49 protein-coding genes and 1 tRNA gene (1 of these 50 running past the window's edge) are annotated in these 57,671 nt (G+C 68.3%); 26 read left to right on the top strand and 24 right to left on the bottom strand.

The features are described from left to right. On the bottom strand, nucleotides 1–1,056 hold the 5' portion of the coding sequence (locus LQD00_RS08635) for a serpin family protein (RefSeq protein WP_232716747.1). It extends 123 nt beyond the left edge of the window; only the first 1,056 of its 1,179 coding nucleotides appear in the window; it begins with the start codon at nucleotides 1,054–1,056; its stop codon lies off the left edge, out of view. 234 nt (nucleotides 1,057–1,290) lie between these two features. Here LQD00_RS08635 and clpB point away from each other — a divergent pair, with 234 nt between their 5' ends. Beyond that, nucleotides 1,291–3,843 (top strand): ATP-dependent chaperone ClpB, encoded by a 2,553-nt coding sequence (gene clpB, locus LQD00_RS08630; RefSeq protein WP_232716746.1) that lies wholly within the window; start codon nucleotides 1,291–1,293, stop codon nucleotides 3,841–3,843. 74 nt (nucleotides 3,844–3,917) lie between these two features. Here clpB and selB read toward each other — a convergent pair whose 3' ends face one another. The 4 genes from selB to LQD00_RS08610 all read right to left on the bottom strand — a co-directional run bounded on the left by selB (nucleotide 3,918) and on the right by LQD00_RS08610 (nucleotide 7,467). Continuing rightward, the gene (selB, locus tag LQD00_RS08625; protein ID WP_232716745.1) at nucleotides 3,918–5,711 is read right to left on the bottom strand and encodes a selenocysteine-specific translation elongation factor; all 1,794 of its coding nucleotides are present in this window, start codon (nucleotides 5,709–5,711) and stop codon (nucleotides 3,918–3,920) included. A 10-nt stretch (nucleotides 5,712–5,721) separates the two neighbouring features. After that, nucleotides 5,722–7,023 (bottom strand): L-seryl-tRNA(Sec) selenium transferase, encoded by a 1,302-nt coding sequence (gene selA / locus LQD00_RS08620; protein WP_232716744.1) that lies wholly within the window; start codon nucleotides 7,021–7,023, stop codon nucleotides 5,722–5,724. Nucleotides 7,024–7,041: 18 nt separating this feature from the next. After that, a tRNA-Sec gene (locus tag LQD00_RS08615) sits at nucleotides 7,042–7,136 on the bottom strand. Between the two features lie 40 nt (nucleotides 7,137–7,176). Further along, entirely contained in the window at nucleotides 7,177–7,467 is a 291-nt protein-coding gene (locus LQD00_RS08610; protein WP_232716743.1) for a hypothetical protein, read from the bottom strand. 32 nt (nucleotides 7,468–7,499) lie between these two features. Between LQD00_RS08610 and selD the strand changes: the two genes are divergently transcribed. Beyond that, the gene (selD, locus tag LQD00_RS08605) at nucleotides 7,500–8,528 is read left to right on the top strand and encodes a selenide, water dikinase SelD (protein ID WP_232716742.1); all 1,029 of its coding nucleotides are present in this window, start codon (nucleotides 7,500–7,502) and stop codon (nucleotides 8,526–8,528) included. 402 nt (nucleotides 8,529–8,930) lie between these two features. Here the strand turns inward: selD and nrfD are convergent, their stop codons facing one another. From nrfD to fdh, 3 genes are read right to left on the bottom strand one after another with little or no spacing between them, the layout of a single operon-like run. After that, the gene (gene nrfD / locus LQD00_RS08600) at nucleotides 8,931–10,046 is read right to left on the bottom strand and encodes an NrfD/PsrC family molybdoenzyme membrane anchor subunit (protein ID WP_232716741.1); all 1,116 of its coding nucleotides are present in this window, start codon (nucleotides 10,044–10,046) and stop codon (nucleotides 8,931–8,933) included. Next, a complete protein-coding gene (locus LQD00_RS08595) occupies nucleotides 10,043–11,071 on the bottom strand; it encodes a 4Fe-4S dicluster domain-containing protein (protein ID WP_232716740.1) in 1,029 nt (342 codons plus the stop codon). The genes nrfD and LQD00_RS08595 overlap by 4 nt, the downstream gene beginning before the upstream one ends. Continuing rightward, a complete protein-coding gene (gene fdh, locus LQD00_RS08590; protein WP_232716739.1) occupies nucleotides 11,072–14,365 on the bottom strand; it encodes a formate dehydrogenase in 3,294 nt (1,097 codons plus the stop codon). It lies immediately after the preceding gene. A gap of 104 nt (nucleotides 14,366–14,469) precedes the next feature. Here fdh and LQD00_RS08585 point away from each other — a divergent pair, with 104 nt between their 5' ends. Further along, a complete protein-coding gene (locus tag LQD00_RS08585; RefSeq protein WP_232716738.1) occupies nucleotides 14,470–15,561 on the top strand; it encodes a GIY-YIG nuclease family protein in 1,092 nt (363 codons plus the stop codon). Between the two features lie 143 nt (nucleotides 15,562–15,704). On the opposite strand, the gene sigK is transcribed toward LQD00_RS08585, so the two are convergent. Next, nucleotides 15,705–16,265, bottom strand: a complete 561-nt coding sequence (gene sigK / locus LQD00_RS08580; protein WP_232716737.1) for an ECF RNA polymerase sigma factor SigK — start codon at nucleotides 16,263–16,265, stop codon at nucleotides 15,705–15,707. A 223-nt stretch (nucleotides 16,266–16,488) separates the two neighbouring features. On the opposite strand from sigK, the gene LQD00_RS08575 reads away from it, so the two are divergent. From LQD00_RS08575 to LQD00_RS08560, 4 genes are read left to right on the top strand one after another with little or no spacing between them, the layout of a single operon-like run. After that, nucleotides 16,489–17,082, top strand: a complete 594-nt coding sequence (locus LQD00_RS08575; protein WP_232716736.1) for a DNA-3-methyladenine glycosylase I — start codon at nucleotides 16,489–16,491, stop codon at nucleotides 17,080–17,082. A 29-nt stretch (nucleotides 17,083–17,111) separates the two neighbouring features. Next, nucleotides 17,112–17,858, top strand: coding sequence for a maleate cis-trans isomerase family protein (locus LQD00_RS08570; RefSeq protein ID WP_232716735.1), 747 nt, complete (start codon nucleotides 17,112–17,114; stop codon nucleotides 17,856–17,858). Then, nucleotides 17,855–18,259: a PPOX class F420-dependent oxidoreductase gene (locus tag LQD00_RS08565; RefSeq protein ID WP_232716734.1), complete on the top strand. Its 405-nt coding sequence runs from the start codon at nucleotides 17,855–17,857 to the stop codon at nucleotides 18,257–18,259. Before LQD00_RS08570 ends, LQD00_RS08565 begins: the two co-directional genes overlap by 4 nt. After that, nucleotides 18,256–19,185 carry an aminoglycoside phosphotransferase family protein gene (locus LQD00_RS08560; protein ID WP_232716775.1) on the top strand — a complete coding sequence of 310 codons (930 nt, stop codon included), beginning with the start codon at nucleotides 18,256–18,258 and terminating at the stop codon, nucleotides 19,183–19,185. The genes LQD00_RS08565 and LQD00_RS08560 overlap by 4 nt, the downstream gene beginning before the upstream one ends. Nucleotides 19,186–19,188: 3 nt before the next feature. Here LQD00_RS08560 and LQD00_RS08555 read toward each other — a convergent pair whose 3' ends face one another. Then, a complete protein-coding gene (locus LQD00_RS08555) occupies nucleotides 19,189–19,914 on the bottom strand; it encodes a maleate cis-trans isomerase family protein (RefSeq protein ID WP_232716733.1) in 726 nt (241 codons plus the stop codon). Between the two features lie 59 nt (nucleotides 19,915–19,973). On the opposite strand from LQD00_RS08555, the gene LQD00_RS08550 reads away from it, so the two are divergent. The 4 genes from LQD00_RS08550 to LQD00_RS08535 all read left to right on the top strand — a co-directional run bounded on the left by LQD00_RS08550 (nucleotide 19,974) and on the right by LQD00_RS08535 (nucleotide 24,207). Then, nucleotides 19,974–21,380, top strand: coding sequence for an amidase (locus LQD00_RS08550; RefSeq protein ID WP_232716732.1), 1,407 nt, complete (start codon nucleotides 19,974–19,976; stop codon nucleotides 21,378–21,380). 65 nt (nucleotides 21,381–21,445) lie between these two features. Beyond that, nucleotides 21,446–21,889, top strand: coding sequence for a DUF3830 family protein (locus LQD00_RS08545; protein WP_232716774.1), 444 nt, complete (start codon nucleotides 21,446–21,448; stop codon nucleotides 21,887–21,889). Nucleotides 21,890–21,899: 10 nt separating this feature from the next. Further along, entirely contained in the window at nucleotides 21,900–22,688 is a 789-nt protein-coding gene (locus LQD00_RS08540; RefSeq protein ID WP_232716731.1) for a GntR family transcriptional regulator, read from the top strand. A 124-nt stretch (nucleotides 22,689–22,812) separates the two neighbouring features. Beyond that, nucleotides 22,813–24,207: an MFS transporter gene (locus tag LQD00_RS08535; protein WP_232716730.1), complete on the top strand. Its 1,395-nt coding sequence runs from the start codon at nucleotides 22,813–22,815 to the stop codon at nucleotides 24,205–24,207. Here the strand turns inward: LQD00_RS08535 and LQD00_RS08530 are convergent, their stop codons facing one another. The 6 genes from LQD00_RS08530 to LQD00_RS08505 all read right to left on the bottom strand — a co-directional run bounded on the left by LQD00_RS08530 (nucleotide 24,208) and on the right by LQD00_RS08505 (nucleotide 33,858). Next, nucleotides 24,208–25,419 (bottom strand): M20 family metallopeptidase, encoded by a 1,212-nt coding sequence (locus tag LQD00_RS08530; protein ID WP_232716729.1) that lies wholly within the window; start codon nucleotides 25,417–25,419, stop codon nucleotides 24,208–24,210. It lies immediately after the preceding gene. Next, nucleotides 25,416–26,666 (bottom strand): aminotransferase-like domain-containing protein, encoded by a 1,251-nt coding sequence (locus LQD00_RS08525; RefSeq protein ID WP_232716728.1) that lies wholly within the window; start codon nucleotides 26,664–26,666, stop codon nucleotides 25,416–25,418. Before LQD00_RS08525 ends, LQD00_RS08530 begins: the two co-directional genes overlap by 4 nt. Nucleotides 26,667–26,709: 43 nt before the next feature. Beyond that, a complete protein-coding gene (locus LQD00_RS08520) occupies nucleotides 26,710–27,903 on the bottom strand; it encodes a M24 family metallopeptidase (RefSeq protein WP_232716727.1) in 1,194 nt (397 codons plus the stop codon). Between the two features lie 75 nt (nucleotides 27,904–27,978). Further along, nucleotides 27,979–29,484 carry an NAD-dependent succinate-semialdehyde dehydrogenase gene (locus LQD00_RS08515; RefSeq protein WP_232716726.1) on the bottom strand — a complete coding sequence of 502 codons (1,506 nt, stop codon included), beginning with the start codon at nucleotides 29,482–29,484 and terminating at the stop codon, nucleotides 27,979–27,981. Then, nucleotides 29,481–32,546 (bottom strand): FAD-binding and (Fe-S)-binding domain-containing protein, encoded by a 3,066-nt coding sequence (locus tag LQD00_RS08510; RefSeq protein WP_232716725.1) that lies wholly within the window; start codon nucleotides 32,544–32,546, stop codon nucleotides 29,481–29,483. The genes LQD00_RS08515 and LQD00_RS08510 overlap by 4 nt, the downstream gene beginning before the upstream one ends. 4 nt (nucleotides 32,547–32,550) lie before the next feature. After that, on the bottom strand, nucleotides 32,551–33,858 hold the full coding sequence (locus tag LQD00_RS08505) for an aspartate aminotransferase family protein (RefSeq protein ID WP_232716724.1): 1,308 nt from the start codon (nucleotides 33,856–33,858) through the stop codon (nucleotides 32,551–32,553). 255 nt (nucleotides 33,859–34,113) lie between these two features. On the opposite strand from LQD00_RS08505, the gene LQD00_RS08500 reads away from it, so the two are divergent. From LQD00_RS08500 to LQD00_RS08485, 4 genes are all read left to right on the top strand, one after another. Continuing rightward, complete coding sequence (locus tag LQD00_RS08500; RefSeq protein ID WP_232716723.1) at nucleotides 34,114–35,130, top strand: D-2-hydroxyacid dehydrogenase; 1,017 nt, start codon at nucleotides 34,114–34,116, stop codon at nucleotides 35,128–35,130. Nucleotides 35,131–35,176: 46 nt separating this feature from the next. Next, entirely contained in the window at nucleotides 35,177–36,094 is a 918-nt protein-coding gene (locus LQD00_RS08495) for a type III secretion system chaperone family protein (RefSeq protein ID WP_232716722.1), read from the top strand. Nucleotides 36,095–36,194: 100 nt separating this feature from the next. Then, nucleotides 36,195–36,776: an orotate phosphoribosyltransferase gene (gene pyrE, locus LQD00_RS08490; protein ID WP_232716721.1), complete on the top strand. Its 582-nt coding sequence runs from the start codon at nucleotides 36,195–36,197 to the stop codon at nucleotides 36,774–36,776. Beyond that, entirely contained in the window at nucleotides 36,769–37,455 is a 687-nt protein-coding gene (locus LQD00_RS08485; protein ID WP_232716720.1) for a TrmH family RNA methyltransferase, read from the top strand. The genes pyrE and LQD00_RS08485 overlap by 8 nt, the downstream gene beginning before the upstream one ends. 4 nt (nucleotides 37,456–37,459) lie before the next feature. On the opposite strand, the gene LQD00_RS08480 is transcribed toward LQD00_RS08485, so the two are convergent. Then, nucleotides 37,460–38,191: a VTT domain-containing protein gene (locus LQD00_RS08480; RefSeq protein ID WP_232716719.1), complete on the bottom strand. Its 732-nt coding sequence runs from the start codon at nucleotides 38,189–38,191 to the stop codon at nucleotides 37,460–37,462. A gap of 123 nt (nucleotides 38,192–38,314) precedes the next feature. Here LQD00_RS08480 and LQD00_RS08475 point away from each other — a divergent pair, with 123 nt between their 5' ends. Continuing rightward, complete coding sequence (locus tag LQD00_RS08475) at nucleotides 38,315–38,548, top strand: hypothetical protein (RefSeq protein ID WP_232716718.1); 234 nt, start codon at nucleotides 38,315–38,317, stop codon at nucleotides 38,546–38,548. Between the two features lie 171 nt (nucleotides 38,549–38,719). Then, a complete protein-coding gene (gene fbaA / locus LQD00_RS08470) occupies nucleotides 38,720–39,757 on the top strand; it encodes a class II fructose-bisphosphate aldolase (RefSeq protein WP_006867944.1) in 1,038 nt (345 codons plus the stop codon). A 79-nt stretch (nucleotides 39,758–39,836) separates the two neighbouring features. On the opposite strand, the gene LQD00_RS08465 is transcribed toward fbaA, so the two are convergent. The 3 genes from LQD00_RS08465 to LQD00_RS08455 form a co-directional block, all read right to left on the bottom strand. After that, nucleotides 39,837–40,565: a hemerythrin domain-containing protein gene (locus LQD00_RS08465; protein ID WP_232716717.1), complete on the bottom strand. Its 729-nt coding sequence runs from the start codon at nucleotides 40,563–40,565 to the stop codon at nucleotides 39,837–39,839. A gap of 118 nt (nucleotides 40,566–40,683) precedes the next feature. Next, nucleotides 40,684–41,004 (bottom strand): hypothetical protein, encoded by a 321-nt coding sequence (locus LQD00_RS08460; RefSeq protein WP_232716716.1) that lies wholly within the window; start codon nucleotides 41,002–41,004, stop codon nucleotides 40,684–40,686. Next, nucleotides 41,001–43,076 (bottom strand): Rv0361 family membrane protein, encoded by a 2,076-nt coding sequence (locus LQD00_RS08455; RefSeq protein WP_232716715.1) that lies wholly within the window; start codon nucleotides 43,074–43,076, stop codon nucleotides 41,001–41,003. Before LQD00_RS08455 ends, LQD00_RS08460 begins: the two co-directional genes overlap by 4 nt. A gap of 168 nt (nucleotides 43,077–43,244) precedes the next feature. Between LQD00_RS08455 and LQD00_RS08450 the strand changes: the two genes are divergently transcribed. From LQD00_RS08450 to LQD00_RS08430, 5 genes are all read left to right on the top strand, one after another. Further along, nucleotides 43,245–43,691, top strand: coding sequence for a DUF3151 domain-containing protein (locus LQD00_RS08450; RefSeq protein ID WP_005197899.1), 447 nt, complete (start codon nucleotides 43,245–43,247; stop codon nucleotides 43,689–43,691). A gap of 19 nt (nucleotides 43,692–43,710) precedes the next feature. Then, nucleotides 43,711–44,832, top strand: a complete 1,122-nt coding sequence (locus tag LQD00_RS08445; RefSeq protein WP_232716714.1) for an FUSC family protein — start codon at nucleotides 43,711–43,713, stop codon at nucleotides 44,830–44,832. Between the two features lie 69 nt (nucleotides 44,833–44,901). After that, nucleotides 44,902–45,813 carry a cation diffusion facilitator family transporter gene (locus LQD00_RS08440; protein ID WP_006867950.1) on the top strand — a complete coding sequence of 304 codons (912 nt, stop codon included), beginning with the start codon at nucleotides 44,902–44,904 and terminating at the stop codon, nucleotides 45,811–45,813. 48 nt (nucleotides 45,814–45,861) lie between these two features. Next, the gene (locus LQD00_RS08435; protein WP_232716713.1) at nucleotides 45,862–46,686 is read left to right on the top strand and encodes a polysaccharide deacetylase family protein; all 825 of its coding nucleotides are present in this window, start codon (nucleotides 45,862–45,864) and stop codon (nucleotides 46,684–46,686) included. Between the two features lie 105 nt (nucleotides 46,687–46,791). After that, nucleotides 46,792–48,222, top strand: coding sequence for an MFS transporter (locus LQD00_RS08430; protein WP_232716712.1), 1,431 nt, complete (start codon nucleotides 46,792–46,794; stop codon nucleotides 48,220–48,222). Nucleotides 48,223–48,232: 10 nt separating this feature from the next. On the opposite strand, the gene LQD00_RS08425 is transcribed toward LQD00_RS08430, so the two are convergent. Continuing rightward, a complete protein-coding gene (locus tag LQD00_RS08425) occupies nucleotides 48,233–48,889 on the bottom strand; it encodes a hypothetical protein (protein WP_232716711.1) in 657 nt (218 codons plus the stop codon). A 91-nt stretch (nucleotides 48,890–48,980) separates the two neighbouring features. Here LQD00_RS08425 and LQD00_RS08420 point away from each other — a divergent pair, with 91 nt between their 5' ends. Next, entirely contained in the window at nucleotides 48,981–50,267 is a 1,287-nt protein-coding gene (locus LQD00_RS08420) for an adenylosuccinate synthase (RefSeq protein ID WP_232716710.1), read from the top strand. A 124-nt stretch (nucleotides 50,268–50,391) separates the two neighbouring features. On the opposite strand, the gene LQD00_RS08415 is transcribed toward LQD00_RS08420, so the two are convergent. After that, nucleotides 50,392–51,804, bottom strand: a complete 1,413-nt coding sequence (locus LQD00_RS08415; RefSeq protein ID WP_232716709.1) for a carotenoid oxygenase family protein — start codon at nucleotides 51,802–51,804, stop codon at nucleotides 50,392–50,394. Nucleotides 51,805–51,952: 148 nt separating this feature from the next. Here LQD00_RS08415 and LQD00_RS08410 point away from each other — a divergent pair, with 148 nt between their 5' ends. Then, a complete protein-coding gene (locus tag LQD00_RS08410) occupies nucleotides 51,953–53,563 on the top strand; it encodes an adenylate/guanylate cyclase domain-containing protein (RefSeq protein ID WP_232716708.1) in 1,611 nt (536 codons plus the stop codon). A 4-nt stretch (nucleotides 53,564–53,567) separates the two neighbouring features. On the opposite strand, the gene LQD00_RS08405 is transcribed toward LQD00_RS08410, so the two are convergent. Both LQD00_RS08405 and LQD00_RS08400 read right to left on the bottom strand, forming a co-directional pair. Beyond that, nucleotides 53,568–53,960 (bottom strand): hypothetical protein, encoded by a 393-nt coding sequence (locus tag LQD00_RS08405; protein WP_232716707.1) that lies wholly within the window; start codon nucleotides 53,958–53,960, stop codon nucleotides 53,568–53,570. Between the two features lie 275 nt (nucleotides 53,961–54,235). After that, a complete protein-coding gene (locus LQD00_RS08400; protein ID WP_232716706.1) occupies nucleotides 54,236–55,828 on the bottom strand; it encodes a Na+/H+ antiporter in 1,593 nt (530 codons plus the stop codon). Nucleotides 55,829–55,872: 44 nt separating this feature from the next. Between LQD00_RS08400 and LQD00_RS08395 the strand changes: the two genes are divergently transcribed. Together LQD00_RS08395 and purT are read left to right on the top strand one after the other, a co-directional pair. Next, nucleotides 55,873–56,235, top strand: a complete 363-nt coding sequence (locus LQD00_RS08395) for a UBP-type zinc finger domain-containing protein (RefSeq protein WP_232716705.1) — start codon at nucleotides 55,873–55,875, stop codon at nucleotides 56,233–56,235. 74 nt (nucleotides 56,236–56,309) lie between these two features. Continuing rightward, nucleotides 56,310–57,671: formate-dependent phosphoribosylglycinamide formyltransferase (purT, locus tag LQD00_RS08390; RefSeq protein ID WP_232716704.1), on the top strand; the 1,362-nt coding region annotated here is incomplete at its 3' end.

The raw sequence follows: 57,671 nt of genomic DNA, 5'->3' as shown, positions 1-57,671 counted from the left end.
CGTGTCCCGGGGATATGCGCCTGTCGGAGCCAGTGCGAAAGCAGTCACCGCGGCGGCCTCGAAGCCTACGGGGGAGAAGCGCGCGATCACGTTCTGCGCACCCTGGGCGACGAACAGCGGGACCGAACTCAGGTGGGGTAGGTGCGGGTTCTCCGGGTCGGTCACCGCGTGAAGACCGAAAACATCCTTGTGCGAAAGCAGGTCGTGGTTGCTGTTGATCGAGAAGGCGGGCAGCTCCAGCGACAGTCGGTCCTCAGGCCCATGCGAAGCCACCACTTCGACGGTCAAGCCCGGCGCGTGAGCGTCGAAGTCGACGGCCGGTTGAACATGGCTATCGCCGGATAATTCGCGTAGGCCGGTGTCCAGCACGTGCCCCGGGGTCTGATCGCCGAGCAGCAGGTGGACGTCGAGATCACCGTCGCCCTCGACCACCACGCGAGTCACTGAGTTGTCGAGGACCGCCGCGACCGACGTATCGTCGGTGTACCGCTCGAGCCACGTTGGCTGCGCGTCGTCGGACAGGGGGTCGCAGCCGCGCGAACTCCCTCTGAACGGTTCGAGCCATCGTGTCTTGGCCGCGATGACCGAGGCGATCACCAGGCGAACTTCGTCGTCGATCTCCAGAGGAAAGCGGTCGATCAGACCTCCAGTCCCGTCCGCGGCCCACTTGTCGAGGGCTTCCTGGCCGGTCAGCCTCCCCGTGACTCCTGCGGGGAGCCGTGAGGCCCAGTCTTCGATCAGCGGCGCAGCGTCGTGGGTCCAGACGCCTACTGCCGCAGAGGTCGACATTCCTTCGCGAAGTGCGTTCAGCACCTCCAGGCCCTCGGCCCGAGCCGAATCGGCCGGTCGGCCGAGTGCGGCAGCCAGCTCGTTTCGCGCGGCCTCGTCAGCTGCAGATGCGAGCAGTGCGAGTAGTGGCCACACGCCTGCCCCGGAGACGACGCAATCCTCGTCGCGGAACTGCGAGCACCAGCGAGCGGTCAGGTCGTTGACTGCTCGGACGGGAGGTGCGAGGTCGTCGGCGGCGGTGGTGACAAACAGGTCCGGTTCGTGCATGCGCGAGATCATCTCACCGCGGACCGACAGCGCCGGCGATGCACAAAATCGCGACTTCGACAGCAGATGCGCCACTTCTGGCTGGCGATTGCTGCGGGAAGCGGCGATTCTGGGTTAGTGACGCACATCACAAACTAAGTCGGCATGAGCGGAATGGACTCAACCTTGTTGGCGTTGCATCCTCCGTATGGCTCATACTTGAGCCTGTTGGACTAAAGAGAAAGGTGCACGCGAGTGGACAGCTTCACCCCCACCACGAAGACACAGCAGGCATTGAGCGCTGCTGTGCAGGCGGCGGCCAGTGCTGGCAACCCCGACGTGCGGCCCGCCCACATCCTGGTGGCACTGCTCGATCAGTCCGACGGCATCGCGTCGCCGCTGCTCAAGGCAGTGGGCGTGGACCCGTCGAATGTTCGCGCGCAGGCCCAGATGCAGGTCGACCGCATGCCGACGGTCGCGCAGGCCAGTGCCACCCCGCAACTCTCCCGCGAATCGATCGCGGCGGTCAGTGCTGCTCAGCAGCTGGCCGTTGAACTCGGCGACGAGTACGTCTCGACCGAGCACGTCGTCGTCGGTCTGGCGACCGGTGACTCCGATGTCGCCAAGTTGCTGCACAACGCCGGAGCAACACCGCAGGCACTGCGCGATGCGTTCGTCGCAGTCCGCGGGAGCCGGCGTGTCACGAGCGAGGACCCGGAGTCGACCTACCAGGCGCTCGAGAAGTACTCGACCGACCTGACCGCAGCGGCCCGCGAGGGCAAGCTCGACCCGGTCATCGGTCGCGACACCGAGATCCGTCGCGTCGTGCAGGTGCTCAGCCGACGGACCAAGAACAACCCGGTCCTCATCGGTGAACCCGGCGTCGGCAAGACCGCGATCGTCGAGGGCCTCGCCCAGCGCATCATCGCCGGTGACGTGCCCGAATCGCTCCGGAACAAGACGGTCATCTCCCTCGACATGGGTTCGATGGTCGCCGGCGCGAAGTATCGCGGTGAGTTCGAGGAGCGGCTGAAGGCCGTACTCGACGAGATCAAGAGCTCCGACGGTCAGATCATCACCTTCATCGATGAGTTGCACACCATCGTCGGAGCCGGTGCCACAGGCGATTCCGCGATGGACGCCGGCAACATGATCAAGCCGATGCTCGCCCGGGGTGAGCTGCGGCTGGTCGGTGCCACGACCCTCGAGGAGTACCGCAAGTACATCGAGAAGGACGCCGCACTCGAGCGTCGCTTCCAGCAGGTGTACGTCGGCGAACCGTCGGTGGAAGATGCCATCGGCATCCTCCGCGGCCTGAAGGATCGGTACGAGGTACACCACGGTGTGCGCATCACCGACTCCGCATTGGTCGCCGCCGCAACGCTTTCCGACCGCTACATCACCTCACGCTTCCTCCCCGACAAGGCCATCGACCTCGTCGACGAGGCGGCGTCGCGACTGCGGATGGAGATCGACTCGCGCCCCGTCGAGATCGACGAGGTCGAGCGCATCGTCCGTCGGCTCGAGGTCGAAGAGGTGGCGCTGCAGAAGGAAACGGACGCGGCGTCGAAGGAACGGCTCGAGAAGCTGCGCGCCGAACTGGCCGACCAGAAGGAGAAGCTCAACGAGCTCTCCGCGCGGTGGCAGTCGGAGAAGACCGCCATCGATGCGGTGCGCGACCTCAAGGAAGAGCTGGATCGTCTCCGCGGGGAAGCCGAGCGCGCCGAGCGCGACGGTGACCTCGGACGCGCTGCCGAGCTGCGGTACGGCCGAATCCCCGGCCTGGAGAAGGAACTCGAGGCCGCGCTGGAGAAGACCGGTACCGATCCCGGCCAGGACGTGATGCTCCAGGAGGAGGTCGGACCCGACGACGTGGCGCAGGTCGTGTCGTCGTGGACCGGAATCCCGGCCGGACGCATGCTCGAAGGTGAGACCGCGAAGCTCCTGCGCATGGAGGACGAGCTGGGCAAGCGTGTCATCGGGCAGAAGGCTGCCGTCGAGGCCGTCTCCGACGCGGTGCGTCGTGCCCGGGCCGGCGTCGCCGACCCGAATCGGCCGCTGGGTTCGTTCATGTTCCTCGGCCCGACCGGTGTCGGCAAGACCGAGCTGGCCAAGGCGCTCGCCGAGTTCTTGTTCGACGACGAGCGGGCGATGGTCCGCATCGACATGAGCGAGTACGGCGAGAAGCACAGCGTCGCGCGGCTCGTCGGTGCTCCTCCCGGCTACGTCGGGTACGAGGCCGGCGGCCAGCTGACCGAGGCGGTGCGTCGTCGTCCGTACACGGTGGTCTTGTTCGACGAGATCGAGAAGGCCCATCCGGACGTGTTCGACGTGCTGCTGCAGGTGCTCGACGAAGGCCGTCTCACCGACGGCCAGGGACGGACGGTGGACTTCCGTAACACCATCCTGATCCTGACCTCGAACCTCGGCGCCGGTGGCGACAAGGAACACGTCATGAATGCGGTGCGCTCGGCCTTCAAGCCAGAGTTCATCAACCGCCTCGACGACGTGGTCATCTTCGACCCGTTGAGCCCCGAGGAGCTGGTGGCGATCGTCGACATCCAGATCGGACAGCTTCAGAAGCGGCTGGCCCAGCGTCGCCTCGACCTCGAGGTCTCGCCGAAGGCCAAGGAATGGCTGGGCGCACGTGGATTCGATCCGCTGTACGGCGCCCGTCCGCTCCGCCGCCTGGTGCAGCAGGCCATCGGCGACCAGCTCGCCAAGCAGCTGCTCAAGGGCGACATCCGCGACGGCGACATCGTTCCGGTGAACGTCAGTGCCGACGGCGAGTCGCTGGTCCTCGGCTGATCACGAGTGACGCGACCAGGGGCCCATCCCTTCGGGGGTGGGCCCCTTCGTCGTCTACCGGTGCGGGCAGCGGTTCAGCGGACGACCTCACGGTGACCGGCGTCGATGCGCCGGGTCCACCCCCGGCCGTCGAGGAGTTCGAGCAGTGGGATCACGACGCGCCGCGTCGTCCCGAGTGCCTGGCGCGCTTCGCTCGTGGTGAAGGGCTGAGGCAGGGCGGCCAGGGTTCGCATCGCCAGTGCCGGCGCGGTCGGCAACAACACCACCCCGTCGCGGAGTCGGAGGATGCGGCCGGTGCGTTCGGCAGCGGCGAGTTCCCTGGCACCGAGGCCGAGCGCGGTGAGGTCGTCGGACTCCGGGGCCCGGAACGGGCGCTCGGCCAGACGGCGCTCCAAAGCGCTCATCGCCTCCTCGGCGTCACCCAGATCCGGGACATGGCCCGGGATCGACAGGTACCCGTCTGCGGACGCCAGCCCGGCATCGGCGACCACCGTCGCCAGCAGTGCTGGGTCCGGAAGTTCAAGCAACGCCGGAACTCCCGACGCCGACAAGCCGGCCGACATCGGTTCCCGCTCGTGGACTTCGACGACTGCGTCGCGCAAACGCTTGATCCACGCGGCGCACGACGATTCGTCGACCCACCAGTCGTCGACAACACGGACCCCGGCCGGTGCTGTGTCCCCGTCGTCGACGAGACCGAGGCGCTGTAGCTCCACAACGCGCACCGCGCCGCGTCGAGCAACCTCGTCCGCGGCACCGCCGGCGTCGCTCATCCGGGCCAGGGCTGCCTCCCGTCGGGCCGAATCGCCGCGGCGACGGAGTTCCGGTGGGTCGGGATGCAGGACGACCCCACCGCCGACGATCCGCTGACCGGGGTTGCGCAGCACCACCCGGTCTCGGTGCGAAAGAGGCACGGCGCGTGCGAATGTCAGCCGTGCGTAATCGGGGCCGAAGGGGCGTAGACGGGCCGGGAGTGCAGCAGTGCCGAGGTGGACGACGAGACGCTCGGGCACATCATCGAAGGGGACGCCGCCGACCCGCCTGATGTCGGCCTCGGCAGACGAATGCCATGCGCCCGGAGTGACGAGGGCGTCCCCGCGTGCCACGGCGTCGACCCCGACGCCACGAAGGTTGACCGCAACCCGGCTGACCGGCAGCGACATCGTGAGAGCAGATCCCTCGCTGTGCAATCCGCGGACATCGACCGCCCGGTGCCCGTCGGCGCCAATCAACTCCAGGGTGTCGCCGACGCGGATGGTGCCCGAGGCCAGCGTGCCGGTGACCACCGTGCCGGCCCCGGTGCGGGTGAATGCGCGGTCGACCCAGAGGCGCACGCGGCCCGAGGTCGACGGTCGTGGCGTTTGGCCGAGGACCGCGTCGAGGGTCGTGCGTAATTCCGCGAGACCCCGCCCTTGTGGTGCGGACACGACCACGACCGGAGCGGTGGCGAGCCCGGTGCCGACCAATTCGGCACGGGCGGAGGCGATCACGTCCTCGATGTGGCCATCGCTCGCGCGGTCGGCACGTGAGATCACCAGCACTCCGTACTCGATGCCGAGCGCGGACAGCGCGTCGCGGTGGTCGTCGGACTGGGCACTCCACCCCTCGTCGGCTGCGACGACGAACAGCACGACCGGTGCGGGGCCGAGTCCGGCCAGCATGTTCGGGATGAAACGCTCGTGACCCGGGACGTCGACGAAGGCGACATCGGAACCGGACGGCAGTGTGGTCCAGGCGAAACCGAGATCGATCGTCAGACCGCGGCGGCGTTCTTCCTCCCAGCGATCCGGTTCGATGCCGGTGAGCGCACGCACGAGTGTCGATTTGCCGTGGTCGACGTGACCGGCGGTGGCCACCACGTACTTCACCGGCGAGACCTCACACCCCGGCCGTGGCCTGCTTGACCGCGGCGAGGACCAGAGGATCGTCGGCTTCGGGGATGCAGCGCAGGTCGACGAGGCACGCATCGTCATGGACGCGTGGCAGGACGGCTGGGTCGCCGAGGCGCAGACGCGGTGCGGTGCTCACCGGCAGACGCACCGCCCAACCGGGCAGGGGGACTCCCGGTGCGCCGCCACCCCCGACTCGCCCGTCGTGTTCGACGATCGGGAAACCGACTGCGACGCCGAGGTTCTCGGTGCGCACACGGAGGCGGTCGGCGTCGGCATGCAAGTACTCGTACACCGGGGGACGCGGGCCTCCGACGGTCGCCTCCATCGCGGCGAGCGCGAGCTTGTCGGCGCGGACGGCGCGCGCCAGCGGATGTTTGGCGAGTCGCTGGACCAGCTCGGCGCTGCCGAGGAGGAGACCGGCCTGGGGGCCGCCGAGTAACTTGTCCCCGCTCGCGATGACCAGGTCGGCACCGGCGGACAGCGCGGAGGTGGCGTCCGGTTCGTCGGGGAGCAGGGGATCGGGCTGCAGGAGCCCGCTGCCGATGTCGGCGATCACCGGGACACCGTGAGTCCGGCCGAGGTCGCGTAATTCGGTGAGTGAGGTCTCGATGGTGAATCCCTCGACGCGGAAGTTGCTCGGATGCACCTTGAGGATGGCGCCGACATCGTCGCCGGCGACGGCGTCGGCGTAGTCGCGCAGATGGGTGCGGTTGGTGGTCCCGACCTCGTGCAGGCGGGCCCCGGTGGAGGCGATGAGCTCGGTGAGCCTGAATCCTGCACCGATCTCGATCATCTCGCCGCGACTGATCACCACCGCACGCCCGGCGGCCAGCGCGGTGGTCGCCAGGACCAGAGCCGCCGCCCCGTTGTTCACCATCAGGGCGTCACCCGCCGCGGGGCAGGCCCGCAACAGCGCGGCGCGGGTGGCCGCACCACGTTTCGATCGCTGACCCGTGTGCAGGTCGAGTTCCACGTCGACGTAGCCGGATGCGGCGACGACCGCATCGAGCGACGCCGCCGACAACGGAGCACGACCGAGGTTGGTGTGCACCACCACGCCGGTGGCGTTGAGGACCGGACGGGCCGACGACACCCGGTGAGCGTTCACGGCGTCGGCGACGTGGCGTCCGACGTCATCCGGCGAGATCTCGCCGCGTCGGGCCGAATCCTGTGCATTCCGGATGATCTCCCGAACAGCTGTGTCACCCAACCGCTCCCGCGCTTCCGTCACCGGCGGCAGCGCCAACAGGGCGTCGGTGCGCGGAATCCGTCGACGTGGGTCGGACACGCGGCCTCCTGAGAATTCTGGCGGAGGCGGACGGGAATCGAACCCGCCAGGCCGAGATACTCGACCTCCTCGGTTTTGAAGACCGGGGAGCCCACCAGGACCCGTACGCCTCCGTGCGTCTTACAACCTAGCGCGTGTTGTGTTCGGGCGCGGTCAGTCCTGCTGATGCGGCCAATTGCCCTCGGTGATCAGCTCTTCGAAGTGGCGGATGAGTTTCGGATTGAGATCATCGTCGACGGCACGTTGGAAATCGTTGTCCCACTTGGTCAGCCATTCCTCATCCCGCTTCATGAGGAAGATCGGCCAGCCGTGGGTGATGTCGAGCTCGTCAGAGTAGAGATCGGTGGAGCCGTCCTCGCGCATGTACCAGTAGTCGTGTCCGGAGTTCCAGAACGCCTGCAGCTCGTCGGCCGTGACGTAGTACTCGCCGTCTGCTTGCCTCATCTCCCCGATGGTAGCCATCGTCGGGCCGCCCCATGGGTGATCGGAACGGCGCTAGTGTCGGCAGGGTGACTGTCAGCAGCGAAACCCCAGTCCGACTGACCGGCTACGCCCACGGCGGCGGTTGCGCCTGCAAGATCCCGCCGGGCGAGCTCGAGCAGGCGGTCGCCGGCCTGACCGGCCAGGCCGGCGACGACATCATCGTCGGGCTCGACGACGGTGACGACGCCGCAGCGGTCCGGATCCGCGACGATCTCGCCGTGCTCTCCACCGCCGACTTCTTCACGCCGGTCGTCGACGACCCCTTCGAGTGGGGACGCATCGCCGCCGCGAACGCGCTCTCGGACATCTACGCGATGGGCGGGACACCGGTGGTCGCGATCAACCTCGTCGGCTGGCCGCGCGGCGTGCTGCCGATGGAACTGATGACCGAGGTCCTGCGCGGTGGTCTCGCGATCGGCGCCGAAGCAGGATGCCCGGTCATCGGCGGGCACACCATCGACGATCCCGAACCGAAGTACGGCATGGCCGTCACCGGCGTCGCGACACCGGAGAAGTTGCTGCGCAACGACGCCGCGGAGCCCGGCCGGCCGATCACCCTGACGAAACCGATCGGGGTCGGGCTCCTCAACAACCGGCACAAGCAGACCGGAGAGGTGTTCGACGAGGCGATCGCGCTCATGACCACGCTGAACCGTGACGCGTCGACGGCCGCCGTCGACGCCGGTGTCCGGGCGGCGACCGACGTCACCGGCTTCGGTCTCCTCGGGCACCTGCACAAGATGTGCCGCGCGTCCGGCATCGGCGCGGTGCTCGACCGCAGCGCGGTTCCGGCCGTGGGCGGCGCCCGTGAAGCCCTACGGGACGGATACGTCTCCGGCGGCACCCGACGGAACCTCGACTGGGTACGACCCCATCTAAGCACCGACGACGGCGTTTCCGAGGACGATCTGCTGTTCCTCGCCGACGCCCAGACCTCCGGCGGGCTGCTGGTCATCGGGGAGGTGCCGGGGTATCCGGTGATCGGGGAGACCGTGGCGGGGTCGGGGATCCGTGTCCGGTGACCATTCGGCGCTCGTCGCCATCGCTCCTCGCACCTGAAGTGCCCGCGGCCGGTGAACCGGCCGTCGTGCGGGGTCGAAAGGGTCCGCTCCATGAGGAGCGCCTTGTTCCGACTGCCGAACCTCGACTCGACCGGTGGTTGGGTGGCGACGGTGTCTCACCAGGCCTTCGTGGCTCGTCGCTTGCGCTCCTCGCACCTCAGGCATCGGACCTGGGTGCGTCGCGCTTTTTCGGATCAGGCATCGGACCGGGTGCGTCGCGCTCTTTCGGATCACGCATCGGACCGGGTGCGTCGCGCTCTTTCGGATCACGCATCGGACCGGGTGCGTCGCGCTTTTTCGGATCAGGCGTCGGACCGGGTGCGTCGCGCTCTTCGGATCAGGGAGCAGCAGTTGGGACGGGGATCAGAACTCGGTGGCGGGTCCGGTGGTGATCGAGTCGTCGGTGATCCCGGCTGCGCGTCGGGCGGCGAGGCGTCGCTTCTGCGGCTCGATCGTGTAGCGCGGGTTCTTCGCTGATTCGATCCCGGCGTCGAAGACGCCGAAGCGCGTACAGGCCGACGCGGCGAGCAGCGCGATACCCGACGCGACGGCCACCGGCCGGGAGCGTCCGCTGAGCAGGGCGCCGACGCCGCCGGCGACTGCGAGCCGTTCGCTCCACCGCAGGAGCTTTCCGGCCTTGCCGTCGTGCAACGGTTCGGCCGTCACCGGGTCCATGCGGCTCTCCATGACCCGCATCGCGGTGAGGTCGCCGACGACACCGAGCGCGGCCAGGGTCCGGGCGGGTCCGGCCTGTGACGTCCGGGTGGCGACCAGCGCCAGACCGCTCGACGCCAGGCTGGCAGAACTCACGAAGACGAACGGCAGGTCGCGGTGCATGGCGTTCCAGGTGGGAACAGCGGTGTCCGACAGCAGCACCGCGGTGTACACGGCCAGCGGCGGGCCGGCGACCGCGGCGGCCAGCCCGGCCGGCGCCTCGACCGCACGCAGCACCGGGCGGAGCACGCCGAGGGGCAACCGGGAACCGGTCATCCGGTCGATCTCGCCGACCGCCGCCACGCCGAGGGCGCCGCTGAACGCCGAGAGGATCCACGAACCGACGCTCATCGGCGAGGTCACCTTGAACGTGCGCAACATGTTGTAGAACCGGTCGGGGCGTCCGAGATCGGCGACGAGTGCGATCGCGCCGAGCCCCACCGCGCCGAGTCCGCCGAGCCGCGCGTTACGGCGCAACTCGTCCCGGCCGGTGAGCTGTGCGCCCGCCGCCAGCACACCCGATCCGCCGGCGACACCACCGAGAAACAGGTAGGCGGCCACCTTCTCGTCCCACGGCGGCGGCTTGACGACGGGATGGCCGTAGTACGAGGTGAATTCGGCGTCGGGCACCATCGACATCTCGCGGTTGCCCTCGCCCTGACCGAAACCTCTGCGCGGCTTGCGCTTACCGCCGCGGCCGAGTCCGCGCCCGCGACGCCGTGGCGGCTCCGGGGGCCGGAAGGAGTCGAACTCCGACGACGTCACCGGCCACCTCGCAGGAACGACACGGCGGCCGCGGCCAGCATGCCCACCGCCGCGACGCCGGCCCGCTTGTACATCGACGGCAGATCGGCGGTGCACACGCGCGGATCCGGTGGCAGACCGTAGACCTCGGGTTCGTCGAGCAGCAGGAACACCGAACCGGTACCGCCGACACCGTCATTGGGATTGGCGCCGTAGAGACGCGCCTCGGTCATACCTTGCTCGTGGAGTTGCGCGACGCGGGTCTGGGCGTCGGCGACGAGGTCGTCGTGGTCGCCGTACTTGATCGACGTGGTGGGACAGGTCTTCGCGCAGGCGGGCGTCTCGTCGTCGAGGAGTCGGTCGTAGCAGAGCGTGCACTTCTGTGCGACACCGCGTTTGGGCACCTCGGGTTGTTCGCCCTTGCGTTCCCCGGATCGGGTCGTCGGCGCCGCGGTGCCGTCGGCGCGCCGTTCGACGACGCCGAACGGGCAACCGGCGACGCATGTTCCGCATCCGTTGCAGACGTCGTCCTGGATGACCACGGTCCCGAACTCGGTGCGGAACAATGCCCCGGTGGGACACACGTCGAGACACCCGGCGTGCGTGCAGTGCTTACAGACGTCGGAGGACATGAGCCAGCGGAACTCCGGGGTGTCCGGGGGCGTGAGATCCTCGTCTCCGGTGGTACCGGCCGACGGGTCTCGCCGGTCGGTACCATCGAACCCCTCATCGCCGGGCATGGAGGGCATGCCCAGTCCGACCAGTGCACGGCCCGACTCGCGGGCCTCGGCGATGCGGTCGGCGCTCTGTTCGATGAAAGCGACGTGTCGCCATGTGCTGGCACCGAGCGCGACGGTGTTGTCATACGACATGCCGGTCAGTTCGAGGTCGCCGTCGCGAGGGTTGGAATTCCATTCCTTGCAGGCGACCTCACAGGCCTTGCAGCCGATGCAGATCGAGGTGTCGGTGAAGAATCCCTTCCGGTTCTCGTGCGTGTGCCACCCGACGTCGGAGGTCGGATCGGTCGGTCCGGACAGCTGCCCCATCTACTCCTCCGCCTTTCCGGTGATGTGCTGGTTGTCGGTCTCGGTCGTCACTCCGGCACGCTCCTGGTACGCACGTACCAGTTCGATCAGGGCCGCGCCCTGGGGTCGACGGCCGGCGACCACGTCGCACGAACCGACCTTCGACTCCTGGATCTGCACGTTGGGATCCAGTGTGACCCCGATCAGGTCGTTGGCGGCATCACCGCTGACCACGGCGTCGGAGCCGACGCCCCAGTGGTACGGGAGGCCCACCTGGTGCACCTGACGGCCGTTGATGGTCAACGGCGTCATCCGGTCGGTCACCAGGACACGCGCCTCGATGGCACCGCGCGGCGAGATGATCGTCGCCCACCCCTCGTTGCTCAGTCCGCGCTCGGCGGCCAGTTCCGGGGAGATCTCGCAGAACATCTCGGGCTGGAGTTCCGACAGATACGGCGACCAGCGGCTCATCCCGCCCGCGGTGTGGTGCTCGGTGAGCCGGTAGGTGGTGAAGACGAACGGGTACACATCGGCGCCGGGCATCTCGCCGCTGGGGGCGTCGAGATTGTCCTCGCGCGGGAAGAGCACCCGCGCCGGCGACTGCTGCTGTGGGTACAGCGAGTTGACCACCGGCGATTCCTGGGGTTCGTAATGAGTCGGGAGCGGACCGTCGACGAGACCGCGCGGAGCGAAGAGCCACCCCTTACCGTCGGCCTGCATCACGAACGGGTCGTCGCCGCACAGCGCGTCGACGCCGCCGAGCGACGGATCCGGTCGGGCGTCGGGGGCGAGGTCGGCCGGGAAGTCCGGCACGTCGGGCCCCACCCAGCGGCCGGCGTCGGCGTCCCACTCCATGTACCGCTTGCGCTCACTCCACGGTTTGCCGTCGGGATCGGCGGAGGCGCGGTTGTAGAGGATCCGACGGTCCGCCGGCCACACCCAACCCCACTCGTGCTGAGTGACGCCGCCGCCGCCCTGGGGAACGCGTCGAGCCGCCATGTTGTGGGCGTCCGCGTAGACGCCGGTGTAGATCCAGCAACCGCCGGCGGTCGAACCGTCCCGTGCCATCTCGGTGTACGACGTCAGGTTCTTGCCGGCGTCGGGTCCGGCGACGTGGTAGCCGTTGATCTCCGACAGTACGGCCTCGGGTTCGGGGTTTCCGTGTTCGTCCACGGGATAGTCCCAGGTGAGGTCGAGCAGCGGGCGGTCGCGTTCGTCGGTGGAGCCGGCGAGACGCTCGCGGATGCGACGCCCGAGTTCGAAGAAGAAGTCCATCTCACTCTGGCACTGGCCGGGCGGTTGGACGGCCTGATGGCGCCACTGCACCATCCGCTGGGTCTGGGTGAACGAGCCGGCCTTCTCCACATGGGTGGCCGCGGGCAGAAAGAAGACCTCGGTCGCGATGTCCTCGGTGCGCAACTCGCCCGAGCCGATCTCCGGGCCCTCCTTCCACCAGGTCGCCGACTCGATCATGTTGAGATCGCGCACCACGAGCCATTTGAGGTGTGACATCGCCATCCGCGCCTGGCGCCCGTTGGCCGAGCCGACGGCGGGGTTCTGCCCGAGGATGAAGTAACCGTCGACCTTGTCGGCGAGCATGTCGACCGTCGTCTGGAAGGTGCCGGCGGGACCCGTCAGGCGCGGGAGGTGGTCGTAGCACCAGTCGTTCTCGCTGGTCGCGGCGTCGCCGAACCACGCCTTGAGGAGGCTCACCATGTAGTCTTCGGCGTTGGCCCAGTAGCCCTTCTCGTTCTTCGACGTGATCGCCTCGATGTAGTCGGCGAAGGTGTCGTGTTTACCCGCCGATGGCATCGGCAGATAACCGGGCAGGAGGTTGAACAGCGTGGGGATGTCCGTCGACCCCTGGATGCTCGCATGGCCGCGCAGCGCCATGATGCCGCCGCCCGGACGTCCGACGTTGCCGAGCAGGAGCTGCAACACCGACGCGGCGCGGATGAACTGGGAGCCGAAGGTGTGCTGGGTCCAGCCGGTGGCGTAGCCGAAACAGGTCGTGCGGTCGCGCCCGGAGTTGTCGGTGACCGACTGGGCGAGGTAATCGAAGTCCTCGAGGGAGATGCCGCACATGTCGCGCACCATCTCGGGTGTGTAGCGCGAGTAGTGCCTGCGCACGATCTGGAAGACGCTCCGCGGATGTTCCAGGGACTCGTCGCGCAGCGTGGCGCCGTGCTCGAGGGGCGGTCCACCGGAACCGTGTTCGTGGCCGACAGCTCGGTCCGTGGCGGACGCACTCGTGTCCGGCCCGCCGGGCGAGTCCACCGTGCCGTCGTCGGACTTCGGTCGCGGTTCCTCGTAGGCCCACGAGGTGGCGTCGTATTCGCCGGTCTCGGGATCGAATCCGGAGAAGAGGCCCTCGAGGTCCTCGGTGTCGCGGAAGTCGTCGGATACCAGCGTGGCCGCGTTGGTGTAGGCGACCACGTACTCGCGGAAGTACTTGTCGTGGGCGATGGCGTAGTTGATCAGCGCGCCGAGCAGGACGACATCGGAGCCGGCACGGATCGAGATGTGCTTGTCGGCCACCGCCGAGGTCCGCGTGAACCGCGGATCGACATGGATGATGCGCGCACCGCGTGCCTTGGCCTCAGCGACCCACTGGAAACCCACCGGGTGTGCTTCGGCCATGTTGCCACCCATGAGGATGATGCAATCGGCGTTGGCCATGTCCTGCAGTGATTGCGTTGCGCCGCCGCGTCCGAACGAGGCCCCCAGACCGGGAACCGTGGCGGAGTGTCATATGCGGGCCTGATTCTCGATCTGGATCGCGCCCGCCGCGGTGAAGAGCTTCTTGATCAGATAGTTCTCTTCGTTGTCGAGAGTTGCGCCGCCGAGCGAGGCGATGCCCATCGTGCGACGGAGGAGCCGGCCCTCGTCGTCGTGCTCCTGCCAGCCACGACGCCTCGCCTCGAGGAAGCGGTCGGCGATCATGTCGATCGCGGTGTCGCGGTCGAGGTCCTGCCACTCGCTCGCATAGGGCGCCCGGTAGCGAATCGTGGTCTGACGCAGCGGGTTGTTGACGAGCTGCTCGCTCGAAGCTCCCTTGGGGCACAGCCGGCCCCGGGATATGGGGGAGTCGGGATCGCCTTCGATCTGGACGACACGCTCGTCCTTCACGTAGACCTTCTGTCCGCATCCGACGGCGCAGAACGGGCACACGCTCTGCACCACTCGGTCGGCGGTGGCCGTTCGCGGCTCGATGGCGCGGGTCTTCGCCGACGTGACGGCCGGTCCGCGTCCGAAGACGTCGCCCGACCGAAGCTGGCGGAACACCGGCCATTCGAGGGGACTGAAGGCTGGCACGAGTCCGAGTCTAATCACTCTCGCGACGTGTGTGCTGGCATCATCGCCACCATGAACCGAACGCCACCTCCTGGCCTCGTCGTCGGCGGCGTGCGATGAGCAGGATGGATGCCGTCGAGCTGCCGCTCACCGCGCTCGGCGAATTCCTCGAGTCGACGGCCTTCGCCGAGATGCTCGACCCCGAGGACGAGCGGTCCGCGTCACGGGATGCGCGGTCGCGGAAGGCCGAGGTCGTCGACGTCGTGAATGCGATCGACGCCAACGCGGGTCGTCGCTTCGTCGACCGTGAGCGCGCCGGCGAGGTCATCATCGGTGGTCTGCGCGGAGGCGGACTCGGTGTGCGGCCCACGGTGGTCGATGCGGTCCTCAATCTCTTGCGGCCGGTCGGGGTCGCGGCGCCGGGCGCCCCGAAACCCGTTCCTCTCGAAGTCCAGTCGGTGCTCGGCGTCTACATCTACGCACTGGTCGATCCGCGTGATGCCTCCGTGTTCTACGTGGGAGCAGGACGCGGCAACCGCGTCCACCACCACGCCCGCGCGGCGCTGGCCGGTGTCCCGCCGGATGCCGGGGAAGTGGTGGGGGAGGCCGACTCGTCGACGATCTGGACCGCGACCGACGAACGCATCCGCGACATCGACGCCGACGGGTTCGGCGTGGAGCACTGGATTCTCCGGCACGGCGACGAGGTCGTCGACTCCGCCGAGGCGCTGGCGTCGTACGTGCAGCGGTTCACCGTGGAGTTCGCCGACCTGGCGCGGGTCCCGCTGACGAACGGCGTGCCGAGTGGCGCGATCCAGCTCGACGAGATGGTGTTGCAGCACGCGGCGCCGCTCGCACCGCCGCTGCCCGAGCCGTGCGTGCTGGTGAAGGTCGACGACTCCGCGCGACCCGACGCGGGCGCCGAACAGATCTACGAGTGGGCGCGCAGCGGATGGCGGGCCGGGCCGCATCGCACAGTGCCCGACCTTCCGGTCCTGGTGTTCGCCGACGACATCGTCCGTGCCGTGCACCGCGTCGACTACTGGGAGGCGTACCAGGACGCCGACGGGAACCTCGACCCGAAACGGTGGGTCTACACCGGGGCGCCGGACGCCGAGCTGGAGAAGCGGTACGTCGGCACGAGCCTGCGCGAGGTGCGCGAACGCCGCGGTGGGAAGTGGAACCACAACGGGTGGCACCCGTACGGGCAGGTGTGACCGCCGCGTACTCGGCCCCGACGAAAAACGCCCCTGAAAGAAACCCTCCAGCGGACCGCCGTCGACATCATGTCGACGGCGGTCCCGTGGAGGGCGTTCTTCAGGGGCGTTTCTCAGGGGTGCTTTTCAGCGCGGGAGCGGGACTAGCCGGTCGCGGCCAGGCCCGGCACGGTCTGGCGCAGCCGGATGAGGCCGTCGCGGATGCGTGACTTGACCGTGGGCAGCGCGACGCCGAGGTGCTCGGCGACCTCGCGGTAGGTGAGCCCGTGGAAGTAGGCCAGCTCGATGGCCTGTCGCTGGATGGGGGTGAGGCTCTCGAGTCCGGTGTGGATCAGGCGGGCGATCTCGCGACGTTCGACCGACTCGCTGACGTCGTCGACCTCACGGGCGGTGTCGGCGATGCCGTAGGCGACGGTGCGTCGGGTCGCGGCGGACTCCGACCGGACGCGGTCGACGGCCCGACGGTGAGCCAGGGTCAGAATCCAGGACAGTGCCGAACCGGAGCGGGGGTCGTAGGTCTCGGCGTTGCGCCAGACGGCTAGGAAGGTCTCCTGCGTGGCTTCCTCGCTGTAACCGGGGTCGCGCAACACTCGCAGTGTCATGCCGTACACCCGGTCACAGGTGGCGTCGTAGAACTGGGCGAAGGCGTCCATGTCCCCGGTCGCCACGCGGGCAAGGAGGCTGTTCAGGTCGGATTCATGCATCACGAAACTCCTTGGCGCAGTGGGGTTGTCACGCTTCCGGGGCGGGGTTCGGCGTCGGTGCCGGAGTGCTCTCGGTGCGATGTGTCCAACGCTATGCGGATGCCGGCTGAAAGTGACCATCGAGAGACACAACGGGATGCTTTCGAAATGTTTGGTAACGGAACGATAACGGCGGCCATCTGTCGTGACCGTGCCGTAGCCTCCTCGCCACGAGAGGAGACGTATGTCCGAGGACACGATAGAGGGACCGGACGGTCGGCTGCGGTGCTTCTGGGCGGGCCGCGAGCCGGAGACCACCTACCACGACACCGAATGGGGATTCCCGACCACCGACGATACGTCGTTGTTCGAGCGCGTGTGCCTCGAAGGCTTCCAGTCGGGCCTCAGCTGGCGAACGATCCTGCTCAAACGGGAGAACTTCCGGGCCGCCTTCGCCGGCTTCGACGTGGCGAAGGTCGCGCGGTACACCGACGCCGATGTCGAACGTCTGCTCGGCGACGCGGGCATCATCCGGCATCGCGGCAAGATCGAGGCGGCGATCAACAATGCGCAGCGGGCCGTCGACCTCATCGACGAGTGCGGATCGCTCGAGTCGTACTTCTGGGGATATGCCCCGGCTGGTGAGCACGTGCCGAACTCGATGACGACCTCGCCGGAGTCGATCGCGATGTCGAAGGACCTCAAAAAGCGCGGATGGCGGTTTGTGGGGCCGACCACAATGTTCGCGCTGATGCAGGCGACCGGGATCGTCAACGATCACGCCTATGAATGCGTCATTCGGGACGAGGTGAGCGCCGCGCTCCGCCAGCGATTGTAGACAATCAAACAATGTGCCATCATCCCTGCATGAACGCCCAAATCGGCATCGGGATGGTGTGCCCGTTCGACATGGCTCTCGACCGGGAGCTGTGGCGCTGGATGCCGGACTCGGTCTCGTTGTATTTCACACGGACCGGCTACATCGACGCCCCCGTCGACGTCGAGCTGTGCCGGGATCTCAACAATCACACCGAGATCGCAGCGGCCGTGAGGGCGGTCTCGTCGATCGGGCCACGGGCGTTCGGCTACGCATGCGCGTCGGGCAGTTTCGTCTACGGGATGGCGGGCGCGATCGAGATCTCCAACTGCATGCTCGCCGCCGGCGCGGAGCGGGCCGTCACGACATCGGAGGCGCTGATCCGGGCGCTCGACACGATGAACATCGGCACGCTGGCCGTCGCGACGCCGTACACAGCGGCGCTCACCGGTTTGCTCTGCGACTTTCTCGCCGAATCCGGCCGGAGCGTCGTTGCCCAGGCCGGCCTCGGGCGTGACCACGAGATCTGGAAGATCCCGTATCACGTGACGGCAGACCTCATCCGCGCCGCGAACCATCCCGACGCCGATGCCGTCTTCGTGTCCTGCACCAACCTATGGACCTACGACATCCTCGCCGATCTCGAGGCCGAGCTCGGCAAGCCCGTCCTCTCCGCCAACCAGGTGACCGCGTGGGCGACGCTCTGCGATGCCGGTGTGCTCGGCGGCGAGATCACGCCCGCGGACTGGTCGACAGCTCACGCGCAATCGCTGTTCGCCCGTAGCATTGCGGCATGACCTCACAGGATTCGACGAACACGTTCGGCGAGGCAGGAACTGCGAAGTACGTGCAGCTCACCACCTACCGCAAGGACGGCACCCCGGTGTCATCGCCGGTGTGGGCGGTACTCGACGGCGACCGACTGCTCGTGTGGACCGAGAGCGAGTCGTGGAAGGTGAAGCGCCTCAAGCGGAATCCGAAGGTGGTCGTCCAGGCGACGGATGCGCGCGGCAGCAAACTGTCCGGCGAGCCGGTGTCCGGCACCGGGGTGGTGCTCGACGCCGAGGGCACCGCGCACGTCCGTGAGAAGCTCATCGAGAAGTACGGTCTCCTGGCCCGGGTCCTGATCTTCAGCAGCAAGTTGCGGCGGGGTGCAGGCGGAACCATCGGTCTCGCGATCACCGCGGGGGACCAATAGTCCTTCGGATCCCGCCGGGTCTGGCACGCCGGTCGGACCTGGGCCCGGCCTGGGCGGACTGGCTCCGTCGGCTACCGGCCACCGCGGAAGGCCTTCTTGCCGACTGGGAACTCCGCCGCGACGGGGAAGAACTGTGGCACGGGTTCGAGTCACTGGTGATCCCGGTGGTCGGACGCGACGGCCGGCGTGCGGTCCTGAAGGTCGCCTTCGACGGCGACGACGAGGGCGCCCAGGAAGCACTCGGCCTGCAGCACTGGGCCGGTCGTGGTGCGGTGCGGATGCTGCGCGCCGACCCGCGGCGACGTGCCCTGCTCCTGGAACGGCTGGACCGGACCGACCTCACCTCTGTCGACGACGACGAGGCGTGCCGGATCGTCGCGGGCCTGTATGGCGTCCTGCACATACCTGCTCCCGGACGGATGACGCTCCTCACCGGACACCTCGAGCGGTGGCTCGCAGGACTCGAGACCATGCCGCGGGATGCGCCGGTTCCGAGAAGATTTGTGGATCAGGCTCTCTCGCTCGGCCGGGACTTCCTCTCCGACGCGGCGACCGTCGGCGTCGTCGTGCACGGCGACCTCCACCACGAGAACGTGCTGGCGGCGCCGTCCGGCGAGCAGCGATGGCTGGTGATCGATCCGAAACCCATGTCGGGGGACCCGCACTACGAACCAGCGCCGATGTTGTGGAACCTGCTCGATCGCCGCCACGGTGACCCGCGGTGGGTGATCCGATCACGCTTCTACTCGATCATCGACGCCGCGGGCCTCGACCCGGACCGGGCGCGGGACTGGGTCACCGTCCGCATGATCCTCAACGCGCACTGGGCGATCGAGGATGCGGAGAAGGCGTCGCGGAATCTCACCGCCGACGATCGCGAGTGGATCACCACCTGCATCACGGTGGCCAAGGCGGTCATCGACTGACCGTCAGCGGGCGAACAGAGTTCCCAATTCCGGTATGACCGCGGAGATCCCGGCGAGACGCAGTCCCTGCCACGCGGTGACCTGGTTGGCGGTCAGCACCGGCTTGCCGAACTTCTCCTCGAGCCCGGTGATCCACATCGCGGTGTGCAGGGCGGTGTCGGGGATCAGGATCGCCTCCGCGTCGGGATGGTCGGCGGCCGCGATCATGTCGAAAAGGCCGTCACCGTCGAGGATTCCGGCCTCGGAGGCGGTCTCGATGTCGTTGGCGCGCAGCGAGACCACCTCGATGCCGCCGTCGCCGAGGAAGCCGATGAACCGCGAGGCCAGGGGATCGGGGTAGGTCGCGGCGATCGCGACCCGGGACAGTCCGAGATGGTGACAGGCCTCGACGAAGGCCAGCGAGGTCGAGGACGCGGGACGGTCGGCGAGTGCGGCGATGTCGGCGACCTGGCGGCGGGCGCCGTCGAGGCCGTAGACGAAACTGCCTGAGGTGCAGGCCCACATCACCGATGCCGGCTCGTCGGCTTGAGCGCGTCGCAGGCCCTCGGCGAGACGCTCCTGCTCTCCGACCGCGGCCATGGCGTCGACGGTGTGGTCGTCGGAATCGATCTCGGTGATGGTCACCGGCAGTCGGACCGCGGCACCGGATGCCACGAGTGCGGACTCGATGAGTTCGTAGTCGTCTTCGGCAGCATGGCCGGGATAGAGCATCGCGACGGTGGTTGTCACTCGCACACCTCCAAGGTAGATTGTCAACAATCTACCAACTTCGACAGACGAGGGGGCGTATGTCGGGAACGGCACGCTGGCTCAGCGCGATCGAACTGGCCGACGGTTACCGGACCGGCGAGCTGACGCCAGAGGCGGTGGCCGTCGAATTGCTCGACGCCGTCGACCAGGTCGATCAGGCCGTCAACGCATTCTGCCTTGTCGACCGGGACGCGACACTCGCCGCCGCGCGGGACTCCACCGAGCGTTTCCGAGTCGGCACGCCGCTCGGCCCCCTCGACGGCGTGCCGGTCAGTATCAAGGACCTGCTGCTCACCCGTGGTTGGCCGACGCTGCGCGGTTCGTTGATGATCGAGCCCGATCAGATGGTCTGGGACACCGACGCCCCCGCGGTCGCGCGACTCCGCGAGGCCGGCGCGGTCATGCTGGGCAAGGTCACCACGCCGGAGTTCGGGTGGAAGGGCGTCACCGACAGTCCGCGCACCGGAGTCACCCGGAACCCCTGGAACACGCTGCGGACATCCGGCGGATCGAGCGGCGGTTCTGCCGCGGCCCTGGCGGCCGGACTCGGCCCGCTGTCGGTGGGAACCGACGGAGGCGGATCGATCCGCATACCGGCCGCGTACTGCGGCGTGGTCGGATTCAAGGCGACGCTGGGCCGGGTCCCGATGTACCCGCCGAGTCCGTTTGCCCCGGTCGCGCACGTCGGGCCGATGACCAGGACCGTGGGCGACTGCGCGCTGCTGCTCGACGTCCTCAGCGGGCACGATCCACGGGACTGGTCGGCGCTGCCGACCCCGACCGAGAGCACCGCCGCCGCCATCGCCGATGTCCGCGACCTCTCCGATCTGCGGATCGGGTACAGCTCTGACCTTGGCTTCGGGTCGAATGATCCTGGAGTGCAGGCCAATACGGATCGAGTCGTGTCGGTGCTCGAACAGCTCGGGGCGACGGTGGAGAAGGCCGACCTCGGCTGGGACGACCCGGCGTGGGCGTACCACATCATCTGGTTCGCCGGGGCCGACGTGGTGGTGCGAGGGCTCGGACCGGGCGCGGAGGAGAAGGTCGATCCGCTGCTCCTCGAGGCGCTCGAACGACATCGGGACTTCACCGCAGGCGACTTCGTGAGTGCGAACGCGCTGCGCATGGAGATGGGCACCACGATGGGCCTTTTTCACGAGGAGTTCGACCTGCTCGTCACGCCCTCGATGCCCACGGTCGCCTTCGAGGCGGGACGCACCGTCCCCGAAGGGGCGGCGTCGCCGGACTGGACGTCGTGGACGCCCTACAGCTATCCGTTCAACCTCACGGGGCAGCCGGCGATCACGGTACCCAGTGGATTCGTCGACGGTCTGCCGACCGGTGCGCAGTTCGTCGCAGCGCGACACCAGGATACGACCGCGCTACGCGTCGCGGCGGCCTACGAGGCGGCCGCCGGCTTCACGATGTTGGGAGATCGTCCGTGACCGGGCCAACCGAACGATTCATCACCGTGACACTCGAGAAGCGGGGCGTCACAGCGGTCGCCCGGATGCTCGACGCCGAGGCGCCCCGGACGGCCGCCGCGGTCTGGGACGCGCTGCCGCTCGGTGGCCAGGTGTTCCACGGCAAGTTCGCGCGCAACGAGATCTATACGCTGCTACCGGCATTCGCCCCGGTGGAGCCGGGCGCCGAGAACACTACCATCACGCCGATTCCCGGAGACCTGTGCTATTTCACCTTCGACGGTGTTTTGGACAACCCCGCATATGGGTACGATCCCACATCCGCGCCGGCCGAACATCGGCTGCTGATCGACCTCGCAGTCTTCTACGGGAGAAACAACCTGCTGGTCAACGGCGATGTCGGCTGGGTGCCGGGGAACGTGTTCGCCACCATCACGGAGGGCCTGGAAGGCTTTGCAGCGGCTTGCAACGACGTCTGGATGGGCGGCGCGCGGGGTGAAACGCTCACCTATGCGCGTTTGGAGCGGTAAGAAAGAAGGAATGACGGTGGCGATCAAAGTGGATGGGGACGACCCGGGCGTGAACGGCCCGGGAGGTCGACGTACCACTTCTCACCAGGGGAAACGTGGAGATTCGGCGCGCCGCCGCGTGCTCACGCCACTGGTGCAGGAGTCGACACCGGCGATCATCGCGCGTAAGTTGCACAATGCCATTGCGAACGGCGACTTCCCACCCGGGTCGCAGTTGACGGAGTCGGGTCTGGCTGCAGACCTGGGCGTCAGCCGCGGCCCGCTACGTGAGGCCATGCAACGTCTCACCGCGGAGGGGCTGCTGGTCAGCCATCGCAACCGGGGCCTGTTCGTCGTCTCGATGGAGAGAGACGACATCCGCGACATGTACGTCGCGCGCACGGCGGTGGAACGTGCTGCCGTGCAACAGGTCATCGCGCACCGCGAGTCGGAGGCGGTGGCCGCGCTGGACGAGGCCGCGGAGGCGATGCGCGCGTTCGTCGACGAGCCGAACGGGGCCGGGATGGCCGAGGCGGACATGGGATTTCACCAGACGCTGGTGGAACTCGCGGAAAGCCAGCGCCTTTCGCGTCTGCACGAGACGATCCTCGTGGAGACACGAATGTGCTTGCGAGCCATGCGAGGAACATATTCATCGGGAAAGGAACGGATCGACGAACACCAGGCGTTGGTGGACGCCATAGCTGCGGGGGATTCTGCCAAGGCAGATGCGCTGATGATCGAGCACATGGCCGATGGGCTGCGTCGATTGATCGGTGACGGCGACGACGCCGGCGATCTCACCGCGTCCGGGAGCTGATCGCTTGCGGTCCGGATGTCCATGGATGGTCGAGCAGCCTGCCGTCCGTGCACAGGGGTCCACCAACGGGGAATGACCTAGCGCGGGGCGGGTTATGGCCCCCGATGACATTCAGGAAGCGCAGATGAGCGACACGACACCAGCGGACACTTATGAGCAGCTCGCCCCGGACCCGGAGTCACCCGAGGGACGGAAACTACTCCACAAGGCCATCGGTGCCTCGGCCATCGGAAACGCCACCGAGTGGTACGACTACGGCGTCTACGCCGCGGCCTCGGTCTATCTGACCCAGGCCTTCTTCCCTGGTGATTTCGGAACCATCGGCACCATGCTGGGTTTCGCGATCTCCTTCGTGCTCCGTCCGCTCGGCGGCATGATCTGGGGGCCCATCGGCGACCGCATCGGTCGCAAATCGGTTCTCGCCATGACGATTCTGCTGATCTCGGGTGCCACCGCGCTCATCGGCATGTTGCCCACCCACGCGTCGATCGGGGTGTGGGCGCCCATCCTGTTGATTTTGCTCCGCGTCATCCAGGGTTTCTCGACCGGTGGTGAATACGGCGGTGCGGCAACATTCATGGCCGAGTACGCGCCGGACAACAAGCGCGGCAAGTACGGGTCCTTCCTCGAGTTCGGCACCCTCGCCGGTTTCTGCAGTGGTACGGCATTCGTCCTGCTCCTGCAGCTGGGTCTCTCCGATTCGCAGATGGACCAGTGGGGGTGGCGCATCCCGTTCCTGTTCGCGTTGCCGATGGGCCTGATCGGTCTGTACCTGCGTTCGCAGATGGACGACACCCCGGTCTTCCAGGAGCTGGAGCAGGAGGACGAGATCAAGGGTTCGGCATGGACCCGGTTCAAGGATCTCCTCGTCAATTACCGGCGACCGATCCTGACGATGTTCGGCATGGTCATCGCGCTCAACGTCGCCAACTACACGCTGCTGGCGTACCAGCCGACCTACCTGCAGAACACCATCAACCTGACCGAGACGTCGGCGAGCGTGGTCAACCTGATCGGGCAGCTCGTGATGATGCTGCTCATCCCGTTCTTCGGCTGGTGGTCGGATTCGACCGGGCGTAAACCGATGTGGTGGGGCTCGCTGGTCGGCCTGTTCGTCCTCGCGTTACCGCTGTACTGGCTGATGGGCCAGGGATTCGTCTGGGCGATCGTGGCATTCGTGATCCTCGGCGCGCTCTACATCCCGCAGCTCGCCACCATCTCGGCGACCTTCCCGGCCATGTTCCCGACCCAGGTCCGGTACGCCGGCTTCGCGATCTCCTACAACGTCGCGACCGCTGCCTTCGGCGGTACGGCGCCACTGGTCAACGATGCCGTCGTGGAGAGCACCGACTGGAACCTCTTCCCGGCCGTGTACATGATGGGCGCCTGCGCCATCGGCATGGTCGCGCTGTTGTTCCTGAAGGAGACCGCGGGCTGCTCGATCCGCGGCACCGAGATCCCCAGCAGGGAGAACGACTTCCGCGAGCTGCAGAAGAAGCTGGCGGAGTCGGGGGCCTAGTCAGCCCAGCATCCTCAGCCCGGCGAGCGTGTACGCCTTTGCCGCAGTGACGAGATCTGCGATGGCGACCGACTCGTCGGGCTGATGTGCGTCGGTGTTGATGTTGCCGGGGCCCAGGACGATCGACGGGATACCGAGATCGCGGCTGACGAAACCGCCGTCGCACGCAGCGCTCCATCCGCCCACCGACGTCGCGGTGCCGGCGTCGGTGACCGCACCGACCGCAGCGGTGACGAGCGGGTGATCCGCCGCGGTCGCGAAACCGGGCATCTCCATGGTGACGCGGACGTCGACGGTGATGCCGTCGGTGTCGATCTTCCGATCGCGGATGGTCTTTCGGAGTTCCTCCGCGATGACGTGGGGGTCCTCGAAGGGCATCAGACGACGGTCGATGCCGAGCGAACAGGTCGGCGCGACGACCGAGATGCCCTGTCCGCCTTGGATGGTGCCGACGTTCCAGGTGCCGCAGCCGAGCAGGTCGTCGAGCGTCTCGTGCAGGTGTTCGTGGTCGGCGCGGATGATCTCGACGATCGCCGCGGCGGCATTGATGGCACTGCGCCCGTCGGCGGGGCGGCCGGAATGTGCGGCGCGACCGGTCACGTCGATCTCGATGTACGACGCACCGCGGCAGCCGCGGACGATCTGCATGTCGGTGGGTTCGGCGACGATGCAGCCGAGGAAGTCGTGATCGGCGGGACGGCCGACGAAGTCGCGCACGCCGATGCCGTGCTCCTCCTCGTCGACCGTGCACACCAGGCGCACCGGGCCGGAGAGTTCGACCCCGTGGTCGCGGGCGCGTGACAACACGCTCATGGCCGCGACGACGGACGCGATCCCGCCCTTCATGTCGGTGGTGCCGCGCCCGTAGAGCCGACCGTCGCGGTTCCGCACGGTGTACGGGTCGGCGGTCCAGTTCGGGCCCGCGGGGACCACGTCGGAGTGGCCCAGGAACATCAGGCCCGGGCCGTCGCCGCCGGGGAGGGTGGCGATCAGGTTCGGACGCCCCGCGGCCACCTCGTGGGTGTCGACGTCGAACCCGAGCGCGCGGCACGCCTTCTCCAAGACCTCGACGGCGGCGCCCTCGGTGCCACCGGGATTCTCGCTCGGGGCCTCCACCAGCGCAGTCGTGAGCGCGGTGATCGCGGCCTCGTCGATCAGATCGACCATCGACCGCTCGGCCGGACTCAGCTCAGAGTTGTTTTCACCGCTCACCGTGCCATCTTCTCAAGACTGGACGTGAGGCGTCGAATGCCTTCGTCGATCCGGTCCGGCGTGCTGGACGCGAAGCACAGGCGCATCGAGTTGCGGAACCGGCCACCCGGCGACAGTGCCGGGCCCGGGATGAAGGCGACGCCGTCGGCCAGGGCGATCTCGAACAGCTCCCGGGTGTCGATCTCGGCGAACTCCTCCCGCAGCGTCACCCACAGGAAGAAGCCGCCCTCCGGGTTGGTGGTGACGACGCGGTCGCCGAGATGACGGGCGATGGAGTCGAGCATGGCGTCCTTGCGCTCGCGGTACAGCGAGCGGATGCCGGCGAGGTGGTCCTCGAGGCCACCGCGCGCGATGTACTCGGCCACGATGTGCTGGTTGGGCACGTTGGTGCAGGTGTCCATCGCCTGCTTGCCGTTGATGAGCAGCTGCCGCAACGACGGGTCGGCGTCGACCCAGCCGACGCGCCACCCGGGAGCCAGGATCTTGGAGAAGGTCCGCACCGAGAAGATCAACGGATCGCCGGGGCTCAGCGTCTGGAAGGTCGGGATGTCGGTGCCCGCGAAGCGGAGCAGTCCGTACGGATCGTCGTCGATGATGACCGAACCCCAGGTGTGGGCCAGGCGCAACAGCTCGCGGCGTCGTTCCTCCGACATCGTGACGCCGGACGGGTTCTGGAACGTGGGGATCGTATAGATCGCCTTCGGGGTCTTGTGGGTGTGCGCCACCAGATCGGCGAGTTGGTCGACCTGCATGCCGTCGTCGTCGACGGGCACCTCGAGCAGTTGTGCGCCGTAGGACAGCGCGGTCGCGCTCCCGTTCGTGTAGGTCGGGGACTCGACGATGACCAGGTCACCGGGGTCGACGAACAGCTTGCAGGCGAGGTCGAGGCCCTGCATGCCGCCGGTGGTGATCACCAGACGGTCGTGGGTCGACGGGTCGGGCGTGGTGGCCAGGTAGTCGACGAGCAGTTGCAGCAGCCGCGGTTCGCCTTCGGTGGCGCCGTAGGTGAACGACGTGTGGTCGAGGATCTCGCCGGCGATCTGCCGGAACTCGTCGGCGGGAACGGCCTCGTCGGCAGGCGAACCCATCGCAAAGCGCACGATGTCGTGGGACTGGGCGGCCAGCAGGGACGTCGACGAGTCGATCATCGACCCGACCAGGTCCTTCGTCCGCCCGGCCAGAGGCAGGGTGGGGCCGGAATGCCGTACGTCGTTCACGGGTTCGGTGGCGGTGTGGGTGGCGGTCATTCTGGTCACCTCGTTCCTTCTCTGGGTTGGGTTGTGCTCGTGACTATTTCTGGATCAGTTCGCGCGGGAACGACGTGAAGCACTCGACGCCGGTGGGGCTCACCCGCACCGATTCGGAGAGCTCGAAACCGTAGTTCTCCATCCACATTCCGCAGACGATGTGGAAGGTCATGTTGGTCTCGAGGATGCTCTCGTCCTCGGAGCGGATGCTGATGGTGCGCTCACCCCAGTCCGGCGGATACCCGATGCCGATCGAATACCCCAGGCGCGAGGGCTTTTCGAGGCCGTACTTGGCCAGGGTCCAATTCCAGGTGGAGGCGAGTTCGCGCGTCGCCACCCCCGGCTTGATCGCCTCGAGGACGTTGTTCAGGCCCTCGGCGGTCGCCTTCGCGACATAGTCGAGATCCTTGTGCGGAACACCCAGCGACACCGTCCGCGCCAGCGGGCAGTGGTACCGGTTGTGTGCGCCGGTCAGCTCGATGACCACCGCCTCGTCCTCGACGAAAGTGCCCTGATGCCAGGTGAGATGGGGGGTGTCGGCGGCCGCGCCGGTGGGCATCATCGGCACGATCGCCGGGTAGTCGCCGCCGTAGTCCGGCGTCCCGGTGATCTGTGCCTGCGAGATCGCCGCCGCCGCATCGCATTGCCGCACACCGACATCGATCGTGTCGATCGCCGCGCGCATCGCCTCCGAACACACCATCCCGGCCTGACGCATCAGTTGGACCTCGGCCTCGGACTTCACCGACCGCACCCAGTTCACCAACTCGAAGTTGTCGACCAGCTTCCACTCCGGGATCGCATTGTGCAGTGCGCGATAGGCCTTGGGGGAGAAGAAGTGCGAGTCCATCTCCAGGCCGACCGAGCCGCCGCGTGACGCCGGCGCGATCGCGTGCCGCTGACGGAGTGACCAGGCGACCCAGTCGAAGGGATGCACGTGCGGCCGGTGCACGTAACTCTCCGGGTAGCCGACGATCTGATCGTCGGGCAACCACGTCGTGCGGTGCGCGCCACGGGCATCCATCTCCCGGGCGTAGAAGACCATCTCGCCCTCGATCGGGACGAACAGCATCTGCGGGGTGTAGAACGACCACGCGTTGTACCCGATCAGATAGAAGATGTTGGCCGGGTCGGTGACGATGATCGCCGACAGTCCCTGACGGTCCATGAGTTCACGGACCTTCGTCAGGCGCTGTTCGTACTCGCTGTCGGTGAACAGCTGAGCACCGAGGTACATGGGCTCCTACTCCTTGCTCACACGTCGGTGGTTCGAGGATGGTTTTCTCGGCGATTGACTTGTCGGCGAAGGTCTTCAGCGGCGGATCGGCGTCGCCGTGTATTTCATGTCGAGGAACTCCTCGATGCCCACGCGGCCACCCTCGCGGCCGAGGCCGGACTCCTTGACACCGCCGAACGGTGCGGCCGGATTCGACACGATGCCCGTGTTGGCCCCGACCATACCGGCTTCGAGCTCCGCCGACAGGCGAGCGCAACGGTCGACGTCCTGGCTGAAGAAGTAGGCGACCAGACCCCATGCGGTGTCGTTGGCGAGGGAGATCACCTCGTCGTCGGCCGCCGGATCGAGAGGGTTGTCGGCATCGCCGAACGGGATGATCGCCGCGACCGGACCGAAGATCTCGTTGCGCACCAGGTCGGCGTCGAGTCCGACACCGGTCAACACTGTCGGCGGGTAGAAGAAGCCGGGGCCCTCGGGTACCTCTCCGCCGCAGGCCACAGAGGCGCCCTTGGACACCGCGTCGTCGACGAGCGAGGAGACCTTCGCGACGGCCTTGGGTTCGACGAGCGGTCCGACCTGCGTTCCGTCGGCGGCGCCGTCGCCGACCTTCAGTGCGGCCATCTTCGCCGTGAACTGCTCGGTGAACTCGTCGATCACGCTGCGGTGCACGAAGATCCGATTTGCCGCGGTGCACGCCTGGCCGGTGTTGCGCATCTTGGCCAGCATGAGTCCGTCCACCGCGCGGGAGATGTCGGCGTCGGCGCACACGATGAACGGGGCGTTGCCGCCGAGCTCCATGGAGGTGCGCATGACCGTTCCCGCGGCCTGCCGCAGCAGCGTCTTGCCGACCTCGGTCGAGCCGGTGAAGCTGACCTTGCGGGCGAGCCCGCTGTCCATCCACTCGGTGACCACCGTCGACGGATTGGTGGTGGTGACGACATTCAGCACGCCGGCGGGCAGACCCGCCTCGACGAGGATGTCGGCGAGGAGAAGGGTGGTCAGCGGGGTGAGCTCGGCAGGCTTGAGAACCATCGTGCAGCCGGCCGCGACCGCCGGACCGATCTTGCGGGTTCCCATGGCCAGCGGGAAGTTCCACGGCGTGATCAGGATGCAGGGGCCGACGGGCTGCTTGCTCACCACGATGCGGGTCCCGCCGTCTCCGGTGGTGGTGTGGTCGCCGCCGATGCGCACGGCCTCCTCGGCGAACCACCGGAAGAACTCGGCGCCGTAGGCGACCTCGCCCTTGGCCTCGGCGAGCGGCTTGCCCATCTCGGCCGTCATCACCGAGGCGATCTCGTCGACCCGGCTCATGATGATCTCGTATGCGCGATAGAGGATCTCGCTGCGGCTGCGCGGCGAGGTGGCCGCCCACTCGGCCTGATGCGCGGCCGCGGTCTCGAGTGCGCGTCGGGCGTCGGCCGCATCGGCGTCGGCCACCTGTGCGAGCACCTCGCCGGTCGCGGGATTGAGCACGTCGAACCGGTCGCCGGCGGCGGCCGGAACCCATTCTCCGTCGATGAACAGATCCGTGTGGATGGACGAGATGGCGTCGGGGACCTGGGTGGTGGCGATGGCCGTCATGATCGGACTCTCCTCGGTTCGTCGGGGGTTGATGGGGGTCGGGTCGTGGAGGTGAGAAGTTCGGCGAGGTGGACCCCGCGGATCTCGCGTGCGTCGGCCAGTCCGTCGTCGACCGTGGCGAGGTGTTCGACCGCCATCGCGCAACTGAATCCGTCGGTGACGACGGGTCGATGCGGGTCGTCGCGCAGCGCCGGTGCGAGACCGTTCTCCGCGACGGCCATGCTGACCTCGTAATGGCCCTTCTCGAAGCCGAAGTTACCCGCCACACCGCAGCACCCGTCGGCCGAGTGCACGGTGACGCCGAGCGCTTCGAGAGCGGCGGTGCCGGTGCGTGCGCCGAAGACCGCGTACTCGTGGCAATGGGTCTGGAGGGTCACCTCGTCCGGGAGGGCCGGCGGTTGCCATCCCGCGTCGAGCAGGGTCGGGAGGTGGGCGGCGAAGCTGCGTACCCGGGCGGCCACACGCCGGGCGCTATCGGTGGGGACGAGTTCGGGCAGATCTTTCGCCAGTGCGGCAGCGCAACTCGGCTCGGGCACCACGATGGGTCGGTCGGTACCGTCGTCGAGATTCGCGGCGGTGCGTCGAAGAGTCCTGCGGGCCTTGCCCAACTGCCCGGTGGAGATCCAGGTGAGGGCACAGCAGTTCTCCGCCGAACAACCGACCTGCTCGCCTGTCGCGCCCAGGACCTCCGCGGCGGCGGCGGCCACCTGCGGCCGAAAGGCGCGGGTGAACGAGTCGACGAACAGGATGATCTGCGAGGTCGGGGACACCGGGGCGAGGTCGTCGAGATGGGCCTTGCGGGCGCGCCGGGTCGCGAAGGCCGGCATCGTGCGGCGAGGGTCGAGGCCACCGGCGCGGGCCGCCAGGCCGCTGATCTTCGACGACAGCGCGCGATTGATCAGCGGCGCAGCCGTTCCGGTCGCCGACAGCCAGGCCGGCATCCAGCCCAGGGAGTAGTGCGACAGCGGGCGAAGTCGACGGCGGTAGTGGTGGTCGAGGAACTCCGACTTGTAGGTGGCCATGTCGACACCGGTCGGGCAGTCCGTCGAACATGCCTTGCAGGACAAGCACAATTCGAGGGCGTCGGCGACTTCGGGTGAGCGCCATCCCTCGTCGACCGATGGGGCCGTGCGCACCATGTCCTGGAGGACGCGGGCACGACCCCGCGTCGAATCCTTCTCGTCGCGGGTCGCCCGGTAGCTCGGGCACATGACGCCGCCGGTGTCGGCGCGGCATCGGCCGACTCCGATGCAGCCCTGGACGGCGTGGACGAACGGATCGAGGAGTGGGAGTTCGGGTGTGGCCTCGAAACCGCCCCTGACATCCGCCCCCGAGAGAGCCGTCGCCGACATATCGTCAACAGCGCCGCTGCTGAGGGCGGATTCCAGGGGCGCATTTCGGGAACCGTGGCCGAGGTCGAAAGTGGTCGGCCAGGTCCGCCGGGGGACGTCGGCGAGGGCGAGGTCGGCGGTGATGGGAGGCGGGTCGATGATGCTGCCCGGGTTGAGGTTCCCCGTCGGGTCCCAGATCGACTTGAAGCGGGCGAAGGCGGCCATCATCGCCGGCGAGTACATGACCGGCAGCAGGGCCGAGCGGGCCCGCCCGTCGCCGTGCTCACCTGACAACGAACCACCGTGACGCACAACGAGGTTCGCGGCGTCAGTGCAGAAGTTGTCCATCACGGTGCGTCCCTCGGGGGTGCGCAGGTCGAACGTGATGCGGACATGCATGCAGCCGGCGCCGAAGTGGCCGTACATCACACCGGTGAGACCGTGCTGGTCGAGGAGTTCGGCGAAGTCGTCGAGGTAGTCGGCCAGACGCTCGGGGGCGACCGCCGCATCCTCCCAGCCGGGCCAGGATTCGTAGTTGCCACCGACGCTCTCGTCGTCGGGGTCGGCCAGACGCGAGGACAGTCCGGCGCCGTCCTCGCGGACGCGCCACAGTGCTTTACGACGAGCCGGGTCGTCGACGACGGTGGCGTCGATCATCCGACCCTGGCCGCGCAGATGATCGAGCAGTCGTTTGGCGGTTGCCGGGACGTCGGATTCTCCCTGTGCCTCGGCACTTTCGGAGTCGACGTCGATGAACAGCCAGGCCGAACCCTCGGGAAGGCCCGCGACCGTGTCCCGGCCGCGGCGAGCTGCCATCGTGGCGACGATCTTGCGGTCGATGCCCTCGATGGCCGACGGCGCGAACGGGAGGATCGCCGGTACGTCGCGGGCGGCGTCGGCGGGGGAGTGGTAGCCGACGCAGAGCAGGAGCTGGGAGGTGGCGACCGGGACGAGGCGCACCTTCGCCGACACCACGATCGCGCAGGTTCCTTCGCTCCCGACCAGCGCGCGGGCGACATCGAATCCGTTCTCCGGCAACAGTCGTGCGAGGTGATACCCCGAGACCTGGCGGGGGATGGTCTCCAGTTCGGTGCGCAGGATCGCCATGTTGTCCGACGCGAGCCCTCGTAGCTCGGCGGTGATCTCGGCGGCTCGCGCCACGGCCTCCCGGTCGTGGGGATCGGTGGCGTACAGCCCGTCGCGTGTCGCGGTGAGCAGCATCCCGTCGGCGGTGACGAGGTGGAGTTCGATCACGTGATCGCTGGTGCGTCCGTATCGGACGGAGTGGTTACCGCAGGCGTCGTTGCCGATCGCCCCGCCCAGGGTCGCCCGTGACGCTGACGACGGGTCGGGAGCGAAGGTCAATCGGCCGTCCGTCGCCGCCCGCGCCTGTGCGGCGAGAGTGGTGAGCACGATGCCCGAACCGGCGACGGCGGTGGAGGTCTCGGCATCGACCGAGATCACCTGATCCAGGTGACGGGACAGATCGATGACCACGCCGTCACCGATGGCGTTACCTGCCATCGAGGTACCGCCGCCGCGCACGATCACGGGGACGCCTCGGTCGTGGCATCTCGCGACGATCGTGGCGACCTCGCGCCCGGACCGCGGAAACGTCACGGCCCGGGGCGGGATGCGGTAATTCGAGGCGTCGTATGAGTATTCGGCCAGACGTCGTGGTGAGGCGTCGGCATCGACGCCGAGATCGGCGAGTTCGTCTGCGATGTCCACCGGCCTAACCTAGTGCGGCATGCAGCGCCGCGCCGAACCGCGCGACACCGAGATCGATCTCGTCGGCCGTCACGACCAGCGCGGGGATGAGGCGGACGACGTTGGCCGACGGCCCGCAGGTGAGCGTCAACAGCCCCTGCGCAGTGGTGGCCTGCTGCACCGCGACAGCGGCAGGAGCGTCGGGCACCCTGTTGCCGGCGGCATCGGTGGAGACGAATTCGATGCCGGCCATCAGGCCGAGGCCCCGGACGTCGCCGATGCCCGGGAACGGCGCGCACACCTCCCGCAGGCCGGCGAGCAGCTGCTCGCCGCGCACGCGGGCGTTCTCCACGAGTCCCTCGGCCTCGATGACCTCGAGGGTCGCGATCGCGGCCGCCGCGGCCACCGCGTTGCCACCGTAGGTTCCGCCCTGCGAGCCAGGCCATGCCTTGCTCATCAGCTCGGTGGACGCCGCGATTGCCGAGATCGGGAAACCCGACGCCAGGCCCTTGGCCGTGATGATGATGTCCGGGGTCAGGCCCTCGGCGTGCTGGTGGCCCCAGAACTTGCCGGTGCGACCGAATCCGGCCTGCACCTCGTCGATGATGAGCAGGATGCCGTGACGGTCGGCGCGCTCGCGGAGTCCCTGGAGGAAGCGGGGCGGCGTCGGCAGGTAGCCGCCGTCGCCGAGGACCGGTTCGATGAGGAATGCGGCGGTGTCGTTGGGTGCGACGCGGGACTGCAGGAGGTAGTCGAGCTCGCGCAGCGCGAAGTCTACGGCGGTGTCGGTGTCCCAGCCGTAGCGGAAGGCGTAGGGGAACGGCGCCATGTGCACGCCACTCATCAGTGGGGAGAAGCCGGCCGAGAAGCGGGTGCCCGCAGTGGTGAGGCTCGCGGCCGCAACGGTGCGGCCGTGGAAACCGCCCTGGAAGACGATGATGTTCGGCTTCGCGGTGGCCATCCGGGCGAGCCGGATCGCGGCCTCGACGGCCTCCGAACCCGAGTTGGCGTAGAACACGGAGTCCAGACCGGCGGGCAGAACCCCGCCGAGGCGCTCGGTCAGCTCCAGCAGCGGCGGATGCATGACGGTCGTGTACTGGGCGTGGATCACCTTCGCGCACTGGGCCTGCGCGGCCTCGACGACATGCGGGTGACAGTGGCCGGTGCTGGTGACACCGATGCCGGTGGTGAAGTCGAGGTAGTCGCGGCCGTCGGTGCCGTGGATCCACGATCCCAGCGCATGGTCGACGACGACGGGGGTCGCCTGCTTGAGCGCAGGGCTGAGGGAGGCCGTCTGGTGGGTGCGGGTGGGGTAGTCAACGCCTGCAGTCATGGGTACACCGTGACGGCAGATCGTCCGATTGTCAACAATGTGACAGTTGGGGGCAGTCAGGTCTCGGAGAGACAGCGTCGATCCCGACCGCCGAACCTCAACCCGACCGGCAGACGTCGGTCGAGGTCTGCCGGTCGGGTTGACGTCGACCGGTAGTTGGGCAACGAACGGATGGGGCGCATCGCCTACTCGACGAGCGGAGGGGGTGTCGCTGCTACTCGACGCGCGGAGGGGTGTCGGGGTTACGGTGGCCGCATGAGCACCCGACGTCCGGTCCTCGCGCTCCTCGGTGCCCCAGGTGTCGCGCCGCCATCGAACCTCGATCAGCTCGCCGAGCTCGCCGAGATACGTCATTGCGTCGCAGACGATCTCGCAGAGGCGCTCCCGGGTGCGGACGTGTTGGTGCTGTGGGACTTCTTCTCTCGAGCGCTCGCCGACAACTGGGGTGAGACGACCGCGTCGCTGAGGTGGGTGCACGTCTGCGCGGCTGGTGTCGACTCCCTGCTGTTCGACGAACTGAAGGCGTCCGACGTGGTGGTGACCAACGCGCACGGCGTCTTCGACCGACCCATCTCCGAGTTCGTTCTCGCCTCGATCCTCGCCCGCGACAAGCGATTACACGAGTCGATGGCACTACAGCACGATCACGTCTGGAAGCACCGGGAGACCGTCGGCACGTCGCGGAGTTCGGCCCTCGTCATCGGGACCGGCGGGATCGGCCGCGCGACCGCGCAGCTGCTCCGTGCCGTGGGGATGCACGTCGTCGGCGGCGGACGGACCGCGCGGGAGTCCGACCCCGACTTCGGTCGGGTCATCGCCACCGCCGATCTCGCCGACCATGTCGGCGACTTCGACAACGTCGTCACCATCGCCCCCCTGACCCCGCAGACGGCCGGGATGATCGACGCAGACGTGCTCGCGGCCATGAAGCCGGGCGCGCACCTGCTCAATGTGGGCCGCGGCGAGCTGGTCGACGAGCCTGCGCTGATCGACGCGCTGCGGTCCGGGCACCTCGGCGCGGCCTCACTCGATGTGTTCGCCACCGAACCGCTGCCCGCCGACAGTGAGCTGTGGGATCTGCCGGGTGTCGCGATCTCTGCCCATATGAGCGGCGACGCGCTCGGTTGGCGTGAGGCGCTGTCGGAACAGGTCCTCGAGAACCTGCGCCGATACGTCGGGCTGGACGACGCCGCCGACGGTGGCGTCCTCGCCGAGACGCTGGTCAACGTCGTCGACAAAGAACGCGGCTACATATCGGCCACACGACGATAGGGCGGATGACGTCGTCGCAGCCCGGCCGATAGTAGGCTGTAGCGCGATGACCACCGTCTATTTCCTGATCGCCGCCGTGGCACTCGCGGGTGCCGGCGTCCTGTTGTGGCTCGACCGGCAGCGGTCGAGCGTCGCGCGGCACCAGCGTGCGATCTGGGGGGATGAGCACGAGTTCAAGTTCCGCGAGACGGACACCAAGCTGCGCAAGGTGTTTCGCCGGGCAACGATGAACGTTCCCGATCACGTCGAGGTCCGCGACGTCGCCTACGGCCGCTACGGCGGCGTGGAGACCGTCGTCTTCGATCTCGCCGAGACCGCGACCGTGATCGCCGTCCGCCGATCCTCGCCCTCACCCGTCGTCGTCGACCTGCGTCACGAGGACGTGCTGGCACCCGCCGAGGAGGACGTCGAACTCCTCGGTGCGATGGGGCCGCGCGTCATGTTCTCCAACAACCTCGACGTCGCCCGTCGCGTGTGCGACCGGCGGATGGTCGCGCTCGCCAACAAGGCCCCGGCCTTCGTCGAGGTGCTGTGGAACGAGGGCAACTGGGCGCTCGGATCACTGCCGCTGACCAACGATCCCGCGACGCTCAACACCGGCCTCGAGGTGGTCCGCCGTTTCGCCGACTTGCTGCGGGTGCTCCCGCCGATGCGCGAACCCGAGGACTCACCCGATCCCCGCGACCCGCACGGACCCACGCGTGCCGAACTCGCCGACGAGAAGACCGAGTCGATGCGCGACAAGCGTCGTCGGCAGGCCGCGGCGGCTCCCGCAACCGAGGCGTCCCCGGCCGCCAAGCCGGCCGCCCCGGTTCGCAAGCCACCGCCGGCGACCGGTACCTCCCCGACGACCGGCCGGGGCATGGCCCCGATGCCGGTCCGCGGGTCCGCGACGCGCAAGTCCGAGGACGTGCCCCGCCGCGCCGAGGACACCGGCGAGCGGCCCAATCGCCACCGCAGCTGACCCGACAGGGCTCATCCGACGCCCGTCGCGGACACCGTAGGGTAATCGTCATCCAAAGCACACCGGCCGACAGCCGGAGAGTTCGAGAGTGAGTGGTCGCATGTCCTCGTCAAGCCCGGTTTCCGACGGCACGCCGCCCCAGGTCGACACGGCGGCGCGGGCGCGACTCGCCGAACTGGTCCGTGAACTCGCCGTCGTGCACGGCAAGGTGACGCTGTCCTCCGGCAAGGAAGCCGACTACTACGTCGACCTCCGGCGCGCGACGCTGCATCACGAGGCGTCGCGGCTCATCGGCCGGCTGATGCGCGAACTCACCGCCGACTGGGACTACGTCGCCGTGGGCGGTTTGACGCTGGGCGCCGACCCGGTCGCGACGTCGATCATGCATGCCGACGGCCGCGACATCGACGCCTTCGTGGTGCGCAAGGCCGCGAAGACCCACGGCATGCAGCGGCGTATCGAAGGACCGGACATCGTCGGGCGCAACGTGCTCGTCGTCGAGGACACCAGCACGACGGGCGCCTCCCCGTCGACCGCGGTGGAGGCCGTGCGCGAGATCGGCGGCAACGTCGTGGGTGTCGCCACCGTCGTCGACCGTGCGACCGGAGCGGACGCGGTCATCACCGGGTTGGGAGTGCCCTACCGCTCGCTGCTCGGCCTGAGCGATCTCGGCCTTGCCTGACGCATCCGATCCGGACGCCGGGGTCGCCGGCCCCACCGAGTGGGTGACCGGACCCCCGGTCGGCGTCGGACCCTGGTCGGTCGAACATCCCGGTGAGCCGATCCCGGACGACGATCATCTCGATCCCGAACTGCTCGCGGACGGCGACACCCGCAACGTCGTCGACGCATACCGGTACTGGAAGCGTGAGGCGATCGTCGCCGACATCGACACACGCCGGCACCCGCTGCACGTCGCCATCGAGAACTTCGCGCACGACGCCAACATCGGCACCGTCGTGCGCACCGCGAACGCGTTCGCCGTCGCGGCGGTCCACATCGTCGGACGACGCCGCTGGAACCGTCGTGGGGCGATGGTCACCGACCGGTACCAGCATCTGATGCACCATGACACGGTAGGAGACCTGCTCGACTGGGCGCGCGAGGAGGGTCTGTCCGTCGTCGCGGTGGACAACACCCCGGGTTCCCGACCCCTGGAGACCGTGGAACTACCGCGCGAATGCGTGCTGCTGTTCGGTCAGGAAGGTCCCGGCGTGAGTGACGACGCGCAGCGACAGGCCGACATGACGGTGTCGATCGCGCAGTTCGGGTCGACCCGCAGCATCAACGCCGGCGTCGCTGCCGGGATCGCGATGCACGCATGGGTCCGGCAGCACGCCGATCTGGATCAGGCCTGGTAGGCGACTACTCGGCCGGAGGAGTGACGGCCGGATCCGTCGAAGGTGCCAGCGGCTCCTCCTCGACGACACCCTTACGGGCCCGCAGAATGCGCTTCGCGATCTCCGAGATGATCGGGAGCACCGACACGAAGACGATCAGCAGGAAGATGTAGTCGACGTTGTCGCGGATGAACTCGATCTGGCCGAGGAAGTAACCGAGCAGGGTCACGCCCGCGCCCCACGCGACCGCGCCGATGATGTTGTAGGTCAGGAAAACGGGGTACCGCATGCGGGCGGCGCCGGCGACCAGCGGTGCATAGGTGCGGACGATCGGGACGAAGCGGGCCAGGATGATCGTGACCGGGCCGTGCTTCTCGAAGAACTCGTGAGCCTCGTTGATGTAGGACTCCTTGAGCACCCGCGCGTTCGGTTTGAACAGGGTGTACCCGAGCTTCTTACCGATCCAGTACCCAACCTGATCGCCCAGGAACGCGGCGAGCGGGATGGTGACCAGAAGCACCCACAGCGGGGCGAAGGGCTCGATCTCGGCCGACTTCGCAGCCACGATGAGGCCCGCGGTGAAGAGCAGGGAGTCGCCCGGCAACAGTGGGAACAGCAAACCGGACTCGATGAACACCACCAAGAGCAGACCCGCCAGCATCCAGGTGCCGAACGAGTTGAGCAGGTTGACCGGGTCCAGGAATCCCGGCAGAAGCGCCAGGTTGGTGGTCGTGGTGGCAAGTGCTGAGTCGATCACGGGATCCCAGAGTACCCACGTTTGCGACCTGGGCAGAATCCCGCGAGATCGGCGACGGCGAATCGCGCCGGGATCGGGACCAGGGCGTGCGGACGACTCGGCGACACGAGACGACTCCACGGGATGGTCCCGACCGCCCATCCCGAACCAGCGCTGCAGGCGGTGGCGCCGTGGGCGATCGCGCTCGACGGACAGCCGGTCATCGTGTGTCCCTACGGGCAGGTCGGGCCGGTGCCCTGGCGGTGGGTCCGCGACGAGTTCCGGGCACTCGACGACCGCCGCCTGCTCGGGCTGACCTTCGTCGGCGGCCGATGGTCTGCGCCGCTGGCCGCGCCATTGCTGCTCACCCGCGCCTGAGCCGCGGACGGCGCAGGTCCGGGGCCCAATGGTGGGCGCACCCGCCGGTGTGGCACCTGCCATACTGAGGGAAGTCCGGCCGCGGGAAGTCCGGCTGCTCGCCACGGCCCACCAACCGTGGGCGAGAGAACCCGAACACCAGAGCACATCAACACCCTGGAGGATTCGTCGATGCCCATTGCAACCCCGGAGCAGTACGCCGAGATGTTCGACAAGGCGAAGAAGGGTGGTTACGCATTCCCCGCGATCAACTGCACCTCGTCGTCGACCATCAACGCCGCGATCAAGGGCTTCGCCGACGCCGGCAGTGACGGCATCATCCAGTTCTCGACCGGTGGTGCCGAGTTCGGTTCGGGCCAGGGCGTCAAGGACATGGTGACCGGTGCCGTGGCGCTCGCCGAGTTCGCACACGTCGTCGCCGCCAAGTACGACGTCCTCATCGGCCTGCACACCGACCACTGCCCCAAGGACAAGCTGGACACCTACGTGCGTCCGCTGCTGCAGATCTCGCAGGAGCGCGTCGACGCCGGCCAGAACCCGCTGTTCCAGTCGCACATGTGGGACGGCAGTGCCGTGCCGCTCGACGAGAACCTGGAGATCGCCAAGGAGCTCCTCGCCAAGGCGGGCGCGGCCAACATCATCCTGGAGATCGAGATCGGCGTGGTCGGCGGTGAGGAGGACGGCGTCGAGAACGAGATCAACGACAAGCTGTTCACCACCCCCGAGGACTTCGAGAAGACCATCGAGGCACTGGGCGCCAGCGACTCGGGCAACCGTTACCTGCTCGCCGCCACCTTCGGCAACGTCCACGGCGTCTACAAGCCGGGCAACGTCAAGCTGCGTCCCGACGTGCTGAACACCGGCCAGGAGGTCGCCGCCAAGAAGCTGGGTCTGGCCGACGGTGCCAAGCCTTTCGACTTCGTCTTCCACGGCGGCTCGGGCTCGCTGAAGAGCGAGATCGACGAGGCGCTGAGCTACGGCGTGGTGAAGATGAACGTCGACACCGACACCCAGTACGCCTACACCCGCCCGGTTGCCGGCCACATGTTCAGCAACTACGACGGCGTCCTCAAGGTCGACGGCGACGTGGGCAACAAGAAGGTCTACGACCCGCGCAGCTGGTCGAAGAAGGCCGAGGCCAGCATGAGCGAGCGCGTCGTCGAGGCGTGCAACGACCTCAAGTCGAACGGCAAGTCGCTGACCGCCTGACCGTCTGACACGATTCTGCCCGCACTCCGAAAAGGGTGCGGGCAGAACTGTTTTCGGGCATGTCCGGTTTCGCCTCGGGTCAGCGGCGGTGCTTGCCGGTGTGGGACATCTTGGTCGCCGGGCGCTCACCCCGCGTCAGCGGCGGGATGTGTTCGATGGCACCCGCGGCGCTCGCGACGATACGACTGGTCGAGCGAGCTGCCGACGACCAGGGTCGGTCAGTGCGCGCAGTCGCGTCGAGCAGATCGCGGAAACGATCCAGCGCGGTGAGCGGTGCCGCAGCGATCGCGTTCCCCGGAGGGCGTCGGGCCACCACCGGGTGCGGCCGCGTGGGAGCGGTGGACCGGACGATCTGCCACCACGTGCCCAGGCGCACGAGTTCGTCCCGGTCGGTCGCCTCCTGCAAGCGGGGGAGCAGGACGTCCTCCTCGTCGCGGACGTCCTCCCGTAGGAGGCGGACGATCTCGGCGAACAGTCGGTGGTGCTCATCGGAGTCGACGTCGAGGGTCTCCAGCGAGGTGAAGAGCTCGTTGATCGCCTGGTGCTCCTTCTCGATCTCGAGCGTGAGCTGTTCCCCGTCGGCGAGGCGGCGGCGGATCGCCGGCCACAGCACGGCCTCCTCGGCGAAGGCGTGGGGGAAGACGAGTCGGCACATTTCGTTGAGTACCGCTTCGCGGTCGTGCCCGGAGGCGCTCTCGGCGGCCTTGATGAGGCGGTCCAGCTCGACGTGGTCCCGCTTCTGGCGGCTCAGGACCGAGCGGCGTCCACCCAGTTGGTCTTCGGTCTGGTCGGCCAGTGATCGGGGCATGGCGTTCCTCCCGGGAATTCGGCGGGTGTCACGCAGCGGGCTCGACGTGGCTCGGTCCGGCGCTTACCCGACATCCGGGAGGTGAAACGCCGGGGAGGCGAAACGGAGGTGGCCCGAATCAGGAGGTCAGCAACCCGACCATCACCGCCAGCGCCAGCGCGATCATCACGAGCGCGGAGACGAGGACCGCGGGATCGGTGCGTGAACCCGAACGTGCACCCGTGCTCCGAGGGTGTGTGGGCCGGATGCGCCGCGACGGGCCGCTCGACACCGGCGGCGGTGTGGTCGGCGGTGTCGGCCGACGGGGGGTGAAGTACGCGGGCACATCCGATGGGTGCTCCTGGTACTCCGGCGGGGCGTCGTACCCGACCGGGTCCGGGACATGATGCGGCGGCGGGGGTGTGGTCGACGGGGGACCCCACCCCTGACCGCCGGTCACGTGGGGTTGCACACCTTCCAGTCATCGCCTTCGCGCTGCAGGTTCAGTGTCACCGTCTCGGGGGTCTCCGGCGAGCTCGTGTGCACTGCGACGACCTCGACGACCGCCAGATCGCCGCCCTCGACGACCCGGACGGCGTTGATCGCCTGGGTCTGGACGAGCTCGTTGCGGGCCTTCTGCGCGTCGTAGGTCTTCTGGTAGGCGTCAGCGTCGAAGTCCTCGTAGAAGGCATGCAGCTCGCCACACGTGACCGACCGCAGGGTCTCGAGATCGCCCTCGTACAGCGCGGTCGTGTAGTCGAGCGCCACCTCGGCGGCCTCGTCGGCCGGCGGGGTCGCCGTCATGTTCTGGTAGGCGAAGATGCCGCCGATGGCCGCCACGATCACCACGAGGAGCGCGACGACGGCGATCAGCGGACCCTTGCCGCGCTTCTTGGTGGTCTTCGACGGCTTGCTGCCGGGGATGACCTGCGGCTGCTGGGTCGTGGTCGTCCACTCACCGGTCGACGGAGCGGTCACCGCCGGCTCGGGGACGGTGTCGGTGCGCTCGTCCGGCGTCGCGGCTCCGGCCGCGGCCGCACCTGCAGCCGCGGCCGGGATGACCTTCGTGGCGGCATCGGAGTCGTCGGCGGGCTCGTCCGTCGGCGCAGCCGTCGCGTGATCGTCCTCGACCTTCGCCAGCGACATCGCCTCGGTGGGTGCCTCGGTCGGCGCCTCGTCGTCGGCCGGGGTGCCGACTTCTTCCTCGGCTTCGGCGACCTCGGGCTCTGCGTCCGCGACCTCGGGTTCGGTCGGCTCGAGCTGCGCTTCGGCTTCCTCGACCTCGTCAACGGCCTCGACGGGCTCCTCGGTCTCGGCTGCGGTCTCGTCGGAGTCCTCGGCGTCGCCTGTCGCCGGGCCTGATCCGGCCTCGGCGTCGACGACGGAATCCGCGGACTCGGCTTCGGCGTCGGTCTGGTCGGCGGCGTCCTCGCCGGGGTTCTCCTCGTCGGTGCCACCGGCCACGGCCACACCGGCGGCCGCCGCACCCACCGCGCCGGCCGCGACCGCAGTTGCGCCGGCCCCCGACTCGTCGGTGTCGTCGGGCTCCTCGGCTTCGGCGGTCTCGTCGGCGGCTTCCGCGGTCGACTCGGCGCTGTCCGTCTCGACCGCGCCCGTCTCGTCCGCGCCCGTCTCGTCCGCGCCCGTCTCGACCGTGCCCGTCTCGTCTGCGTCCGCGTGCTCGGCGGCGCCCCCGTGCTCCGCAGGTTCGTCGGCCGCAACCTCGGCGGCATCCTCCGCCTCTGCCTCTGCCTCTGCCTCGGCTTCCGGCTCGGGCGCCGCGGAGGTCGCGTCGATGTCGTCGAGATCCTCGAGCTCGCTCGGGTCGGGGAGATCCTCCCGGCGGATCACGGTGGTCTTCGAGTCGCTCGGCCCCAGCCGGGCGGGCTTGCTCACCGGCTCGGCCGGCGTCTCCTCGGCGTCGGCCGGTTCGGTATCGGGAGTGGCTTCGTCATCGGTGCCGAGCGGGTCGATCGAGTCCAGATCCTCGAGATCCTCCGGCGACGGCAGGTTGTCGCGGCTGATGATCTGGGTCGCACCGTCGATCCCGCGCCCACCCTTGGGCTTCGGTGCCTTGGCCGGCGCCTCCTTCGCAGAGGTCTGCGCGTCGGAGGCGTCTTTGCCGGTGTCCGCCGCGTCGTCGGTCCGGTTCTCGGCGGTGTCGTTCTGGGTGGGATCGTCCACGGCTGGCTCGTGGCCCTCTCTGCTGGTGCTCTGGTTCCCGGCGTCGTCGCCGGTCGGAACAGTATCCGGGGTGGTGTTCGCGATGTCCGGGCGAGATCCGGAATCCTGGCCGGTCTCCGTTGCGGGTTCGGGTGGCGGCGACGGGGTGGTGTCCGGTGTGTCGCCGGGACCTGCGTCGGGTCGGCCGGAGTGATCTCGACGTGCATCCGCGCCACCGGGGGCGGACGCAGCGGGCCCGGCGTCGGCGCCCGTTCGACCGCTCCGTCGTGAACGACGTTCGTCCCGGGCCTGACGCAGCGTCGAAAGTGCCTTGGTGACAGCGGCTCTCGGCTTGTCGGATCGAGCCATCGACTGATCACCCCGCATTCTGCCCATCGCATGGTTTCGGTCCGGCCACCGAGTAGCCCGGTGACAGGACCGATTGCGCCATTCACCCTAGCGAATCGTCGGCCGGTCCAGCACTACGGCGTTCGGTCGATGCGGTCACCCGAGCGGCCTCGATGCTTGAATGGGTACATGACGTCTTTCGGAGATCTCCTCGGCCCGCAACCGGTTCTGCTCACCGGCGACGACGACGCCGAGTCGGACCTGCTCAACGGGGCAGTCCCGGCCGAGGTCGCGGCCGCCCATCCCACCGCCTCCATCGCCTGGGCGTATCTCGCCGAGGCGGCGCTCGAGACCTCGACCGCAGCCGGCGAGGCCGGCGACACCGGTGCGGTCATCGCCGCCTACGCCTACGCGCGGACCGGTTACCACCGCGGGCTCGACCAGCTGCGTCGGCACGGTTGGAAGGGCTTCGGTCCCGTCCCGTGGAGCCATGAACCCAACCGCGGATTCCTGCGATGCGTCGGTGCTCTCGCCCGGGCCGCCGAACTGATCGGGGAAGAGGACGAGCACCTGCGTTGCCTCGACCTCCTCAACGACAGCGACCCCAGGGCGGCCGCCGAGCTCGGCCTGGTCTGACCGACCCGCGACTCGTCGAATGTCGGCAGCCGCGAGCGGTTGGTTCCCGCGCAGGGTCTACGACTCCCTGCCCGCAACCCTGAGACGACGCCTTCGTCGTCTGAAGATCTCCCTGATCCCGATCATCCAGTGTGCGCTGGCGGCGGGAATCGCCTGGTGGATCGCGACGCACGTCTTCGCGCACCCCGACCCGTTCTTCGCCCCGATCGCGGCGGTCATCTCGCTGGGACTGGGTCTGGGACGCCGCTGGCGCCGATCGGTCGAGCTCGTCGGCGGCGTCGCGATCGGCATCCTCGTCGGTGACCTGTTCATCGGCTGGGTCGGTGAGGGCGCCTGGCAGATCATGGTGGTCGTCATCCTGGCGATGTCGCTGGCGGTGGTGCTCGACGACGGGCTGCTGATCCCCATGCAGGCGGCGTCGTCGGCGGTCCTGGTGGCGACCCTCCTGCCGCCCGGCGGTGTCGCCGGGTTCCACCGGGCGCTCGACGCGCTGATCGGCGGTGTGGTCGGCATACTCGTGGCCGCGTTGTTCCCGGTGAACCCGGCCAATCGGGCGCGAGAAGACGCGGCCGGAGTGCTGCTCACCATCCGGGACACGGCCCGGTCGGTTGCCGAGGGGCTGCGCGCCGCCGATGCGGGCACGATCGCCGCTGCGCTCGAGACCGCGCGCGGTACGCAGGCGGCCATCAACAAGATGCGCACCGACATGACCGGCGGCCGCGAGGTCACCCGCATCTCGCCGCTGTACTGGAGTTCGCGCGACCGGCTCGACCGACTGGTGAGGACCGCCGACCCGATCGACAACGCGGTCCGCAACTTCCGGATCATCGCGCGCAGGTCCCTGGCCGTCACCCAGCGCGGGGAACGGGTGCAGCCGGCGATCATCGAGATAATCGACGACGTGGGCGGCGCGTTCGAGGTGCTCCGGGAGATGATGCTGGCCGATCCCGGTGCGGACCCCGATCCCGTCGAGGCCGCACGCGTCATCCGCTCGATCGTGCGCAAGGCGCGCACGGACCTGGCCGTGAACAGCCAACTCTCCGAGGCCGCGCTGCTCGCGGAGATCCGCTCCCTGCTCGTCGACCTGCTGATGATCGCCGGCCTACGACGCTCGTCGGCACTCGCCACCCTCCGAAGCTGAGATCGACACATCGGAACGCGGTAGGCCTGTTGCCACATATGCGAACTTCCGCATATATTGACCGCCATCATGGGTCACTCACATTCGCATTCCCACACCCCCGGCGCCGGTGCCGCAGGGGAGCGGCGCCTGTGGCCGATGGCGCTGGCGGTAGCGCTCATCGGCGGATTCTTCGTCGTCGAGCTCGTCACCGGCATCCTGGTCAACTCGCTCGCCCTGATCGCCGACGCGGGACACATGCTCACCGACGTCGTCGCCCTGATCATGGGTCTGATCGCCCTGCTGCTGGGTCGTCACGGCCGCACCACCGACACCCGTAGCTTCGGCTGGCATCGGGCCGAGGTGTTCACCGCCGTCGCCAATGCGGTCCTGCTCATCGGGGTCGCGGCCTTCGTCCTGATCGAGGCGATCGAGCGCATCGGCAACGATCCGCAGGTCCCCGGCCTGACGCTGATCATCGTCGCCCTGCTGGGTCTGGCTGTGAACCTCGGCGTGATGCTCCTGCTCCGCGCCGACGCCAAGGAGTCCATCGCCGTCCGCGGCGCCTACCTCGAGGTCCTGGCCGACGCCGTCGGCAGCGTCGGGGTCCTGATCGCCGGCATCGTCGCGCTCACCACCGGCTGGGGTTACGCCGACATCGTGGTCGCGGTCCTCATCGCCCTGTGGGTGGTGCCGCGTGCGCTGCGGCTGGCGATCGACGCCCTGCGCATCCTCAACCAGCAGGCGCCGGCACATATCGACGTGGAGACGCTGCGCTCCGACCTCGCCGGTATCCCCACCGTCGACGATGTCCACGACCTGCACGTCTGGACGCTGACCACCGGCATGGACGTCGCCACCGTGCACCTGGGCAGCACCCGGCCGAACTCGGAGGTGCTGCCCGCCGCGCAGGCCGTCCTGGCCCGCCACGGACTCGAGCACGCCACCGTGCAGGTCGACAACGACGATCAGGGACGATGTCGTGACGAGATGACGTGGTGAGCCCGCGTCGGTGAGTCGAAAATGTCGGGTATGCCTTAAATTCCCTGCATGGAACGACGCGACTTCCTCGCGATGCTCGCGGCCGGCACGGTGGGCGCCCTGACCACGACCACCCTGTCCGGCTGCGCCTCGCCGGTCCCGGCCGCCGAGATCACGCCCCCGACCCCACTTCCGCCCACCCCGCCGGCACCTCCATCGACCACGCCGTCGGTGTCACCCGCAGAGCTGCTGCCCCCGGCGGTCGGCACCCGCCACCCGTTGCCCGACGAGCCGATCACCGGCCTGCCGGGCAAGGGCCGGCACATCGCGCTCACGGTCGACGACGGTGCCAGTTCCGAGGTCATCGGCGCTTACGTGAAGTTCGCCCAGGACACCGGCGCCCGCTTCACCTTCTTCGTGACCGGGTCGTTCGACGGCTGGACCGACCACCGTGCAGAACTGCGGCCGCTCGTCGAATCCGGGCAGATCCAGTTGGGCAACCACACCTGGACGCATCCGGCGCTCACCGAGCTCTCGGCCAAGGGCATCGCCGACGAACTCGGCCGGACCAAGCGGTTCCTGAAGAACCAGTACGGCGTCGACGGCACGCCCTATTACCGGCCGCCGTTCGGCTATCACAACGCGTCGGTGGACGCCGTGGCCGCCGATCTCGGCTACACCATGCCGACACTCTGGTACGGCTCACTGTCCGACTCCGGCCTGGTCACCGAGAAGTACCTCGTGCAGTGCGCCCGCAAGTACTTCCGGCCGCAGACCCTGGTGATCGGCCACGCCAACCACGATCCGGTCACCAAGGTCTATCCGAAACTGGTCGACATCATCCGTCAGCGAAAGCTGCGGATGGTCACCCTCGACGACTACTTCGAGTCCTGACACGCGGAACGTCGAAGGTCGTCCCGCGCAAGTGCGCGACGGTTTACGCTCACGCTGATTCGTAGTCGACGAGGAACGGCGCGTCGCCGATACCGTAGGCCGGTCATGGCCTCACCTCAGCAGACTTCCGCGTCCCCGACGGCCCACGAGACCGACGCCGAGCGCCGCAAGCGACTCCGCACGGTCGTGGCCGCGAGTCTCCTCGGCACCACCGTCGAGTGGTACGACTTCTTCCTCTACGCGACCGCCGCGAGCCTGGTGTTCAACCAGCTGTTCTTCCCGGACCAGAGTTCCTTCGTCGGAACCCTGCTGTCGTTCGCGACCTTCGCGGTCGGGTTCGTCGTCCGGCCGATCGGCGGCGTGATCTTCGGGCACATCGGCGACCGGATCGGCCGCAAGCGAACCCTCGCGATCACGATGGTCATGATGGGCATCGCCACCGCGCTCATGGGTGTGCTGCCGACCGCGGAGGCCGTCGGTGTCGTCGCCCCGATCCTCCTTCTCCTGCTGCGCATCGTGCAGGGCTTCGCGCTCGGCGGCGAGTGGGCCGGCGCCGTGCTGCTCGCGGTCGAGCACAGCCCCGATCGCAAGCGCGGTCTGTTCGGCAGCATCCCGCAGATCGGACTCGCCCTCGGCCTCGCGCTCGGCACGGGTGTGTTCGCCCTGCTCCAGGTGGCGCTCGACGACGACGCCTTCCTGACCTACGGCTGGCGCATCGCCTTCCTCGTGAGCATCGTGCTCGTCGTCATCGGCTTCGTGGTGCGGCTGAAGGTCGACGAGACGCCGGCGTTCGCCGAGGTCGCCGAACTCGCGCAGAAGTCGACGGCACCGATCCGCGAGGTCGTGCTCCCGCCGAACACCCGCAACACCGTGCTCGGACTGCTCGCACGCTGGGGCGAGGGATCGGCCTTCAACACCTGGGGCGTCTTCGCGATCGCCTATGCGACAAGCGAACTCGACATGGAGAAGGTCCCGGTCCTGGTGGCCGTGACGATCGCGTCCCTCGTGATGGCGGTCCTTCTCCCGGTCTCCGGAAAACTCACCGACCGATACGGCGCAAAACCGGTCTACCTCGCCGGCATGGCCGCCTACGGGCTGTCGGTCTATCCGGTGTTCGCCCTCTTCGGAACCGAGAACCTCGTCTGGTTCACCGTCGCACTCGTGATCGTGTTCGGCGTGATCCACGCCCTGTTCTACGGCGCCCAGGGCACGCTGTTCGCGAGCCTGTACCCGACCCGGGTCCGCTACACCGGTCTGTCGGTGGTCTACCAGTTCTCTGGCATCTACGCCTCGGGTCTGACCCCGCTGATCCTGACCGCACTGATCGGCGCGGCCTCCGGACCGCCGTGGCTGGCCGCCGGCTACCTCGTGCTCACCGCGGTCATCAGCGTCGTCGCGACGTCGTTGATCCGCCGCGACGACCTGCACCTGACCACCGGCAGCGACGCAGAGGTCGAAGCCGCCGCCAAGACCGGCATCGCCGAGACCGCCGGCGACGAGACCACCCCGGCGCCGGCGCCGATCCCGGTCGGCTGACCGGGGCCGGTCAGGGGCGGACGAGCAACAGATCGGTGACGTGCCGGTAGAACGTCGACCGCTTCAGCACGCGTTCGTTCACCACGCCCTCACGTTCGACCACGATGTTGGTGCCGCCGGTCTGCACCGCGCGTCCGGCGAACCACTTGCCCGGCAGCAGGAACCGCTCGACCTGCGCACGCAGACCGGGGGCCTCGAGCGTGGGTTCGATGAGGATGGAACGGACCTCGCCGTCGAAGAGTCGCTCGCTGTCGACGTAGGACTCACCGTGCAACTTGGCGCCCTCGGCGCCGAGGTGACGCGCGCTGCCGAGGACGACCGTCGCGGCGTCGTCACGGATGAGGGGCACCGGGCTCGCGGTGCCGTTCTCGGCGAGCTCACGGGCGGCCGGCCCGTGCGGAAGCCGGTATCGGCGGGTCGCCGCGGTCGCCTCCGCCGAGACATACGCCACTTCCACGTCGAGGCGCTCGGAGGTCATCAGGGCGGCCACCACCTGATCCAGGAAGGTGTCGGCCTCCTCGGCGAGGGTGGGCGCGATTCGTTCGGCCACACGAGGTTCGACGATCAGGCGGGTGACGGCGGAATCGGACAGGGCGTCGGCCACGGCGGCACGGATCGCCTTCTTGTCGTCGGCGCGACTGGCTTGGGTGATCAGGGCGAAAGACACGCGGATAGGGTATCGGGAGCCTGAACACAGTAGTGTTGGTGAGGTTTGTTCTGATCAGTTCAAGCGCGCCACACAAAGGAGTACCTGAATCATGGCCGCGATCGTGCTTATCGGCGCCCAGTGGGGCGACGAGGGCAAAGGGAAGGCCACCGACCTGCTCGGCGGCTCGATCAACTGGGTTGTCCGGTATCAGGGCGGCAACAACGCCGGCCACACCGTCGTACTCCCCTCCGGTGAGACCTTCGCCCTGCACCTCATCCCGTCCGGCATCCTCACCCCCGGCGTGCAGAACGTGATCGGCAACGGCGTCGTCGTCGACCCGGGTGTGCTGCTCACCGAACTCGGCGGACTCGAGGACCGCGACGTCGACACCACCGGCCTCCTCATCTCCGCCGACGCCCACCTGCTGATGCCGTACCACGTGGCCATCGACAAGGTCACCGAGCGCTTCCTCGGCAACAAGAAGATCGGCACCACCGGTCGCGGTATCGGACCCTGCTACCAGGACAAGATCGCCCGCGTGGGTGTGCGCGTCGCCGACGTGCTCGACGAGAAGATCCTCACGCAGAAGGTCGAGGCTGCCCTCGAACTGAAGAACCAGATCCTGGTCAAGATCTACAACCGCAGGGCCCTCGACCCGGCGCAGGTCGTCGACGAGGTCCTCGGTCAGGCCGAAGGCTTCAAACACCGCATCGCCGACACCCGTCTGCTGCTCAACCAGGCCCTCGAGCGCGGCGAGACCGTGCTCCTCGAGGGATCGCAGGGCACGCTGCTCGACGTCGACCACGGCACCTACCCGTACGTGACCTCGTCGAACCCGACCGCCGGCGGCGCCGCGGTGGGCGCCGGCATCGGTCCCAACAAGATCACCACGGTCCTCGGCATCCTGAAGGCCTACACCACACGCGTCGGCTCGGGTCCGTTCCCGACCGAGCTGTTCGACGAGTGGGGCGACTACCTGGCCAAGACCGGCGGCGAGGTCGGCGTCACGACCGGCCGTGCCCGCCGCTGTGGCTGGTTCGACGCCGTGATCGCCCGCTACGCCACCCGCGTCAACGGCATCACCGACTACTTCCTCACCAAGCTCGACGTGCTGTCCAGCATCGACACGATCCCGATCTGCGTGGCCTACGACGTCGACGGCGAGCGCCATGAGGACATGCCGATGACCCAGACCGGGTTCCACCACGCCAAGCCCATCTTCGAGGAGATGCCCGGCTGGTCGGAGGACATCTCCGGGTGCAAGACCTTCGAGGAACTGCCGCAGAACGCGCAGAACTACATCCTTCGGCTCGAAGAACTCTCCGGCGCCCACATGTCGTGCATCGGCGTGGGCCCGGGACGCGAGCAGACGATCGTGCGTCGCGCGATCGCCTGACCCTTCGATACGCCCCTCCGCAAGCTCCGGGGCTACTCAGGGAGCGGGGGTTCCCTGCTGGCCGAGTAGCGACGACCGAGCGTAGCGAGGACGCCGCGTATCGAGGTCGCGGGTTTCGAGCAGCTCAACCGGCGGAGGGGTCCGGCAGCCACGCGCCGTGTAGTCCGGCGGGAACGCGGATCGGTAGGTCCACGGTGGCGATCGGGCCGTCCTGCGGGGCGTCGGCGCTGAGCAGGTAGAACCGCGAGGTCATGTCGGTCGGGTCGGTGCCGATCGCGCCCCAGTAGTCGCGTTCGGCGCCCGGGATGTAGACCGGTTCGCCGATTGCCGCGCCCGGGGTCCAGACCGTTTCCGTCCCGGCCGCGAGGTCGTGGAACCACAGGCTGTCGAGATCACGGCCGTCCCGCGGGCCCTTCGCGACGCTGGCGATGCGGTGATGCTCCCGCGTCAGCATCCGATCATCGACGCGCGGGAACTCCATGTCCGGTTCGGAGCTGTTCAGGACGGTCTTGGTGATCCCGGCGTCCGGGCGGAGCACCGCTCGCGTCAGGGACGACGCCGCGGGCGTCGGCTGGTCGGAGAAGCCACCCGGATAGGTCCACTCCACGTAGTCGACGGTGACCGACCCGTCGGGATTGTCGAAGGCGTTGGCGAAGTGCCAGACCCAGAACGGGTCGGTGTCGATCCAGCGCACCGCGGTGCCGTCCCGCGGGATCAGTGCGATGCGGGTCCCGCGCCGGGGCTGCCACGACAGCAACGACCCGCCGCTCATCACCGACGCGAAATCGAAGACCAGCGGGCACACGAACAGCACGAGGTAGCGGCTGGTCAGGGCCATGTCGTGGATCATGATCGGGGCGTCGATGCCGTCGACAGGGGTCGGCTTGCGAGTGGCCCGGCCATCCGGGCCGACGACGGCCCAGGTCAGGTACGGCGCCTCGAGTACGTAGTTGAACAGCACCATCTCGCCGGTCGACGGGTCGATCTTGGGATGCGCGGTGCTGCCGACGAACATCGCACCGTCACAGTCGGTTCGCCCGATGGTCGCCAGGTCGGCCGGCGAGATCTCGTACGGGCGGTCCGCCTCGGCCATCGCCAGCAGCCGCCCGCCGTGACGCACGATGTTGATGTCGGGCAACTCGCGGGTCGTGCCCGCGAGCTCGTCGCCGACCTCCGCCGCCGACGGGGTGTAACCGTCGATGATACCCGACCAGATGGCGTGTCCGGCAGTCTCTTCCGCGAGGACCATCGGGGTGCGGACGAAACGGTTGCGATACGACGCGCGTCCGGCGGCGAGGCTGATGCGGTGCACCATGGCGTCCCCGTCGATCGGATACACATACGAACCGATCGGGTCGAAGCGCATGTTGGGCCCGTTGCGCAGGTAGCTGCCCTGCAGGTCGGCCGGGATCTCCCCGCTGACCGGCAGGTCGACGGCGTCCACCTCGTCGCGCTGCGGGGCGAAGACGCCGGTGAGGAACGGGTTGCGGGACATGTCGACCGGCGCCGGGCGGGTCGGGACATCGGATGCGGTCATGACGCTGCTTTCGGCGAGCCGTGGATGACGATGATGTCGCTCCAGATTAGGGCGTTCCTGCAGGTCGCGTACGCCGATCGTCCGTTTCGTCCCGAATCGGCGGGTCCGGGGACGGGCGGTCGACGCGGTCGTCGTGATTAGCTTGGGCATGCGTTCGAGGCGGGGGAGCCGCGACTACGGGTCGATTCTGCTCGGCTCGGTCGAGGAGAGCGGGGTCAAGCAACGCGTCCGGATCCAGACCTTGCTGACCACGTCGATCGTGGTGGCGAATATTTTCGGCGCGGTCGTCGCGACGGCGCTGGCCGCCGTGGGCATCCCGCAACCGACCGTGTTCACCGCCGAACTGTGGTGGGTGAACTACATCGCGGTACCCGTGTACATCCTCGGCGCGTTCGTCATCGGGATCGGTTGGGGCACCCTGGTGGGCGTCCGGAATCTCCGATGGGCGATCCGCGACGAGGCCCCGACCAAGCGCGACGCACGCCGGACGATGCGCCTGCCCTGGAGACTGTCGCTGGTGCAGGGTCTGCTCTGGGCGGGCGCCACCGTGACGCTGACGATCATGTACGGCGTCGCCGACCCGCAGCTGATCCCCAAGACGGTCTTCGTCGTCGGCATGAGCGGCGTCGTCGTGGTGGGCATCTCGTACCTCTTCATCGACTTCACCCTGCGGCCCGTTGTGGCCGAACTGATCTCGGCCGGATTCCACCGCCGCAAGCGCACCGGTGTGAAGACCCGGGCGGTGATGTCGTGGATGGTCGGGTCGGCGATCCCGATCATCGGCATCCTGCTGGTCGTAGCATTCGGGATGGGGCGCGACGAGACATCCAAGCTCGACCTCTTCATCGGGGTGACGGTCCTGGGCCTCACCGCACTGTTCACCGGCCTCCTGCTGACACTGCTCTCGTCGATGAGCATCACCGGGCCGATCGGTTCGGTGCGATCCGGGATGAACCGCGTGACCTCCGGCGACCTCGAGAACGCCGACCTCGTCGTCTACGACGGCACCGAACTCGGTGACCTGCAGGTGGGTTTCAACGCGATGGTCTCGGGCCTGCGGGAACGAGAACGGATGCGCGACCTGTTCGGGCGCCACGTCGGCCACGAGGTCGCGGAGGCGGCGTTGTCGTCGGACCCCGAACTCGGCGGCACCGAGCGGGTGACCGCCGCACTTTTCGTCGACGTGATGGGTTCGACGACCCTTGCCGCGCAGCGCCGTCCGACCGAGGTCGTCGAGATCCTCAACAAGTTCTTCGCGGTGATCGTCCGAGCCGTCGAGGACAAGGACGGGCTTGTCAACAAGTTCGAGGGCGACGCCGTGCTGGCGATCTTCGGGGCACCCATCGAGCTCGACGATCCGGCCGGCGCCGCGCTGGCGGCCGCACGCCGCATCGTCGCCGACCTCGCGGTCGAGGTGCCCGAACTGTCCGCGGGGGTCGGGGTCAGTTACGGGGCCGTCGTGGCCGGAAACGTCGGCGCCATCGAACGTTTCGAGTACACGGTGATCGGCGACCCGGTGAACGAGAGTGCGCGGCTCTCCGAACTCGCCAAACGCGACCCGTCGAGTCCACTGGCGTCGGGACGCGCGGTCGAGGCGGCCGACCCCGCCGAGGCCCGTCGCTGGACCCAGCTGGAGACCCTGTCGTTGCGCGGCCGGACGGCCGAGACGGTCGTCTACGCGGCCGCCACGGGGGACCGCACGGCGACCCTCGCGAACACGCTGGGGGAGAAGGCGACTGCGGAAACGGACACCGGCTAGGTGGTCAGATGGCGTCCTCGGAGCTGATCACGAGGCCGTCGGGTCCGACGATGCTGAGGCCGAGGCCGTCGAAGACGGAGTACTTGTACCCGTTGTTGTAGGCGACGTAGTAGTAACGGCCGCTGCCGTTCTCCTGTTCGAACACGCCGGAGACCGGGATACACAGGGTGTTTCCCGAACTGCGCGCGACGCCCCGGTATTCGAGATCACCGTTGCCCCACTGGCAGATGGTGGCGGCGGACTTCGCGGTGACGACCGAGGTGACGGTGTACTGGTTGCCGTCGCACGACGGCGCGATCGGGGCGGCGCCGGCCGTGGACGTGCCGACGGCGAGCGCGCCGGCGGCGAGGACGAGTGATGCGCCGGCCGTGGCCAGGCGGGTGTGCGTAGTTGTCATGGAAACCGAAGCTAGATCAGGTTTTTCGTCTGCAACATGGGCAGAACTCCCCGCCATCGTTCAGGTGGATGACCCTTCGCCCTTCGATACGCCCTCCGCAGGCTCCGGGCTACTCAGGGAGCGGGAAAGGCTTCCGCAGGCTCCTGCCCCGCCGGCCGAGTAGCGCCGACCGAGCGGAGCGAGGACGCCGCGTATCGAGGTCAGGCCGGCTTCGCTACGGCTCGTCGCAGGCTCCTCGCCCCCTCGACCAGCGGGTGTCGAGGTCAGGGAGCAATTCAGGCGTCGCGGTCGCCCTGTCCCTCGGCGAAGTCGAGTCGGCGGAGCGCGATTCGCAGCACCTCGTCGTCGATGCGCCCGGCGTCGCGTTCCTCGATGAAAACCTTGCGTTGCAGGTGCAGGAGTTCGGTGCGGATCCGGGAGCCCGCGGCGGTAGGGCTCTCGCCGAGCGTCTCGGGGCCACGGCCGAGTTCCTCCCACGCCACATTGCGCTGCGAGGTGATCCATTTGCGCATCAGGGCCACCTGCATGCGGCTGGGATCGTCGTCGGCGAGGTCGGCGGCGATCTCCTCCAGCCGACGTTCCGCCTCCCGCGAGGCCCGGTCCTGGGCGGCGGCATAGGCGAGACGATCCTGCGCGCGCTCGTCGCCGGTGACGCCGAGTTTCCGGATCACCCAGGGCAGCGTGGTGCCCTGGATCAGGAGGGTGCCGACCACGACCACGAACGTGAGCAGCAGGATCTCGGCGCGCGCCGGGAACGGTTCGCCGGACTCGGTTGTCATCGGGATACCGAAGGCGGCAGCGAGTGAGACCACTCCGCGCATGCCTGCCCAGGAGACGACGAAGACCGAGGCCGGCGTCGGACGCGGTTCCGGCCCGAGCTTCCCGCGGAAGATGACTCCCGGCAGGAAGGCGGCCGGGTAGACCCAGAGGAACCGGATGATGATCGTGGCGGCGAGCACCGCGGCGGCGTCGATGGCGACCTGCACCCACGATTCGCCCTCGACGCCCTCGATGATGAACGGCATCTGGACGCCGATGAGCAGGAAGACGAACGCTTCCAGGATGACGTCGATGGACTTGCGCACCGCTTCGTCCTGGAGCCTGGTGGCATAGCCGAGGCGGACCGAACGCTGACCGAGGAACAACCCGGCCGTCACCACGCCGATCACACCTGAGCAGTGCAGCTGTTCTGCGACGAAATAAGCGGCGAACGGCACCAACATGCCGATCGCGGTCTCCATCGGAGGGTCGGTCAACCAGACCCGGACCCACGAGACCGCCATGCCGAAGAGGAGGCCGACGACGAGTCCGCCGAGCGCCGCGACGGCGAAGGTCAGCAGCCCCTCGCCCAGTGAGGTGGTCAGGCCGATGGCGGCGGCGAGTGCGATGCGGAACGCGGTCAGCGCCGTGGCGTCGTTGAGGAGGCTCTCGCCACCGAGGAGGGTCATGACCGGCCGGGGGAGTCCGAGGCGACGGCCGATCGCCTGCGCCGACACCGCATCCGGAGGCGCGACCACGGCACCGAGGACGAGTGCCGCGGTCAGTGGGAGGTTGGGGACGGTCAGGTGGGCCACGAACCCGACGACCACCGTCGTCACGAGTGGCAGACCCACGGCGAGTGCCGCGATCCCACGCCAGCGTGCCCGGATCGCCTGGTAGGAGCTCTCCTGGGCAGCGGAGTACAGCAGTGGCGGCAGGATGAGGAAGAGTACGAGTTCGGGGTTCAGCTCCGGCGTCGGCAGGCCGGGGATCCAACCGATCGCCAGGCCGACGGTGACCAGGATCAGCGGCGAGGACAACCCGTAGCGACGGCAGAGAGCAGACACCGCCAACGCGACGACCGCGATGACCAGAAGCGATGCACTCATCCGAGCGACTGTAATCGCCGGAGGCCATGTTGATAATGGTGAACATGCAGATCTTTCGCCGGTTCTCGTCCCGCGGCGCTGACGCGTCGGGCCCGGCACCCGACGCCGACGCCGCGTCGGACCCGTCGGCGCGCTGCCCCGAGCTGGCCGCGGTCGCGGACGACTCGATACCTGTGCCGGAACCCCCGGCGGGCGAGAGGCTTTCCTGCGAGGGCTGCCTCGCGATCGGGGAGGACCACTGGGCACACCTGCGGATGTGTCTGCGATGCGGGTACATCGGATGCTGCGACTCGAGTCCGCGCCGGCATGCGACTGCGCACTTCCACGACACCGCCCATCCGGTCATGCGGTCCGTCGAACCCGGCGAGAGCTGGAGGTGGTGTTACGTGCACGAGGTCATCGGTTGAGAGCCGCACCACGACACCGCACAACCGGGTGTCACCGTGGCAGAACCCGTACCGGCGACAAGTAGGATTTGGGAATGACGTCGAACAGCGAGAGCGCGACCAGCGCGGATCAGCCGGCGCCGACGATCGGCCCGCCGGATGTCATCGGCACGCCGCTGAGTCCGACGGCGACCAAGGTGATGGTGCTCGGTGCGGGCGAACTCGGCAAGGAGGTCGTGATCGCGTTCCAGCGTCTCGGCGTCGAGGTCGTCGCCGTGGATCGCTACGCGAATGCGCCCGGCCAGCAGGTCGCGCATCACGCGGAGGTCATCGACATGACCGACCCGGAGGCGCTGCTCGCCGTCATCGACAAGCATCGGCCCGCCTATGTGGTGCCGGAGATCGAGGCCATCGCGACCGAGGCGCTCGTCGAGGTCGCCAAGCGGAGCATCGCGGAGGTCATCCCGACCGCGAGTGCCGTCGTCGCCACCATGAACCGCGAGGGCATCCGGCGCCTCGCCGACGAGGAACTCGGCCTCCCGACGTCGCCGTACCTCTTCGCCGACACTCTCGAGGAGCTGACGGTCGCCGCCCGGCAGATCGGCTTCCCGTGCGTCGTGAAGCCGGTGATGTCCTCCTCCGGCAAGGGCCAGTCGGTCCTGCGTGGACCCGACGACGTCGCGTCGGCGTGGGAGACCGCGAACACCGGCGGCCGGGTCCAGGGCAACCGGGTCATCGTCGAGGGTTTCATCGAATTCGACTACGAGATCACGCTTCTCACGGTGCGCGCGATCGACCCGCGGACCGGGCTGCTGACCTCGCACTTTTGTGCGCCGATCGGTCACCGCCAGATCAACGGCGACTACGTCGAGAGCTGGCAGCCGCACGAGATGAGTCCGGACGCGCATGCCTCCGCGACGTCGATCGCGGCCCGCATCGCCACCGCGCTCGGTGACGGAAAACTCGCCGGCCGTGGCGTTTTCGGCGTCGAGCTGTTCATCCAGGGCGACGACGTCTACTTCTCCGAGGTGAGCCCGCGACCGCATGACACCGGCCTGGTCACCATGGCGACCCAGCGGTTGTCGGAGTTCGAGATGCACGCCCGCGCGATCCTCGGCCTCCCCGTCGACGTCACGCTGGCGTCGCCCGGCGCGTCGGCGGTGATCTACGGGCAGCTCGACCAGCCCGCCATCGGATTCGAGAACGTCGCCGCGGCACTCGCGGTGCCCGAGACCGACATCCGTCTGTTCGGCAAGCCCGAGAGCTTTCATCGCCGGCGCATGGGGGTGGTCACCGCGACCGCCGACGACGTCCCCGCCGCTCGCGAGCGCGCCGTGCGTGCGGCTTCTCTCGTCACGCCCGTGCCGGGCCGTCCCGCTGTCCGCAAGGCGACGGTCCTGCCGCCGCCGGCTCCGCCCGCACCGCCGCGCCGTCCCGGCCCCCAATCCGGACACGCC

This window comes from Gordonia metallireducens (genome assembly GCF_021245825.1).
Classification (GTDB): Bacteria; Actinomycetota; Actinomycetes; order Mycobacteriales; family Mycobacteriaceae; genus Gordonia; species Gordonia namibiensis.
Note: the sequence above shows the minus strand (reverse complement) of the source record. Positions and strands in the feature narration are given on the sequence as shown.

Excerpts from the sequence above, each read along its gene's own strand:
- LQD00_RS08585 (WP_232716738.1), top strand. The coding sequence starts at position 14,470 with ATGGATGCCGTCGAGCTGCCGCTCACCGCGCTCGGCGAATTCCTCGAG.
- LQD00_RS08410 (WP_232716708.1), top strand. The coding sequence starts at position 51,953 with ATGCGTTCGAGGCGGGGGAGCCGCGACTACGGGTCGATTCTGCTCGGC.
- LQD00_RS08430 (WP_232716712.1), top strand. The coding sequence starts at position 46,792 with ATGGCCTCACCTCAGCAGACTTCCGCGTCCCCGACGGCCCACGAGACC.
- LQD00_RS08465 (WP_232716717.1), bottom strand. The coding sequence starts at position 40,565 with ATGCCCCGATCACTGGCCGACCAGACCGAAGACCAACTGGGTGGACGC.
- LQD00_RS08515 (WP_232716726.1), bottom strand. The coding sequence starts at position 29,484 with ATGACGGCCATCGCCACCACCCAGGTCCCCGACGCCATCTCGTCCATC.
- LQD00_RS08550 (WP_232716732.1), top strand. The coding sequence starts at position 19,974 with ATGTCGGGAACGGCACGCTGGCTCAGCGCGATCGAACTGGCCGACGGT.
- sigK (WP_232716737.1), bottom strand. The coding sequence starts at position 16,265 with ATGCATGAATCCGACCTGAACAGCCTCCTTGCCCGCGTGGCGACCGGG.
- LQD00_RS08595 (WP_232716740.1), bottom strand. The coding sequence starts at position 11,071 with ATGGGGCAGCTGTCCGGACCGACCGATCCGACCTCCGACGTCGGGTGG.
- LQD00_RS08445 (WP_232716714.1), top strand. The coding sequence starts at position 43,711 with ATGTCGGCAGCCGCGAGCGGTTGGTTCCCGCGCAGGGTCTACGACTCC.
- LQD00_RS08440 (WP_006867950.1), top strand. The coding sequence starts at position 44,902 with ATGGGTCACTCACATTCGCATTCCCACACCCCCGGCGCCGGTGCCGCA.
- pyrE (WP_232716721.1), top strand. The coding sequence starts at position 36,195 with ATGTCCTCGTCAAGCCCGGTTTCCGACGGCACGCCGCCCCAGGTCGAC.
- LQD00_RS08610 (WP_232716743.1), bottom strand. The coding sequence starts at position 7,467 with ATGAGGCAAGCAGACGGCGAGTACTACGTCACGGCCGACGAGCTGCAG.
- LQD00_RS08535 (WP_232716730.1), top strand. The coding sequence starts at position 22,813 with ATGAGCGACACGACACCAGCGGACACTTATGAGCAGCTCGCCCCGGAC.
- selD (WP_232716742.1), top strand. The coding sequence starts at position 7,500 with ATGGGTGATCGGAACGGCGCTAGTGTCGGCAGGGTGACTGTCAGCAGC.
- LQD00_RS08575 (WP_232716736.1), top strand. The coding sequence starts at position 16,489 with ATGTCCGAGGACACGATAGAGGGACCGGACGGTCGGCTGCGGTGCTTC.
- LQD00_RS08420 (WP_232716710.1), top strand. The coding sequence starts at position 48,981 with ATGGCCGCGATCGTGCTTATCGGCGCCCAGTGGGGCGACGAGGGCAAA.
- LQD00_RS08400 (WP_232716706.1), bottom strand. The coding sequence starts at position 55,828 with ATGAGTGCATCGCTTCTGGTCATCGCGGTCGTCGCGTTGGCGGTGTCT.
- LQD00_RS08435 (WP_232716713.1), top strand. The coding sequence starts at position 45,862 with ATGGAACGACGCGACTTCCTCGCGATGCTCGCGGCCGGCACGGTGGGC.
- LQD00_RS08500 (WP_232716723.1), top strand. The coding sequence starts at position 34,114 with ATGAGCACCCGACGTCCGGTCCTCGCGCTCCTCGGTGCCCCAGGTGTC.
- LQD00_RS08450 (WP_005197899.1), top strand. The coding sequence starts at position 43,245 with ATGACGTCTTTCGGAGATCTCCTCGGCCCGCAACCGGTTCTGCTCACC.
- LQD00_RS08505 (WP_232716724.1), bottom strand. The coding sequence starts at position 33,858 with ATGACTGCAGGCGTTGACTACCCCACCCGCACCCACCAGACGGCCTCC.
- fbaA (WP_006867944.1), top strand. The coding sequence starts at position 38,720 with ATGCCCATTGCAACCCCGGAGCAGTACGCCGAGATGTTCGACAAGGCG.
- LQD00_RS08540 (WP_232716731.1), top strand. The coding sequence starts at position 21,900 with ATGACGGTGGCGATCAAAGTGGATGGGGACGACCCGGGCGTGAACGGC.
- LQD00_RS08495 (WP_232716722.1), top strand. The coding sequence starts at position 35,177 with ATGACCACCGTCTATTTCCTGATCGCCGCCGTGGCACTCGCGGGTGCC.
- LQD00_RS08570 (WP_232716735.1), top strand. The coding sequence starts at position 17,112 with ATGAACGCCCAAATCGGCATCGGGATGGTGTGCCCGTTCGACATGGCT.
- LQD00_RS08405 (WP_232716707.1), bottom strand. The coding sequence starts at position 53,960 with ATGACAACTACGCACACCCGCCTGGCCACGGCCGGCGCATCACTCGTC.
- LQD00_RS08455 (WP_232716715.1), bottom strand. The coding sequence starts at position 43,076 with ATGGCTCGATCCGACAAGCCGAGAGCCGCTGTCACCAAGGCACTTTCG.
- LQD00_RS08565 (WP_232716734.1), top strand. The coding sequence starts at position 17,855 with ATGACCTCACAGGATTCGACGAACACGTTCGGCGAGGCAGGAACTGCG.
- LQD00_RS08545 (WP_232716774.1), top strand. The coding sequence starts at position 21,446 with ATGCTCGACGCCGAGGCGCCCCGGACGGCCGCCGCGGTCTGGGACGCG.
- LQD00_RS08475 (WP_232716718.1), top strand. The coding sequence starts at position 38,315 with ATGGTCCCGACCGCCCATCCCGAACCAGCGCTGCAGGCGGTGGCGCCG.
- LQD00_RS08525 (WP_232716728.1), bottom strand. The coding sequence starts at position 26,666 with ATGACCGCCACCCACACCGCCACCGAACCCGTGAACGACGTACGGCAT.
- LQD00_RS08520 (WP_232716727.1), bottom strand. The coding sequence starts at position 27,903 with ATGTACCTCGGTGCTCAGCTGTTCACCGACAGCGAGTACGAACAGCGC.
- LQD00_RS08395 (WP_232716705.1), top strand. The coding sequence starts at position 55,873 with ATGCAGATCTTTCGCCGGTTCTCGTCCCGCGGCGCTGACGCGTCGGGC.
- LQD00_RS08415 (WP_232716709.1), bottom strand. The coding sequence starts at position 51,804 with ATGACCGCATCCGATGTCCCGACCCGCCCGGCGCCGGTCGACATGTCC.